The sequence below is a fragment of the Ruegeria sp. O4 genome (assembly GCF_056535125.1).
Window position 1 is genome coordinate 453,635 of the sequence record NZ_JBQERO010000001.1, and the last position, 57,671, is coordinate 511,305.

At 57.5% G+C, this 57,671-nt stretch carries 52 protein-coding genes and 3 tRNA genes (2 of these 55 running past the window's edge); 30 read left to right on the plus strand and 25 right to left on the minus strand.

Going from position 1 to position 57,671, the window contains the following annotated elements:
• The 4 genes from trpC to lexA all read left to right on the plus strand — a co-directional run.
• Positions 1-43, plus strand: partial view of an indole-3-glycerol phosphate synthase TrpC gene (gene trpC, locus ACR0J7_RS02245; protein ID WP_480564594.1) — the 3' end only. It extends 770 nt beyond the left edge of the window; only the last 43 of its 813 coding nucleotides appear in the window; its start codon lies off the left edge, out of view; it ends in the stop codon at positions 41-43.
• Positions 43-516 (plus strand): cyclic pyranopterin monophosphate synthase MoaC, encoded by a 474-nt coding sequence (gene moaC, locus ACR0J7_RS02250; RefSeq protein WP_267364518.1) that lies wholly within the window; start codon positions 43-45, stop codon positions 514-516. The genes trpC and moaC overlap by 1 nt, the downstream gene beginning before the upstream one ends.
• Entirely contained in the window at positions 513-1,685 is a 1,173-nt protein-coding gene (locus ACR0J7_RS02255; protein WP_480564591.1) for a molybdopterin molybdotransferase MoeA, read from the plus strand. Before moaC ends, ACR0J7_RS02255 begins: the two co-directional genes overlap by 4 nt.
• Positions 1,686-1,763: 78 nt before the next feature.
• Entirely contained in the window at positions 1,764-2,462 is a 699-nt protein-coding gene (gene lexA / locus ACR0J7_RS02260) for a transcriptional repressor LexA (protein ID WP_480913167.1), read from the plus strand.
• Here lexA and ACR0J7_RS02265 read toward each other — a convergent pair.
• A complete protein-coding gene (locus ACR0J7_RS02265) occupies positions 2,456-4,504 on the minus strand; it encodes a ComEC/Rec2 family competence protein (RefSeq protein WP_480913170.1) in 2,049 nt (682 codons plus the stop codon). The two genes, lexA and ACR0J7_RS02265, sit on opposite strands and share 7 nt — an antisense overlap.
• 78 nt (positions 4,505-4,582) lie before the next feature.
• Between ACR0J7_RS02265 and gltX the strand changes: the two genes are divergently transcribed.
• Positions 4,583-5,983, plus strand: a complete 1,401-nt coding sequence (gene gltX / locus ACR0J7_RS02270) for a glutamate--tRNA ligase (protein ID WP_209504883.1) — start codon at positions 4,583-4,585, stop codon at positions 5,981-5,983.
• Positions 5,984-6,104: 121 nt separating this feature from the next.
• The gene (gltA, locus tag ACR0J7_RS02275; RefSeq protein WP_480485519.1) at positions 6,105-7,400 is read left to right on the plus strand and encodes a citrate synthase; all 1,296 of its coding nucleotides are present in this window, start codon (positions 6,105-6,107) and stop codon (positions 7,398-7,400) included.
• Positions 7,401-7,493: 93 nt separating this feature from the next.
• On the opposite strand, the gene ACR0J7_RS02280 is transcribed toward gltA, so the two are convergent.
• Positions 7,494-8,561: a PA0069 family radical SAM protein gene (locus ACR0J7_RS02280; protein ID WP_480913173.1), complete on the minus strand. Its 1,068-nt coding sequence runs from the start codon at positions 8,559-8,561 to the stop codon at positions 7,494-7,496.
• A 270-nt stretch (positions 8,562-8,831) separates the two neighbouring features.
• Here ACR0J7_RS02280 and ACR0J7_RS02285 point away from each other — a divergent pair, with 270 nt between their 5' ends.
• The 3 genes from ACR0J7_RS02285 to ACR0J7_RS02295 all read left to right on the plus strand — a co-directional run bounded on the left by ACR0J7_RS02285 (position 8,832) and on the right by ACR0J7_RS02295 (position 11,451).
• The gene (locus tag ACR0J7_RS02285; RefSeq protein ID WP_209503809.1) at positions 8,832-9,530 is read left to right on the plus strand and encodes a corrinoid protein; all 699 of its coding nucleotides are present in this window, start codon (positions 8,832-8,834) and stop codon (positions 9,528-9,530) included.
• A gap of 146 nt (positions 9,531-9,676) precedes the next feature.
• Complete coding sequence (locus ACR0J7_RS02290) at positions 9,677-10,714, plus strand: Hint domain-containing protein (RefSeq protein ID WP_480913176.1); 1,038 nt, start codon at positions 9,677-9,679, stop codon at positions 10,712-10,714.
• A gap of 77 nt (positions 10,715-10,791) precedes the next feature.
• Complete coding sequence (locus ACR0J7_RS02295; RefSeq protein ID WP_480480760.1) at positions 10,792-11,451, plus strand: DUF1638 domain-containing protein; 660 nt, start codon at positions 10,792-10,794, stop codon at positions 11,449-11,451.
• A 2-nt stretch (positions 11,452-11,453) separates the two neighbouring features.
• Here ACR0J7_RS02295 and ACR0J7_RS02300 read toward each other — a convergent pair whose 3' ends face one another.
• Positions 11,454-11,864 (minus strand): SufE family protein, encoded by a 411-nt coding sequence (locus ACR0J7_RS02300; RefSeq protein ID WP_267367543.1) that lies wholly within the window; start codon positions 11,862-11,864, stop codon positions 11,454-11,456.
• 138 nt (positions 11,865-12,002) lie between these two features.
• Between ACR0J7_RS02300 and ACR0J7_RS02305 the strand changes: the two genes are divergently transcribed.
• The gene (locus ACR0J7_RS02305) at positions 12,003-12,533 is read left to right on the plus strand and encodes a hypothetical protein (protein WP_480480758.1); all 531 of its coding nucleotides are present in this window, start codon (positions 12,003-12,005) and stop codon (positions 12,531-12,533) included.
• A gap of 6 nt (positions 12,534-12,539) precedes the next feature.
• On the opposite strand, the gene rnd is transcribed toward ACR0J7_RS02305, so the two are convergent.
• From rnd to purM, 3 genes are all read right to left on the minus strand, one after another.
• On the minus strand, positions 12,540-13,697 hold the full coding sequence (rnd, locus tag ACR0J7_RS02310; protein WP_480480756.1) for a ribonuclease D: 1,158 nt from the start codon (positions 13,695-13,697) through the stop codon (positions 12,540-12,542).
• A gap of 114 nt (positions 13,698-13,811) precedes the next feature.
• Complete coding sequence (gene purN, locus ACR0J7_RS02315; protein ID WP_480564576.1) at positions 13,812-14,408, minus strand: phosphoribosylglycinamide formyltransferase; 597 nt, start codon at positions 14,406-14,408, stop codon at positions 13,812-13,814.
• On the minus strand, positions 14,405-15,451 hold the full coding sequence (purM, locus tag ACR0J7_RS02320) for a phosphoribosylformylglycinamidine cyclo-ligase (RefSeq protein WP_480480752.1): 1,047 nt from the start codon (positions 15,449-15,451) through the stop codon (positions 14,405-14,407). The genes purN and purM overlap by 4 nt, the downstream gene beginning before the upstream one ends.
• A gap of 107 nt (positions 15,452-15,558) precedes the next feature.
• Here purM and ACR0J7_RS02325 point away from each other — a divergent pair.
• A tRNA-Ile gene (locus ACR0J7_RS02325) sits at positions 15,559-15,635 on the plus strand.
• A gap of 271 nt (positions 15,636-15,906) precedes the next feature.
• Here ACR0J7_RS02325 and ACR0J7_RS02330 read toward each other — a convergent pair.
• Entirely contained in the window at positions 15,907-17,226 is a 1,320-nt protein-coding gene (locus ACR0J7_RS02330; protein ID WP_480913179.1) for an ATP-binding protein, read from the minus strand.
• Between the two features lie 44 nt (positions 17,227-17,270).
• Between ACR0J7_RS02330 and ACR0J7_RS02335 the strand changes: the two genes are divergently transcribed.
• The 3 genes from ACR0J7_RS02335 to ACR0J7_RS02345 all read left to right on the plus strand — a co-directional run bounded on the left by ACR0J7_RS02335 (position 17,271) and on the right by ACR0J7_RS02345 (position 18,539).
• Positions 17,271-18,185: an MBL fold metallo-hydrolase gene (locus ACR0J7_RS02335; RefSeq protein WP_480913182.1), complete on the plus strand. Its 915-nt coding sequence runs from the start codon at positions 17,271-17,273 to the stop codon at positions 18,183-18,185.
• 76 nt (positions 18,186-18,261) lie between these two features.
• Positions 18,262-18,336: transfer RNA gene (locus tag ACR0J7_RS02340), tRNA-Asn, on the plus strand.
• A 128-nt stretch (positions 18,337-18,464) separates the two neighbouring features.
• Positions 18,465-18,539, plus strand: a tRNA-Asn gene (locus ACR0J7_RS02345).
• A 22-nt stretch (positions 18,540-18,561) separates the two neighbouring features.
• Here ACR0J7_RS02345 and ACR0J7_RS02350 read toward each other — a convergent pair.
• The 4 genes from ACR0J7_RS02350 to zwf all read right to left on the minus strand — a co-directional run bounded on the left by ACR0J7_RS02350 (position 18,562) and on the right by zwf (position 24,103).
• Positions 18,562-20,181 carry a long-chain-fatty-acid--CoA ligase gene (locus ACR0J7_RS02350; protein WP_480913184.1) on the minus strand — a complete coding sequence of 540 codons (1,620 nt, stop codon included), beginning with the start codon at positions 20,179-20,181 and terminating at the stop codon, positions 18,562-18,564.
• A gap of 184 nt (positions 20,182-20,365) precedes the next feature.
• Positions 20,366-21,976, minus strand: coding sequence for a glucose-6-phosphate isomerase (gene pgi / locus ACR0J7_RS02355; protein ID WP_480913187.1), 1,611 nt, complete (start codon positions 21,974-21,976; stop codon positions 20,366-20,368).
• A 4-nt stretch (positions 21,977-21,980) separates the two neighbouring features.
• On the minus strand, positions 21,981-22,652 hold the full coding sequence (gene pgl / locus ACR0J7_RS02360; RefSeq protein WP_480480742.1) for a 6-phosphogluconolactonase: 672 nt from the start codon (positions 22,650-22,652) through the stop codon (positions 21,981-21,983).
• Positions 22,649-24,103: a glucose-6-phosphate dehydrogenase gene (gene zwf / locus ACR0J7_RS02365; protein WP_480913190.1), complete on the minus strand. Its 1,455-nt coding sequence runs from the start codon at positions 24,101-24,103 to the stop codon at positions 22,649-22,651. Before zwf ends, pgl begins: the two co-directional genes overlap by 4 nt.
• A gap of 163 nt (positions 24,104-24,266) precedes the next feature.
• On the opposite strand from zwf, the gene ACR0J7_RS02370 reads away from it, so the two are divergent.
• Positions 24,267-25,220: a radical SAM protein gene (locus ACR0J7_RS02370; RefSeq protein WP_480831211.1), complete on the plus strand. Its 954-nt coding sequence runs from the start codon at positions 24,267-24,269 to the stop codon at positions 25,218-25,220.
• Positions 25,221-25,332: 112 nt separating this feature from the next.
• Here ACR0J7_RS02370 and ACR0J7_RS02375 read toward each other — a convergent pair whose 3' ends face one another.
• The gene (locus ACR0J7_RS02375; RefSeq protein WP_267366492.1) at positions 25,333-25,602 is read right to left on the minus strand and encodes an usg protein; all 270 of its coding nucleotides are present in this window, start codon (positions 25,600-25,602) and stop codon (positions 25,333-25,335) included.
• Positions 25,603-25,794: 192 nt separating this feature from the next.
• Here ACR0J7_RS02375 and gyrA point away from each other — a divergent pair, with 192 nt between their 5' ends.
• Positions 25,795-28,521, plus strand: a complete 2,727-nt coding sequence (gyrA, locus tag ACR0J7_RS02380) for a DNA gyrase subunit A (RefSeq protein ID WP_480913193.1) — start codon at positions 25,795-25,797, stop codon at positions 28,519-28,521.
• Between the two features lie 36 nt (positions 28,522-28,557).
• On the opposite strand, the gene yghX is transcribed toward gyrA, so the two are convergent.
• The 4 genes from yghX to ACR0J7_RS02400 form a co-directional block, all read right to left on the minus strand.
• Complete coding sequence (yghX, locus tag ACR0J7_RS02385) at positions 28,558-29,454, minus strand: YghX family hydrolase (RefSeq protein ID WP_480584531.1); 897 nt, start codon at positions 29,452-29,454, stop codon at positions 28,558-28,560.
• Positions 29,455-29,517: 63 nt separating this feature from the next.
• Positions 29,518-30,987, minus strand: coding sequence for a carboxypeptidase M32 (locus ACR0J7_RS02390; protein WP_480545539.1), 1,470 nt, complete (start codon positions 30,985-30,987; stop codon positions 29,518-29,520).
• Between the two features lie 4 nt (positions 30,988-30,991).
• A complete protein-coding gene (gene ctaA, locus ACR0J7_RS02395) occupies positions 30,992-32,137 on the minus strand; it encodes a heme A synthase (RefSeq protein WP_480480730.1) in 1,146 nt (381 codons plus the stop codon).
• 59 nt (positions 32,138-32,196) lie between these two features.
• Positions 32,197-32,940 carry an RNA methyltransferase gene (locus ACR0J7_RS02400; RefSeq protein ID WP_480480728.1) on the minus strand — a complete coding sequence of 248 codons (744 nt, stop codon included), beginning with the start codon at positions 32,938-32,940 and terminating at the stop codon, positions 32,197-32,199.
• 154 nt (positions 32,941-33,094) lie between these two features.
• Between ACR0J7_RS02400 and ACR0J7_RS02405 the strand changes: the two genes are divergently transcribed.
• Entirely contained in the window at positions 33,095-33,715 is a 621-nt protein-coding gene (locus tag ACR0J7_RS02405) for a thiamine phosphate synthase (protein ID WP_480564552.1), read from the plus strand.
• On the opposite strand, the gene ACR0J7_RS02410 is transcribed toward ACR0J7_RS02405, so the two are convergent.
• Entirely contained in the window at positions 33,712-34,854 is a 1,143-nt protein-coding gene (locus tag ACR0J7_RS02410) for a hypothetical protein (protein ID WP_480913196.1), read from the minus strand. The genes ACR0J7_RS02405 and ACR0J7_RS02410 overlap by 4 nt on opposite strands.
• Positions 34,855-35,024: 170 nt before the next feature.
• Between ACR0J7_RS02410 and ACR0J7_RS02415 the strand changes: the two genes are divergently transcribed.
• The 3 genes from ACR0J7_RS02415 (at position 35,025) to ACR0J7_RS02425 (ending at position 37,572) form a co-directional block, all read left to right on the plus strand.
• Positions 35,025-35,918: a PfkB family carbohydrate kinase gene (locus ACR0J7_RS02415; RefSeq protein WP_480480723.1), complete on the plus strand. Its 894-nt coding sequence runs from the start codon at positions 35,025-35,027 to the stop codon at positions 35,916-35,918.
• The gene (locus tag ACR0J7_RS02420) at positions 35,915-36,826 is read left to right on the plus strand and encodes a pseudouridine-5'-phosphate glycosidase (protein WP_480528362.1); all 912 of its coding nucleotides are present in this window, start codon (positions 35,915-35,917) and stop codon (positions 36,824-36,826) included. Before ACR0J7_RS02415 ends, ACR0J7_RS02420 begins: the two co-directional genes overlap by 4 nt.
• 65 nt (positions 36,827-36,891) lie before the next feature.
• Positions 36,892-37,572, plus strand: coding sequence for a DUF502 domain-containing protein (locus tag ACR0J7_RS02425; RefSeq protein WP_480869373.1), 681 nt, complete (start codon positions 36,892-36,894; stop codon positions 37,570-37,572).
• Here the strand turns inward: ACR0J7_RS02425 and ACR0J7_RS02430 are convergent, their stop codons facing one another.
• The 3 genes from ACR0J7_RS02430 to ACR0J7_RS02440 form a co-directional block, all read right to left on the minus strand.
• Positions 37,573-38,598, minus strand: coding sequence for a patatin-like phospholipase family protein (locus ACR0J7_RS02430; RefSeq protein WP_480584540.1), 1,026 nt, complete (start codon positions 38,596-38,598; stop codon positions 37,573-37,575).
• A gap of 64 nt (positions 38,599-38,662) precedes the next feature.
• Positions 38,663-39,436 carry a 3-hydroxybutyrate dehydrogenase gene (locus tag ACR0J7_RS02435; protein ID WP_209503782.1) on the minus strand — a complete coding sequence of 258 codons (774 nt, stop codon included), beginning with the start codon at positions 39,434-39,436 and terminating at the stop codon, positions 38,663-38,665.
• A gap of 137 nt (positions 39,437-39,573) precedes the next feature.
• Positions 39,574-39,798: a hypothetical protein gene (locus ACR0J7_RS02440; RefSeq protein ID WP_209599589.1), complete on the minus strand. Its 225-nt coding sequence runs from the start codon at positions 39,796-39,798 to the stop codon at positions 39,574-39,576.
• Here ACR0J7_RS02440 and ACR0J7_RS02445 point away from each other — a divergent pair.
• Both ACR0J7_RS02445 and ACR0J7_RS02450 read left to right on the plus strand, forming a co-directional pair.
• Positions 39,737-41,554 (plus strand): extracellular solute-binding protein, encoded by a 1,818-nt coding sequence (locus tag ACR0J7_RS02445; RefSeq protein WP_480913198.1) that lies wholly within the window; start codon positions 39,737-39,739, stop codon positions 41,552-41,554. The two genes, ACR0J7_RS02440 and ACR0J7_RS02445, sit on opposite strands and share 62 nt — an antisense overlap.
• A gap of 553 nt (positions 41,555-42,107) precedes the next feature.
• Positions 42,108-42,347, plus strand: a complete 240-nt coding sequence (locus ACR0J7_RS02450; protein ID WP_209503780.1) for a hypothetical protein — start codon at positions 42,108-42,110, stop codon at positions 42,345-42,347.
• Here ACR0J7_RS02450 and ACR0J7_RS02455 read toward each other — a convergent pair.
• Positions 42,336-42,959: a helix-turn-helix domain-containing protein gene (locus ACR0J7_RS02455; protein ID WP_209503779.1), complete on the minus strand. Its 624-nt coding sequence runs from the start codon at positions 42,957-42,959 to the stop codon at positions 42,336-42,338. The two genes, ACR0J7_RS02450 and ACR0J7_RS02455, sit on opposite strands and share 12 nt — an antisense overlap.
• Before the next feature lie 65 nt (positions 42,960-43,024).
• Between ACR0J7_RS02455 and ACR0J7_RS02460 the strand changes: the two genes are divergently transcribed.
• The 4 genes from ACR0J7_RS02460 to ACR0J7_RS02475 all read left to right on the plus strand — a co-directional run bounded on the left by ACR0J7_RS02460 (position 43,025) and on the right by ACR0J7_RS02475 (position 48,200).
• Entirely contained in the window at positions 43,025-44,542 is a 1,518-nt protein-coding gene (locus ACR0J7_RS02460) for a class I adenylate-forming enzyme family protein (protein ID WP_480913201.1), read from the plus strand.
• Positions 44,539-45,198 carry a DsbA family oxidoreductase gene (locus ACR0J7_RS02465; protein WP_480913204.1) on the plus strand — a complete coding sequence of 220 codons (660 nt, stop codon included), beginning with the start codon at positions 44,539-44,541 and terminating at the stop codon, positions 45,196-45,198. Before ACR0J7_RS02460 ends, ACR0J7_RS02465 begins: the two co-directional genes overlap by 4 nt.
• A 76-nt stretch (positions 45,199-45,274) precedes the next feature.
• Positions 45,275-46,483 (plus strand): multidrug effflux MFS transporter, encoded by a 1,209-nt coding sequence (locus tag ACR0J7_RS02470; RefSeq protein WP_480504993.1) that lies wholly within the window; start codon positions 45,275-45,277, stop codon positions 46,481-46,483.
• Positions 46,484-46,541: 58 nt separating this feature from the next.
• A complete protein-coding gene (locus ACR0J7_RS02475; protein WP_480913207.1) occupies positions 46,542-48,200 on the plus strand; it encodes a hypothetical protein in 1,659 nt (552 codons plus the stop codon).
• A 145-nt stretch (positions 48,201-48,345) separates the two neighbouring features.
• Here ACR0J7_RS02475 and mfd read toward each other — a convergent pair whose 3' ends face one another.
• Positions 48,346-51,804 carry a transcription-repair coupling factor gene (gene mfd, locus ACR0J7_RS02480; RefSeq protein WP_480913210.1) on the minus strand — a complete coding sequence of 1,153 codons (3,459 nt, stop codon included), beginning with the start codon at positions 51,802-51,804 and terminating at the stop codon, positions 48,346-48,348.
• A gap of 21 nt (positions 51,805-51,825) precedes the next feature.
• A complete protein-coding gene (locus ACR0J7_RS02485) occupies positions 51,826-52,350 on the minus strand; it encodes a component of SufBCD complex (RefSeq protein WP_480486469.1) in 525 nt (174 codons plus the stop codon).
• A gap of 119 nt (positions 52,351-52,469) precedes the next feature.
• Here ACR0J7_RS02485 and hemB point away from each other — a divergent pair, with 119 nt between their 5' ends.
• The 4 genes from hemB to ACR0J7_RS02505 all read left to right on the plus strand — a co-directional run bounded on the left by hemB (position 52,470) and on the right by ACR0J7_RS02505 (position 57,316).
• Entirely contained in the window at positions 52,470-53,468 is a 999-nt protein-coding gene (hemB, locus tag ACR0J7_RS02490; RefSeq protein ID WP_480485484.1) for a porphobilinogen synthase, read from the plus strand.
• A gap of 143 nt (positions 53,469-53,611) precedes the next feature.
• On the plus strand, positions 53,612-54,184 hold the full coding sequence (locus ACR0J7_RS02495) for a lipid-binding SYLF domain-containing protein (RefSeq protein ID WP_209503773.1): 573 nt from the start codon (positions 53,612-53,614) through the stop codon (positions 54,182-54,184).
• Positions 54,185-54,349: 165 nt separating this feature from the next.
• Complete coding sequence (locus ACR0J7_RS02500) at positions 54,350-56,812, plus strand: penicillin acylase family protein (RefSeq protein WP_480913212.1); 2,463 nt, start codon at positions 54,350-54,352, stop codon at positions 56,810-56,812.
• A gap of 108 nt (positions 56,813-56,920) precedes the next feature.
• Positions 56,921-57,316, plus strand: coding sequence for a nuclear transport factor 2 family protein (locus tag ACR0J7_RS02505; protein WP_480564514.1), 396 nt, complete (start codon positions 56,921-56,923; stop codon positions 57,314-57,316).
• A 1-nt stretch (position 57,317) separates the two neighbouring features.
• On the opposite strand, the gene ACR0J7_RS02510 is transcribed toward ACR0J7_RS02505, so the two are convergent.
• Together ACR0J7_RS02510 and hflX are read right to left on the minus strand one after the other, a co-directional pair.
• Positions 57,318-57,626 (minus strand): putative quinol monooxygenase, encoded by a 309-nt coding sequence (locus tag ACR0J7_RS02510; RefSeq protein WP_480480697.1) that lies wholly within the window; start codon positions 57,624-57,626, stop codon positions 57,318-57,320.
• A gap of 20 nt (positions 57,627-57,646) precedes the next feature.
• Positions 57,647-57,671, minus strand: the final stretch of a protein-coding gene (hflX, locus tag ACR0J7_RS02515; RefSeq protein WP_480504981.1) for a GTPase HflX. The gene runs 1,247 nt beyond the window's last position; the window shows 25 of its 1,272 coding nt (coding positions 1,248-1,272); the start codon falls outside the window, past its right edge; the stop codon is at positions 57,647-57,649.

Below are 57,671 nucleotides of genomic sequence, written 5' to 3' on the forward strand. Positions count from 1 at the left end.
CCGCCACATCCTGTCCAATCCGCTTATCCCCGGAGTGATGTGATGCCGCTGACCCATTTCGATGCTCAAGGTCAGGCGCACATGGTCGACGTCTCGGGCAAAGAGGTCACAGATCGCATAGCCGTAGCTGTAGGTCACGTGAAAATGGCGCCGGAAACCTATGGAATCATTTCAGAACAACGCGCAGCAAAGGGCGATGTTTTGGGCGTTGCCCGCCTGGCCGGTATCATGGGTGCAAAGAAGACGCCGGATCTGATCCCGCTCTGCCATCCTTTGCCAGTGACCAAGGTTGCCGTTGAACTGACCCTCGACCCGGATCTGCCGGGTGTTCAGATCGAAGCGACAGTCAAGACGTCAGGTCAAACCGGAGTTGAAATGGAGGCCCTGACCGCCGTTTCCACCGCAGCCTTGACTGTGTACGATATGACCAAAGCCGTCGACAAAGCGATGGAAATTGGCGGCATTCATGTAAGCCTCAAAGACGGCGGAAAATCAGGACGTTACGAGGCGAAATGATTACCGTCGAAGAAGCGCGCGCCCTGCTGTTCGATCTTGTCAGCCCTCTACCTTCGGAACAGGTTCCACTGGCCCAGTCTGCGGGACGTGTTCTGTCACACGAGGTTGTGGCAACGCGCGACCAGCCGCCATTTGCCGCATCATCGATGGATGGCTATGCCGTCAAAGCCGACGAAGTCGAGCTTCATGCCATGTTCAAAGTGGTGGGAGAATCCGCCGCGGGCCGTCGTTTCGACGGCTCAGTAGGCCCCGGTCAGGCCGTACGTATCTTTACCGGCGCTCCGGTTCCCGAGGGTGCAGACTTCGTTGTGATTCAGGAAGATACCGACCGGCGTGGCGATCTGATCACGATCACAGACGACCCCGGCCCCAAAACGAACATCCGCCCTGCCGGTGTGGATTTTATGGCAGGCACGCCCATCACGGCACCACGTATGATCCGCGCCGAAGACGTTGCCCTGATGGCTGCGATGAATATCGCGCAGGTCCCGGTTTCTGGAAAACCCGTGATTGCCCTGATCTCGACCGGCGACGAACTTGTCATGCCCGGCGAAGAACCGGGACCGGACCAGATTGTCGCGTCGAACACGTTTGGATTGCGGGCATTGCTTGAGGGGCTCGGTGCTGTGGTTCGTGTCCTTCCGATTGCACGGGACACGGTTTCATCGCTTGAGACTGCGTTTGATCTGGCGCGAGGGGCCGATCTCGTCGTGACGATTGGCGGTGCGTCGGTTGGTGACTACGACCTTGTGTCTGATGTATCGCAGGGTTTGGGGATGGATCGGTCTTTCTACAAGATCCGAATGCGCCCCGGAAAACCCCTGATGGCTGGTCGCATGGGTGGCACCGCGATGGTCGGACTTCCTGGGAACCCGGTCAGCGCGATGGTCTGTGGCTATCTGTTCCTTGCCCCGATGGTGCGCCGGATGCTGGGGTTGGAATTGGTTCTGCCGCCCTTTCGGTCTGCCCACTTGACCGAACCACTGACAGAAAACGGCCCGCGCGAGCATTACATGCGCGCGGTTCTGGGCGAAACGGGTATCCGGGCCTGTGCAGATCAGGACAGCTCTCTCCTTAGCGTTCTGGCGCAGGCAAACGCCCTATTGGTCCGTCCCCCGAACGATCCCGCCCGCAAGACCGGGGAAACGGTTCAGTACCTGCCGATCTGAACTTCTCCCAAATTCATTGACACAAAACGTGAACATGCGTAGAACAAAAGAAAACGCATGAGCGACGAGGTGTGAGCAATGCTGACCAAGAAGCAATTGGATTTGTTGAAATTCATCCAAAAACGCGTGCAGGCGGACGGTGTTCCGCCCAGTTTCGATGAAATGAAGGCCGCGCTTGACCTGCGGTCGAAATCCGGCATCCACAGGCTGATCACTGCACTGGAGGAACGTGGCTTTATTCGTCGCCTCGCGCATCGTGCCCGCGCGATTGAAATTGTGAAACTTCCCGAAAGCCTTGGCGGCGAACCAACTGCCGGTTTTTCACCCCGCGTGATCGAGGGTGACAGGCCCAAGGGCCCCCGCCCGACCAATATTGAGCCAGTTGCTGTGGATGCGCTGGAATTGCCGGTGATGGGTCGGATCGCGGCGGGTGTCCCCATTGAGGCGATCAGCCACGTGTCGCATCACGTGGCAGTCCCCGGCCCCATGGTGTCCGGGAAGGGCCAGCACTATGCGCTTGAGGTTCGCGGCGACTCGATGATTGACGCGGGCATCAATGATGGGGATGTGGTTGTCATCCGCGAAACCGCGACTGCTGATAACGGTGATATCGTGGTTGCACTGGTAGAAGATCAGGAAGCAACGCTGAAACGCTTTTTCCGCCGCGGCAACGCTATCGCTCTCGAAGCGGCCAACCCGGCTTATGAGACGCGCGTTCTACCCGAAGAAAAGGTCAAGGTTCAAGGTCGCCTAGTCGGTCTGATCCGCACCTATTGACCCAGCTTCAAACGACGGTCCCCGACGGGATTCGGGGACCAGAGACGGTGACCTGCCAGTTCTGCGCCTGACGTCAGCTTTCCATCCGACAATGACAGGCTGCCGGTTTTGGACAGGTGATCCGGATCGAAGATGGCGCACGCGCCCTCAAGTGGCAGCGCAACTGTCGAAATAATGATCTGGTTGCCTTCGCATTCGTCGAACTTGCGCGCTGCCCTTTTGCCCGGGATATGGATGATTTCCTTGTCCTGATAAGGGTACCGCTGAACGGTGCTGCTATCAGGCCATCTGCCTGCTGCCGCGATCTGATCGGCACCGTCGCCGTCATTCTCAAGCCAGACGCTGGCAACAAACCCACTGCCTTTGCTTTTACTCAGGGCCCGGCCCTGAGAGGTCATCACGCCAACTAACCCCCCGTTTTCCGCGATCAAAACATCTGGCCTGTGGCCCGAGTTCCAAAGCATAAATGACAGAATGACAGGCCCGACGCCGTACCAACGCACGCGCCCTTGCCACAGGGCCAGCCACAAAGCTCCAACAGCAACAAGTGGCAATACATACCAGGGCGGACTGACGACGAAGCCCTGAGCACCGTCCAGGTGCGACACCCAGTTTGACACCCCAAGGATCCAATGCAGCGCCCAGCCCATAACGGTCAGCGGGACAGCCTCAAATCCAAATGGGGCGGCCAGTGCTGCGACAACCGCCGCAGGTACAACAACAAGGCCCATCACGGGCACGGACAGCAGATTCGCCAGCAATCCATAGTGAGACATAGTATTGAAATGCGCAGCGCCAATTGGGGCCGTAGCAAGCCCGGCAATCGCCGAGGACATCACCACGCCAGCAATCGGTTTCAACCAGTTCCGGCCGGGTAACGGACCCACCTTTTGCAATGCACCGAAGACGGCAACCAAGGCTGTCGTTGCGGCAAAGGACATCTGAAACCCCGGGCTCAGCAGCGACTCGGGCCAAAGAACCAGAACGATCAGCGCAGCAACAGAAACCGCGCGCAATGAAATCGCACGCCTGTCGATCAACACGGCCCCCAGCATCACACTGACCATGACATAGGCGCGTTCGGTTGCGATATTCCCACCGGACAACAGTAAATAAAGCGTTGCCGCGACCAGCGCGAACACAGCCGCAACTTTTCGAACAGGTAGCCGCAACGCCACGAAGGGGATCAGTGACAAACCAATGCGACAGGCCACAAAAACAAAACCCGTCAGTAACCCCATGTGAAGCCCGGAAATGGCAAGTAAATGCGCTAAGTTCGACGCCCGGAGGGACAAGAGCGTCTCTTGCCCCATACCGCTGCGGTCGCCTGTGGTGACGGCAGCGGCAAACCCACCGATTTCTCCGGGCAGGATTTGTTTCACTCGCTGTGATATCGCCATTCGGATTGCCGTAATCCGAACACCGCTAATACCCGCTTTGGCTGGCGCAATCGTCAGAACAGGAACGCGGGTGTACCCGACCGCGCCCAACCCCTGAAACCAGGCATGGCGGCGAAAATCGAACCCGCCGGGTTCAACAGGGCCCTGCGGCGGCGAAAGATGTGCTGTGGTCATGATCCGTTGCCCAGGTGCAAAAGGTCCTGTTGCGCCATGAACAGAAAGACGGATGCGTTGCGGCCTGCGCTCCTGCGGCACGTCCCCTACGCGCACCTGATCGAGCGTCAACCGCAACGCATCCGAGGCAGACCGATCCATGGCGACGACCCTCCCCTCGACAGGGCCATAGTACCGCCAGGACAGAACCGGTTCTGCCACCATATGGGCGCGAGTGCCTGCCAGTATGAAACCGACCGCAATCAGCGCCCCCCCGGTCGCTAACGTTCCCACCCCCGGTGGCAGCCGGCGGCTTAAGGCAAAAAGAGCCAGGAACAAGCAAAACAGACCTGCGTATACCGGCCAGCCGGGCTCGCTCCGGGCACCGAAATAGAGACCGATCCCCGTTGCCAGCATCACCGGCGTCCACGGAAACAGATACCCAGTCTGGTGCAGCAGCGCGGCCTCGACCCGTGTAAGAACACGCATGGTTGCCCCCGTCCTTCGGGCTCGTTAGACAGGCGTCAAACTATGCCAGATACGGTTACCAAAAGGTTAATCCTCAACATGTCCGAACAGGTCGTCACACGTTTTGCCCCCTCGCCCACAGGTTTTCTGCACATCGGCGGCGCGCGCACCGCATTGTTCAATTGGCTTTATGCCCGCGGACGTGGCGGAAAGTTCCTGCTGCGGATCGAAGACACCGACCGGGAACGCTCGACCCCCGAGGCAACCGACGCGATCCTCCAGGGCATGGAATGGTTGGGACTGGATCACGATGGTGATGTAGTCAGCCAGTTCGAAGGAGCTGCCAGGCATGCCGAAGTCGCGCACCAGCTTCTGGCCGAGGGAAAGGCATATAAATGCTTCTCGACGCAGGACGAAATTGCCGCCTTTCGGGAACAGGCGCGGGCCGAGGGCAAGTCGACCCTGTTCCGCAGCCCTTGGCGTGACGCTGATCCTTCCGCACATCCCGACTTGCCATTTGTCATTCGCATCAAGGCTCCGCAGGACGGCACAACAGTAATCCGCGATCAGGTTCAGGGCAACGTGACCATTCGCAACGACCAACTGGATGACATGGTTTTGCTGCGTTCCGACGGGACACCGGTCTACATGCTGGCCGTGGTGGTTGACGATCATGATATGGGTGTTACCCATGTCATTCGCGGCGATGACCACCTCAATAACGCGGCGCGCCAAATGATGATCTATGAGGCAATGGGATGGGATGTTCCGGTCTGGGCCCATATTCCGCTGATCCACGGGCCAGACGGTAAGAAACTGTCCAAACGCCATGGTGCGCTTGGCGCGCAGGAATATCAGGCCATGGGCTATCCTGCCGCCGGGATGCGCAACTATCTGGCCCGTCTGGGCTGGAGTCATGGTGACGATGAGTTCTTTACCGATGCGCAGGCAAAGGAATGGTTTGATCTGAACGGCATCGGCAAAAGTCCGGCCCGGTTTGATCTGAAAAAACTTGAAAACCTTTGTGGTCAACACATCGCCATCTCCAATGATGCTGCATTGCGGCATGAAATCGAAGCGTACTTGGCCGCAGCCGCTTTATCCCCCCTGACAGATACACAATCGAGTGATTTGGAACGTGCGATGTATTGCCTCAAGGATCGGGCGCGAACCTTTCCTGAACTCCTTGAAAAAGCTCACTTTGTCTTAACCGAACGCCCAATTTCTCCCGACGAGAAAGCTGCAAAGGCGCTGGCATCTGTATCCGACGGTATACTGGGTGAATTGACGCCGCAGCTGCAAAATGCTAGCTGGTCTCGGAACGAACTGGAGGAGACCCTGAATTCCTTTGCCGAGTCAAAGGAGCTCACGTTCGGCAAGCTGGCTGGCCCGCTCAGGGCCGCCTTGGCTGGTCGCGCCGTCACGCCTTCGGTTTTTGACATGATGCTTGTGCTGGGACGGGATGAAACCCTGGCGCGGCTTTCAGAAGCAGCGAAGTAACCCGAATTTCATAAACGGGTAACGCTGCTCCGCTAACACCCGGACTGCGCGAAAGCGCGCAGTCGTTGCCCGCACTGCCCGAGGTTCCTTTGGCGTGCGCATGAATGAAGAAGGGATACCCATGACTGACAGCAACAAGACAGCCACTCTGACCGTTCACGGCAAAGAGTATGAGTTGCCGGTTCATTCCCCGACCGCCGGTCCGGATGTCATTGATATTCGAAAGCTTTACGGTCAGGCAGGTGTATTCACCTATGACCCCGGTTTCACTTCGACAGCAAGCTGCGACAGCACCATAACCTTTATCGATGGTGAAAAAGGCGAGTTGCTGCACCGCGGCTATCCAATCGACCAACTGGCCGAAAAATCGCACTTTCTTGAGGTCTGCTACCTTCTGCTCTACGGAGAGTTGCCGGTCGCAAAAGATCTGGAGAAATTCGAAACCACAATCACCCGCCACACCATGCTGCATGAGCAGATGCAGTATTTCTACCGTGGTTTCCGCCGCGACGCGCACCCGATGGCCATCATGGTCGGTGTTGTCGGTGCGATGTCGGCCTTCTATCACGATTCGACCGATATCGCGGACCCGCACCAGCGCGAGGTCGCCTCGCATCGCCTGATCGCCAAAATGCCGACAATCGCAGCATGGGCTTTCAAATACCACACAGGGCAGCCCTTCGTGTATCCGCGCAATGACTTGGACTATGCGTCGAACTTCCTGCGCATGTGTTTCAGCGTTCCCGCCGAAGAATATGAGGTCAACCCGATCCTCAGCCGCGCGATGGACCGTATCTTCACGCTTCACGCGGACCACGAGCAAAATGCGTCAACGTCTACCGTGCGTTTGGCATCGTCATCGGGCGCAAATCCGTTTGCATGCATCGCCGCCGGCATTGCTTGCTTGTGGGGACCGTCCCATGGTGGCGCCAACCAGGCATGTCTGGAGATGTTGGAAGAGATCGGTACCGTTGATCGCATTCCCGAATTCATCGCCCGCGCCAAAGACAAGAACGACCCGTTCCGCCTGATGGGCTTTGGCCACCGCGTGTACAAAAACTTTGACCCACGGGCCAAGGTGATGAAGCAGTCGGCCGACGAGGTTCTGGATCTTCTGGGCATTGAAGACAACCCGAAACTGCAGGTCGCTAAAGAGCTGGAACGCGAAGCGCTGGAAGACCCGTATTTCGCCGACAAAAAGCTGTTCCCGAACGTTGACTTCTATTCGGGTATCATCCTCGAGGCGATGGGTTTCCCGACCTCAATGTTCACACCAATCTTCGCACTTTCACGGACCGTTGGCTGGGTTAGCCAGTGGAAAGAGATGATTGAAGATCCACAGAACAAAATCGGCCGTCCGCGTCAGCTGTATCTGGGTGAGACACTGCGCGACTACGTGGACATCGAAAACCGCTGAGCCATTAGGGTTCGCAATCAATCCAGAAGGCCCCGGTTAAACCGGGGTCTTTTGCTTTCGTTACTGAAGCAGCGGACGGTTCGGCATTTGGTTTCAGAACAAGCTCATTTGATCCCCGGGTTGCGGCGGAACTGCAAACAGGCCGCATCTTAACGGAGCGGATTTGATCGAAAGCCCCAGTCTTTTGCAGGTTTTAGCAAACCTCAGGGCGATGAGCTCGGCGTATTCCCCCTCACCCCGCATCCTGTGCCCCCAGCGCGGATCATAGTCGCGCCCGCCATGCATTTCACGCAGCTTGGACATGACCTTTTCTGCACGGGCGGGTTCGTGCTCTGCCAGCCAGTCCTGCCAAAGATGAGAGACTTCGCGGGGCAATCGCAACATGATCCAGCTTGCCGCATCTGCGCCCGCCTCTTTTCCAGCGTCCAACAGGCTCTCCAACTCATGATCTGTCAGCCCAGGCACAATAGGCGAGGTCATCACGCGAACCGGAACGCCCGCATCGGTCAACGCTCTGATCGTCTGCAACCGACGCGCCGGAGACGGTGCGCGAGGCTCCATCCGCCGGGACAGACCTGCATCCAGCGTGGTGAGCGATATACCAACCCGCGCCAATCCCCGGCTGGCCATGTCAGCCAGAATATCCAGATCACGCTCGATCAATGTTCCTTTGGTCACGATTGCGACCGGGTGGTTGAATTCTTGCAAGACCTCAAGGCACGACCTTGTAATCAGGCGGTTTTTTTCGATGGGCTGGTAAGGGTCAGTGTTTGTCCCGATCGCGAGCGTGGCGACCTTGTAGGACTTTGCCGACAGTTCCTTGCGCAGAACGATGCTCATGTTGGGGCGCGCAATAAGGCGGGTTTCGAAATCCAGTCCTGCGGACAAGCCCAGATAGGCATGGCTTGGTCTGGCGAAACAATAAACACAGCCATGCTCGCACCCCCGATATGGGTTGATCGAACGATCAAAAGGCAAATCAGGTGAACGGTTATAGGTGATTGCACTGCGCGCCACCTCATCCCGCGTCTCGGTTCGCAAGGGCGGCAACTCTTCATCGATGTCCCACCCGTCATCAACAGCCTGCGTTGCAAACCGTTCAAACCGCCCGGTCGTATTGGACGTCACCCCCCTTGCTTTGATGATATGCCCGATGCTCACGGCACATATGTTCCCTTTTTGTTCCTATCTCACGATAAGCCTGAAACGAATCCTGTGCAAGCCAGCACCGCGAAGAAACCGGGAAGCATTGATGAAAAATAAACAGGATAATATTGCAGACTTTTCAATCGAGCCGGTGCCATTTTTGGCATATAGGTCGGTCCCGAAACGACCAACGTCGCAATCGTCACAGTCAGAATGCGACGTTTTGGCCAAAACGGAAAAAATGCCACCACGGGCCGATGGCCCGCCCAGCACAGGGAATACCCCATGTCCGACGAAGAAGATATCGTCCTGTCCGAACTGAATGATGACGAACTGGTCGATCAGATGTTCGACGATCTCTATGACGGATTGAAAGAAGAGATCGAAGAAGGCACCAATATCCTGCTGGAACGCGGATGGACGCCGTATGACATCCTGACCAAAGCCCTGGTTGGCGGCATGACCATTGTGGGCCATGACTTCCGCGACGGCATTCTGTTTGTTCCCGAGGTTCTGCTGGCAGCCAACGCGATGAAAGGCGGCATGTCGATCCTCAAGCCGCTGCTGGCCGAAACCGGTGCTCCGCGTGTTGGCAAGATGGTCATCGGCACCGTGAAGGGTGACATCCACGATATCGGCAAGAACCTTGTGTCGATGATGATGGAAGGTGCAGGATTCGAGGTTGTCGATCTGGGAATCAACAACCCGGTCGAGAATTACCTGGAAGCACTGGAAACGGAACAGCCCGACATTTTGGGTATGTCCGCCCTGCTGACCACCACGATGCCCTACATGAAAGTCGTTATCGACACCCTGGTCGAACAGGGCGTGCGCGACGATTACATTGTTCTGGTCGGTGGCGCGCCGCTGAACGAAGAGTTCGGCAAAGCCATCGGTGCAGACGCCTACTGCCGTGACGCTGCGGTTGCAGTGGAAACCGCCAAGGATTTCGTGGGCCGCAAGCACAACCAACTGGCTGGCTAAGACCTTTAAGGTTTTTCTTAAAAGACCGCCCATTTCGGGCGGTCTTTTTCGTTTTAGCGCTCCGCCCCTTCATGAGGTGTATCGTTTATCCGTTTGTAAACGAAAGTGCGGTTAAAAAACCGAAACGTCCAAGTTTCGGGGGTTCCGTGCCGCAGTCTTTCACAGCCATTTCGTTGGGCAAACTTGCCGATATCGATATCGCCGAGGGCAACAATGTCGCCGAAAACGCCTCTGCCCTGGTTGGGCAAACCTTCGGTCACGCGGACGCGCCGTTGGCGCATAACAGCGTGACGTGGAACGTGGTTGGAAACTCCGGCTCTGCCTATGACATGAACAACATATCTGCCAATGATCGGTTTTCGATCGACGGCGGCGCGCCGCAAACCTTTGATGGCACATCAGTGTACCACGCCACCGTCACTTATTTTGACGGCACAAGTGCAAACATTACTGCCGTTGTCGCGCAGGATGTGGATGGCAACACATATTTGGTGCCTGAGTTCTCGGCCAATGCAGATCAAGCCGCTCTGGAAGCGGGGCCTATACATTCGATCACCTTCAACAGCCTTGCTGGCAATCGATATTCAGGCATGGTGTCCAGCCGTGAAGACTGGGACCTGGTCCCCTGCTTTACCTCTGGCACGCTGATCAGAACCCGCAAAGGGGAACGCCCAGTGGAAACGCTGCGCCCCGGCGACTGGGTGGAAACCCTTGATCACGGGTTTCAAACGGTGCGCTGGGTCGGGCAGCGGCGGGTTCAGGCGGTTGGCGTGTTCGCGCCGGTCCTGTTCAAGGCAGGCGCGCTTGGGAACACCCGCGATCTGCTGGTGTCGCAGCAACACAGGATGCTGATCCAGAGCTGGCGCCTGGAACTGCATACCGGCCAAAACGAAGCACTGGCCCCCGCCAAACACCTGATCAACGGACATGACATCATCCTCAAACTCGGCGGGGTCGTAACCTACATTCACATTCTGTTTGATCAGCATGAGCTGCTCTGGTCGGAAGGCTGCCTGAGCGAGAGCTTTCATCCCGGTGCCCAAAGCTGGAACGCCCTTGAACAGTCAGCCCGACAAGAGATCCTGTCCTTGTTCCCCGAGATATCAAAGCAAGGTACTGTCGCCTACGGCCCGCCCGCTCGGCCTCTGTTATCGGCATTCGAAACACGAACGTCGGCAGCCTGACACGAGATGTCGGAAGAAGGCTTGCCTGCAAGCTGTTTTCATTCTCTTGTGCTATGAGCCCATAAGGATGCCGATCCATGCCAAGCGATACGTTACCAGATGATGCAAGCCTGACGACCAAAGGCTATGACGGCGTGGAAAACGCAAGCATCCTGCTGATCGCCTGCGGGGCGCTTGCGCGCGAAATTCTGGATATCAAAACGCGCAACGGCTGGGATCACATGGCGCTGACCTGCCTGCCTGCAATCCTGCATGTTCATCCGGAACGGATCACCCAAGCAGTTGAAGACAGCGTGGCCAAACACCGCGACAGGTTCGAAAAAATCTATGTGGTTTACGCCGATTGCGGAACCGGAGGTCTGCTGCAATCCGCTTGTGAAAAACTGGGCGTCGAGATGGTAAAAGGCCCTCATTGCTATTCGTTCTTCGAAGGCAATCAGGCCTTTCAGGAACGCGGCGAGGACGAAACAACTGCCTTCTACCTGACTGATTTTCTGGCCCGCCAGTTCGACGCATTTGTCTGGAAACCACTGGGTCTGGATCGCCACCCGGAACTGCGGGACATGTATTTCGGCAATTACACCAAACTGATTTATCAGGCCCAGATCGACGATCCGAAACTGACCGAACGCGCACGGGAATGCGCGGACCGCATGGGATTGGCGTTCGAACGGCGTTTCACCGGCTACGGCGATCTGGAAACCACTTTGTCAGACTGGGCAAACCGCCCTGAGTGACCTCAGGCGTTTTCCTGCGCGACCTGGCGGATGCGTTCAATCATGGCCCGCAGACCATTGGACCGCTGCGCTGACAGATGATCGTTCAAGCCCAATCGGGCCAGTTCCGCTGCCGCATCGACCTGCGGCACCTCGGACACCGGCAGACCGTTGTATAGGGACCGAAGCACGGCGATCAGCCCGCGAACGATCAGCGCGTCACTGTCACCATCAAACTTGAACACACCTGCTTCGATCATCGGGTGCAGCCAGACCTGACTGGCGCAGCCGTGAACCTTTGTCGCCGGAACCTTCAACGCGTCATCCAAAGGCTCCATCGCCTTGCCCTGTTCGATGACATGGCGATACCGGTCTTCCCAGTCTTCGAGAAACTCGAAATCCTCGACAATGTCTTCAAAGGCAGGCGTGGCCATGGCGCAGTGATCCTTTCGTTGAAATCACAATGTGACCTATGCCGACGACCACCTGCTGTCCAGCCCCAGCTGTGGCTTTTCAACGCGAAGAATATACGCTAACCCATTGTCTGAATTCGTGTGAAAAGCAGTGGGTCTATGCAAAAGTCTCTGTTCGTTCTTATCATCGCCATGCTGACCCTGACTGCCTGCGGCAGCTGGCGCGACTCGCGGGTGAATCCGTCAAACTGGTTTGGCTCCAGCAAGTCTGTGAAGTCTGAAACACCGCCGGACCCAAATGCCGCCGATGCGTTGGTTCCCAAGGCAAGAGAGGGAAGCGGCCTGTTTTCGCGCCCAGATGCCGAAGACACCAGTGTTCCAATCGCCAAAATCGATGAGCTGCGGATCGAGCCAATACCGTCAGGCGCGATCATTTATTCCTCTGGCACCGCGCTTCGGCAGGGTGCCTATAACGCACGCTTGGTTTCGGTTAATTCAGAAGAAAACAAAGAAAAGGGAATTCTGGAATTTGTATTCCGCGTGAACTACCCCAACTCAGAGACCCCGCAAGGATCTGAACGAACAAGAATGGTGTCGGATGCCATAAATGTTTCGACTCAGGATCTTGAAGGCATTCGCCTGATCCGTGTCGTCGGGCAACAGAACACCTTGGAATCGCGGCGGCGGTAATCGCCGTTAAAGTGAGACGACCTTGACCGCCTGCCCTTTGGCCGCCAGCGCGATTTTCCCCTCGCACAGTTTCAGCGCGTCTTCACCAAAGACTTCGTAACGCCAACCTGACATCGCGGGCAATTCTCGCTCGCCCGCGGCAATCTGGTCCAACTCGGAACTTGTTGCGATCAGCTTGGCCGCAACGCCCGAACTTTCGGTTTTGGATTTCAGCAGAACCCGAAGCAAGTCGGCCAAAGCCGGGTTGACCTTCAGGTTGTCACGGGAATTGTCGATCTTCGGCAGATTTTCCTGCGGACAATTTGTGCCCTTCGTCACCGCAGCAAGAATACCTTCGGCAATCGGTCCTTTTCGCGCCTCGCGCAACAAAAGGCGCGATCCACCGAGATCGGCGATTGTCTTGGGCTTGGTCGACGCCAGTTCGATCAAGGCGTCATCCTTGAAGACCCGGTTGCGCGGTACATTATGTTCCTGCGCATACCTTTCGCGGAACTGCGCCAGCTCGCGCACAACAGCCAAGAACTTGGCCGAGTTGGTTCGCGTTTTGACCCGCTTCCACGCCTCTTCGGGGCGAATGTCATACGTGGCAGGCTGTGTCAGCGTCCGCAGCTCTTCAGCCACCCAGTGGCTGCGCATCGTCTTTTTGAGTTCCGCAGCAAGATATTCGTAGATCTTGCGAAGATGCGTCACATCCGCCAATGCATATGTTTTCTGGGCTTCCGTCAAAGGACGACGGGACCAATCGGTGAACCGCGACGTCTTGTCGACGCCCTGTTTGCAGATTTTCCGCACCAGCGTCTCATAGCCGACCTGCTCGCCAAACCCGCAGACCATTGCGGCGACCTGTGTGTCGAACAACGGGTTGGGAAAAACACCGGCCTCGACCCAGAAAATCTCAAGATCCTGACGCGCGGCGTGAAACACCTTGACCACGTTCTCGTTTCGGAAAAGCTCATACAGCGGTTCGAGAGACAGGCCATCAACCAGCGGATCAACCAGAACCGCGCTGTCTTCATCATCAGAGGGAAGCGCCAGTTGCACGAGGCACAGTTTCGAATAATAGGTCCGCTCGCGCAGAAACTCGGTATCGACTGTGATGTATGGATAGCTTGCGGCCGCCTTGCAGAAATCAGCCAGTTCTTGCGTCGTCGTCAGAGTTTTCATGCGCCGTACTAGTTTTGCTCTTGCTCTTGTGAGTGCCCGTAATTTCCCTCGCCCCCAAGCGATACCGACGACCATAGGACGATTTTCAGGCGAGTGTAAATCACCCTCGGAACCTCACTGCATGAGAACGGGTGACCTGTTGCCTTCGGCAAAGCGGCGCAGCACCGCTGGATAAAGTTCATGTTCCCGGATCAGAACTTTTGAAGCCAGAGTTTCCGAGGTATCCGCTGGTTCGATATCCACCCGTGCCTGACCCAGAATTGGGCCATCATCCAGCGCCGCCGTCACCTCATGGACCGAGCAGCCATGTTTCGCATCACCCGCTTCAATTGCGCGGGCGTGGGTATGTAACCCCTTGTATTTGGGCAGCAATGAGGGGTGGATGTTCAGCATTCGCCCCTGAAAGCGCGTTACGAAATCCGCGGTCAGGACCCGCATGAACCCGGCCAGACAGACAATATCCGGCCGCGCGTCTTCCAAAGGCTTTAGCAACTCAGCCTCAAAGGCTGCGCGATTGCCCTTGAATGGCCGGTGATCGACCACTGCGGTCGGAATGCCACGGTCCGCAGCTTTTTTCAGCCCACCCGCCTGCGCATCGTTGGACAGGACCAAACAGGGCCGCGCCGGGTGATCACCGGTCATGCTGTCGACAAGCGACACCATGTTGGACCCGCCCCCAGAAATCAGGATCGCGACGCGCTTGTGGTTCACAGCAGTTTGCCCGAATAGGCAACTCCGGGCGTTTCGGTGACCGTACCGATCCGCGACACCGTCTCGCCAGCCTCGGCCAGCAAGGTCGAAAGCTGATCGGCCTTATCTGGATCGCACACCATGATCAGACCGATGCCACAGTTGAAGGTCTTGAGCATCTCAGCTTCCGCGATACCGCCAATCTGCGCCATCCAGCTGAAAACAGACGGCAATTGCCAGCTGTCCAGATCAATCTGGGCCCCCAACCCTTCCGGCAGTACGCGCGGCAGGTTCTCGGTCAGACCGCCACCGGTGATATGGGCCAGTGCATGAACTCCACCTTCGCGGATCGCGGACAGGGCCGGTTTGACATAAAGGCGCGTTGGCGTAAGCAGCGCCTCGCCCAGCGAACCTTCACCAAAGGGGCACGGTGCATCCCAGCCCAGACCAGACAGTTCGACGAGTTTACGTACCAGTGAATACCCGTTGGAATGCACTCCGTTCGAGGCCAGACCAAGCAGCACGTCCCCCGCCTGCACTCCGGAAGGCAGGTCAGCGCCGCGTTCCATTGCCCCGACCGAAAAGCCGGCCAGATCGAAATCGCCATCAGGGTACATGCCGGGCATCTCGGCAGTTTCGCCACCAATCAGAGCACAACCGGATTGTGCACAGCCTTCGGCAATTCCTTCAATGATCCGCGCGGCTGTATCTGTGTCCAGCTTGCCTGTCGCGAAATAGTCGAGAAAAAACAGGGGCTCGGCCCCCTGACAGATCAGGTCATTGACACACATGGCCACCAGATCGATGCCAACCCCATCCACGACGCCGGTATCGATCGCAATTCGCAGTTTTGTACCAACCCCGTCCGTGGCACCAACCAGAATGGGATCCTGATACCCAGCAGCTTTCAGGTCGAACAGTGCGCCAAAACCGCCCAGACCGCTCATCACACCGGGGCGGTTGGTTCGCTTTGCTGCGGGCTTGATCCGGTCAACCAGAGCATTGCCCGCGTCAATATCCACGCCTGCATCGGCATAGGTGATTCCGTTCTTGCCCGCTGTCATGGCCAGTTCCTTTTGAATGCTTTGCGGGCGGGTTATTCGATTGTGGCGTTTGTTGCAACGGTCAGGCTTGACGCGGCTGTTCACCGTGATACGCAATGCGCCTAGGCGGGCCTGTAGCTCAATTGGTTAGAGCAGAGCGCTCATAACGCTTTGGTTGGGGGTTCGAGTCCCTCCGGGCCTACCAAATCACCGCCACGTGCCTTGAACACCCCGCACATCCCACTGTTTTTGTTTGCGTTTTTGAAAATAAGCATTCATCCTGACCTGTGCAACCAGTCCATATGCGGTTCGAATTCAAAGGCATTGGTTCAGTTCGCAGATTTCCAGTTTCGATTTAATCGCCGTGGGATGACAGGTCTTGCGGAATAACTCTGAAATCTTTTCGCGAGAATTGAAGCCCCTCGGCTCAGAATATCGTCATGTTGGCGCGGCTTTGAACCGTTGAAGGTGTCAGTTTACCGGCCGATTATGATATCGGCGCACAATCCACCCAGGCGTTCACTTTTGGCCAGTCGCAGAGTGCCACCATGGGCGCGCGCAACGTCCGCCACGATCGCCAACCCCAAACCCACGCCACTACCCTGATTCTGATTGCGCGCTGGGTCGAGCCGCGTAAAGGGTTTGACCGCCTCTGTGCGCTGCTCTGCGGGAATTCCAGGGCCATCATCTTCGACACGGATGCGCAATGACTTGGTGTTCAGTGACAGGCTGACCTCGGCCCGGCTGCCGTAGCGCACGGCATTGCCGATGAGGTTTTCAACGGCCCGACGAACAGCCATGGGGCGCAGCATTGCCGTTCCCTGCCCCTCGACAGCGACCAGTTCGGCTTGATGCCCTGCCCGATTGGCGTCATCCACAATCTGTCGAACAAATTCCGCCGGGTTGATTTCCTCGGGCGATCCTTCGGACGCCCCGCGCGAAAATTCGAGGAATGCATCAACCAAGGATTGCATTTCCGCCACGTCCTGTAGCAAAGGTCGTGCCTCATCCTCAGGTAACATTGCCAGTCCAAGTTTCAGGCGCGTCAGAGGCGTGCGCAGGTCATGACTGACGCCGGACAACATCAGCGTCCGTTGTTCGATCTGACGTTCGATCCGTGACCGCATATCCAAAAACGCATTCCCCGCCGCGCGTACTTCGATGGCACCGCCCGGTGAATATGGTACGCTCCGCCCTCGTCCAAACGCCTGCGCCGCATTGGCCAGCCGTGTGATAGGGCGCAACTGGTTTCGCATGTACAGAAATGAAATCGAGGTCATTATGATCGCGAAAAACAGCATCGTCACGATCAACTGATGCGGCGCCGCTGGCGACAATCTGCGCCGGTCAAAGGTCAGTTCCAGCACCCCCAGATGCGTATCCAGGTACAGACGCGCTTCGCGGCTGCTTGGCAACGCAACAGCACTCAGCTCTGGCAACCTTGCGCGAAGCTCGGCCTCGACCTGCGGCGCTATGAAGTCGTACCACCGTGGACGATCTAATTTGGGAGTTTCGTTGGGGGGCAGAAATCTGGCCTGCATTTCCAGCGCCAGAAGATCCGGGCGCACTTCGGCCAAGGCCTGGTGCTGCGTCTCGGCCCTGTCCATCATGGTGGTGATCAGCATCACTTCCCTTGAGGCTGCGCGCGTCATCTGGTCAGTGACATCTTCCAGATGCTTTTGAAGAAAGGAAACTCCTACAACCAGCAGCAACGCGATCACAGGAAGAACCAGAATCAGCGCTGCTCGGGCATAAAGGCTGCGTGGCATATAGGGTTTGAGCCAATGCGTGGACATGCGCTAAACCTAGCGGGCTGCCCGGACAAGAGAAAGAGCACAGAATGCAGGCACCAGACGAATTTAATCCACCCGCTGGTGTTGCGACAGAATTGCAACCGGGTCTGCGGCGCATTCTGGCCCCCAACCCGTCACCGATGACCTATCGCGGCACCAACACCTATCTGTTGGGCGATCGTGACATTGCCGTCATTGATCCCGGCCCCGCAAGCGAAGAGCATTTGAACGCGATCCTGAATGAACTGCGACCTGGCCAGAGAATCAGCCACATAGTCGTCACGCACACACATCTGGATCACTCACCCTTGGCAGCACCCCTTGCCGCGCGAACGGGAGCTGCGATCTATGCGTTTGGTGGTCCCGAATCCGGTCGCAGCGCTGTTATGGCGACCCTTGCTGCGCGTGGGTTGGCCGGAGGTGGCGAAGGCATCGACACCGCGTTTCGTCCGGATATCGAGGTTGCGGATGGTGAGGTCATCTTTGGCGATGACTGGCAGCTTGAGGTTATTCACACTCCGGGGCATCTGGGAAACCACATTGCCCTGGCATGGCAGGATACCTGTTTCACCGCCGACCATGTGATGGGATGGGCCAGTTCGCTGGTGTCGCCACCGGACGGAGACCTGACCGATTTCATGACAGCCTGCCACCGCCTGCGCGCGCGCGATTGGTCCGTTTTTCACGCGGGCCACGGTGCACCGATTACAGACCCCGCCGCGCGATTGGATTGGCTGATCCGACACAGGCAAAACCGCGAAGCCCAGATTCTATCCGCGCTCGACGAAGCAGACGGATCGGCGCGGCACCTGGCCGAACGTATCTACACCGACACACCCGCGACACTGCTGTCAGCCGCGGAGCGGAACGTTTTTGCCCACCTCGTTGATCTGACGGGAAAAAAACAGGTGTCACCGCTCGGCGAACTATCTGCCACAGCGGTTTTTCGCAAAGATCTATGAAGCCGCGAAAAATTTTCAAAGTTCGCGTGCTTAACCTCTGGACGCCGGGATTCCGGGTTGCTATACGCCCCTCAGTTCCGGCGTAGCTCAGCGGTAGAGCAGTTGACTGTTAATCAATTGGTCGTAGGTTCGATCCCTACCGCCGGAGCCAAAATTTCCCAATATTCAATCTTTTGCCAGAGTCAGAAACCACATCGGTATTCTGGGGCTTTTTCGTTGAAAAAATGATGACCGCCCTCTGGACGCCGGATACTCCGGTTGCTATACGGCGCGGACCGTTCCGGCGTAGCTCAGCGGTAGAGCAGTTGACTGTTAATCAATTGGTCGTAGGTTCGATCCCTACCGCCGGAGCCAATTCACCGCGCAAGATCACATCTCACCCCGCTAGGGCATCCTTGAAATCTGCACGAAGATTGCGTTTCAGCACCTTTCCGGTTGCGTTCAGCGGCAGCGCGTCAACAAAAACAACCTTGTCCGGAATCTGCCATTTGGCAATTTTCCCTTCGAAAAAGGCCAGAAGTTCCTTTTCGCTTGGATTCTCGCCGTCGGCCCTTACTGCAACTAGCAAGGGGCGTTCGTCCCATTTCGGATGCGGAACACCGACCACGGCGGCAGTTGCCAGTTTCGGATGCGCAACAGCGATGTTTTCAAGTTCGACCGAGCTGATCCACTCCCCTCCGGACTTGATGATGTCCTTGGATCGGTCACGAATGGTCATGTAACCATCGGTATCCAGCGTTGCGACATCGCCTGTGGCGAACCAACCGTCTTGTAACAGATCCTGATCCTGCATCAGGAAATAGCTGTCCAGTACCCAATGCCCCCGCACCATCAGATCGCCCTGCGTTTCGCCGTCTTGTGGCAGATCTTTGCCGTCATCATCCACGATTTTCAGTTCAACCCCAAACGGTGGCCGGCCCTGACTCAGACGGATAAGGTGTTGTTCTTCAAGCGGCAGCACCAGATGTTTGGCCAATGGGTAGTTGGCCGTACCAAGCGGGCTCATCTCGCTCATTCCCCACGCATGTACCGTATCGACGTCATATTTATTCCGGAAAGTCTCCATCATCGAAGGTGGGCAAGCGGCACCTCCAATCACGGTCCGTTCGAGGCTTTTCAAACTCGTCCCGCATTTGGCTGCATGCGCCAACAGTCCCTGCCAGATGGTTGGCACCCCCATGGCCAGCGTCACGCCATAGGTGTCGATCAGATTGACCAGCGCCTCGCCATGCAAATCCGGGCCGGGTAAAACCAGTCGCGATCCGGACATGGCGCAGGCATAAGGCGAACCCCATGCATTAACGTGGAACATAGGAACGACGGGCATCACGACATCCATCGCCGAAAAGCCTATCACGTCGCGCGTATTCGACGCGAAACTGTGCAGGACCGTCGATCTGTGGGAATAAAGAACCCCCTTGGGATGGCCGGTTGTACCCGACGTGTAACACAGCCCTGACGCGGTGTTTTCATCCAGTTCAGGCCAATCAAAGGCCGCGTCACCGGTTTCGATCAGCTCATCATAAAATTTCAGGTCGGGTATCTTTGCTGCAGCGTCATCATTGCGGGGGCCCATCAGAACAAAATGGCGAACATCCGTCAGCGCACCGTGCAAGGTGGCAACAAGCGGGACGAAGGTTGCATCAAAGAACAACACCCGATCCTGAGCATGGTTGATGATATAAGTCAGTTGTTCAGGAAAAAGCCTCGGATTGACTGTGTGACAGACATATCCTGCACCCGAGGTGGCATAATAGATCTCCAGATGGCGACGATTGTTCCAGGCCAGCGTCCCGACCCTGTCCTGCGGCTCCAGACCCAGCCGCGTCAGGGCCGACGCCAAACGCCGGGCGTTCACGGCTATCTCGGACCAATTGGTTTCGGTCACTGATCCATCCGTTTCGACCGAGATGATCTCGGTCTGACCGTGGTAACGCTGTGCGTGATCAATAAGCGACGAAATCAGCAAAGGCTGCGTCATCATCTGTCCCAGCATGGACATCCTCCCGTCATGGGCGGGACCTTGCCTGGCCCCTGCCTGTTCCGTCTGGCACAGACAGGCAGGGGTGTTCCCTGTCACGTCAGTCCAGCCGTTTCCTAGAAGGAACCCTGCCAATCAATTAATTGTCTGACAATAAGAGAATGCAAGCCACACCGGTAGCGGACTACATTCCCGTCGCCTAATCCCGGTGTTTCAGCGCGTAGGCGACCAATGCTGCGGTCGACCCATCCTTTCCCTCGGCGCTTTCTTCGCCATCCACGATGGGGCCAAGCGAATTGGCCAGTTCCTTGCCCAGCTCAACCCCCCACTGGTCGAAAGAGTTGATGCCCAGCAACACGCCTTCGACAAACACCCGGTGTTCATAAAGCGCAATAATCTGACCCAACACAAACGGTGTGAGTTTGGGGTAAATCAATGTTGTCGAGGGACGATTGCCGGGGAAAACCCGGTGCCGGGCCTGCCGGTCCAGTTCACCACCCTGATACCCCTGCTGCGTCATGCGTTGGCGCGCTTCTTCGAACGAACGGCCACGCATCAGGGCCTCAGACTGCGCCAGACAATTGGCCAAAAGCAGACGGTGGTGATGGGTCAGTTCTGGTTCATGCCCCTCGGCCGCAACCATGAATTCGCAGGGAATGACATCAGTACCCTGATGGATCAGCTGATAAAACGCGTGTTGTCCATTGGTGCCCGGCTCACCCCAGACGACAGGACCTGAAGGCATGGCGAGGGTTGAGCCATCCATCGCCACGGATTTGCCATTCGATTCCATTTCCAACTGCTGGAAATATGCGGGCAGGCGCAAAAGCCGCTGGTCATAAGGCAGCACCGCACGGCTGGTATGCCCCAGAACCTGACGATGCCAGATGCCAACCAATGCCAGCATCACAGGCATGTTTTCATCCCAGTCAGCCGAGCGGAAATGCAGGTCCATCGCCTGCCCGCCGCGTAATAACGCGTCAAATGCGTTTGAACCAACTGCAATCATGACCGGCAAGCCGACCGGACCCCAAACCGAATAACGCCCACCGACCCAATCGGCGAATCCGAAGACATGCGCCTCGGGAATACCGAAGGCTTTCGTCTTGTCCAAAGCGCTGGAAACGGCGGCAAACTGGCGCGACGGATCGCCCCCGCCTTCGGACATCCACGCGCGGGCGGTGCGTGCATTGGTCATCGTTTCGATTGTGGTGAAGGTTTTTGAGGCGACAATGACCAGCGTACGCATCGGGTCAAGCTGCCGCAACGTGTCCGCGATATGCGCCCCATCCACGTTCGAGACGTAATGCACCCGTGGTCCATCGTGATAAGGTGCCAGCGCCAAAGTGGCCATGACAGGGCCGAGGTCTGACCCGCCGATGCCGATATTGACCACATCGGTAAAGTTGCCCCCCGCCCCAGCGATAGCGCCGCCGCGCACCTCTTCCGCGAACACGCGCATCCGTTGCAGCGTATCCAGAACCTCGGGCATAACGTCCTGACCGTCCACTTCAACCGGCCCGCCATCAAGGTTGCGCAAGGCCGTGTGCAACACCGCGCGCCCTTCGGTCTCGTTGATCTTCTCGCCCGCGAACATCGCATCACGCCGAGACGCAAGACCAGCCTCTGCACACAATTGAATGAGCGCGGATCGCACCACATCATCGATCTGCGTTTTTGAATAGTCGAAAACCATATCCCCGGTTGAGGCTGAAAATACTTCGGCCCGGTTTGCATCTGCCGCAAACAGGTCAAGGATACGACGGTCACTTGTCGTCTGAGCCAGTGTTCTCAAAGCATCCAGATGCATTGCTTTACTCCGCCCAGTGTACGGTCATGCCACCAAGAACTGCGGCGATCGGTGCCTCTTCCGGTGGTAGCGACATGGCTTTTTCAAGAACGGCGCGTTTTGCCTGTCCATAGATGATCAGATGTTTCGACAGCGCCCCGTCCAGGACCGGAGCGGTCAGGGAAATTCGCGCCTCTGGCTGCGTTTCGGTCCGGGCGACGATCAACGTAGGTGCATCACTGCGCAATGCCTCGTCCAGCCCTTCCATTCCCGGAAACAATGAGGCCGTGTGCATGTCTTCGCCCATTCCTAGTACCAGCACCGACAATGGCAATACCGGCGCAATCAGCGACTCGATTTCGGGCAACGCTGCCTCAGGTTCTGAATCAGGGACATAAAGCGGAATGTATTGTGCCACAGAGGCCCGGCTGGTCAGCAACCTTTCGCGGATCAAACGTTCGTTCGAGCGGTCATGATCTGCTGGCACACAGCGTTCATCCGTCGGCAACACACGCACACGATCCCATTCAAGATCAGCGGCACACAGGCTATCAAAAACAGGGCCCGGAGTTGTTCCCCCAGGAACGGCCATTGCAACGGTATCATGGTGCAGCAATGCGGCCTCAAGGTCGCCCGCCAGCACGTTGGCCACGTCGATGGCAAGCATTTCGCGATCAGCATATTCCTGAATTTTCATGGCTTTATCCCTTGCCAGTGACGTCCGTCACGTTTCATCAGAAGTTCGGCGTCGCCCGGCCCCGTGCTGCCGCTGTCATAAGGCTTGGGCACATCCCCACGTGCCAACCATCCGGCGATGATCGGATCGGTCCAGGCCCAGGCGGCCTCGACCTCATCCCCGCGCATGAACAGGGTCTGGTTTCCGCGGATCACGTCCATCACCAGGCGTTCATACGCATCTGGCGGGTCCTGATTTTCGGGGCCCAGGGCTTCGGCAAAGCTCATGTCCAAGGGAACGTCGATCAGTCGCATCCCCCCCTGCCCGGGTTCCTTGATCGTCACCTTCAGCGTGATCCCCTCGTTCGGCTGCAACCGGATCGACAACGTATTTGCATGGCGCCCCGCCTCTTCCCCGAATATCGAATGCGGCGCGTCCTTGAACATCACGTTGATCACCGACGAGCGCGCCACCAGACGCTTACCGGTGCGCAGGTAGAACGGCGTACCTGCCCAACGCCAATTGCTGATGTGGGCCTTTAACGCCACATAGCTTTCGGTGGTTGATCGCGGATTGCCAACGCAGTCCCGGTACCCCGGCCCGTCTGGACCGACCGCAAACTGCCCCCGCACGATGTGGTGCGGTTCAACCGGATCAAGCGCCCGGATCACTTTAAGCTTTTCATCCCGAACTGCGTCAGGATCAAACTTGGCCGGAGGTTCCATCGCAATCAGGCAGAGCAGCTGCATCAAGTGGTTCTGCACCATGTCCCGCATCGCACCCGCCCGCTCATAATAGTCTTCGCGCCCTGCGACACCAACAGTTTCCGCAACCGTTATCTGGATATGGTCGACATACTGGCTGTTCCACAGCGGTTCGAACAGCATATTGCCAAACCGGACCGCCATCAGATTCTGGACGGTTTCCTTGCCCAGATAATGGTCGATACGGTAAATCTGATTTTCATCAAAATGCGCGGCCAGTGTTGCATTCAACTCCCGTGCGCTCGCCAAATCATGTCCAAACGGCTTTTCGACCACAATACGGGTTTCTTCTGTCACCAGATCATACGCCCTAACCCGCTGGGCCAATGGTCCGAACAGGCTGGGACCGACTGAGAAATAGAAAGCGCGAACCCGGTCGGGCGATAGTTTTTCACTCAGTACATCCCAACCATCCGTCGTCAGGGCATCCAGCGATACATAGTCGACCCGTTGCAGGAAACGGGTCAGGGCTTGCGAATTCCGGGCCCGTTCCGAAGCATGCCGTTGCAGCGACGCTGCAACCATCTTTCGAAATTCATCCGCTGAATGACCGGCGCGCGCGGCTGCAATAATCCGGGCATCCTCATGCCACTGACCTGCACAATACCGACGGTAAAGCGCAGGCAGAATCTTACGCTGCGCCAGATCACCGGTGCCGCCGAAAATAACCAGATCAAATGGATCAACAGGGATGACACGTGAAACCATGAGTTGTCCTTACCCTGACCCTTCCGGCATGTCCAATGTTAGCGCAACCAAAATCCAAGAAATCTTGTTGATCAAAACTCTGTCAGAACCTCTGCACCAGACTTACCAAATCCGCGACAAAGGGCTAGATCAGTTTGATGACTTCAACGAACCGGATGTGGGAATGAAAGACAACGCCCCTCAGCTTGCCAATATCGGCAAGTTTCAGCGTAAACTGGTAACGGCCGATGGCCAGACCCGCGCAAAGGTTTCCCTGACCAACCCTCAGACCCTGTGGTTCAACACCGGCACGCTGTGCAATATTGAATGCGTAAACTGTTATATCGCCAGCAGCCCGACCAATGACGCACTGGTTTATATCACTGCGGACGAGGTTCGTGACTACCTGGATCAAATCAAAGCCCGCAATTGGCCGGTGCGTGAAATCGGTTTTACAGGCGGCGAGCCTTTCCTGAACCCCGAGATGATCGACATGACACGTGCCGCGCTGGAGCGTGGATACGAAGTTCTGATCCTCACCAACGCGATGGCCCCGATGATGCGCAGCAAGATGCGCGACGGGCTGCTGGCATTGCAAAAGACATTCAATGACAAGCTGACCCTGCGCGTTTCCGTCGATCATTACCGCGCAGAACTGCACGACCTTGAACGCGGCAAGGGGAGCTTTGAAAAAACCCTGACGGGTATGAAGTGGCTGCGCGATCACGGCTTTAACATCGCTGTTGCCGGGCGCACCGTTTGGGGTGAGTCTGACACGGAAAGTCGTGCGGGTTATGCCGCATTCTTTACAGAGCACGGCTTTGACATTGACCCGCATAACCCGGCACAGACCGTCCTGTTTCCCGAGATGGACGAAACTGTCGAAGTACCCGAGATTACAACGGCTTGCTGGGGAATACTGAGTAAGTCACCCGATGCATTGATGTGTGCCAGCGCCCGCATGGTGGTGAAACGGAAAGGCGCTGACCGGCCTGCCGTGTTGGCCTGCACCCTGCTGCCCTACGAGCCGGAATTCGAGATGGGTCATTCTCTGGCCGAATCCGAGGCTGACGTTCACCTGAACCACCCCCACTGTGCCAAATTCTGCGTGCTGGGCGGCGCCAGTTGTTCTGGCTGATTGGGTCAGGAAGTTCCTGATTTCATTTCAGACGCATCATCAGACACGCGCCGACCGCTTCGGTTCATTGTTTGAAGAGCATGCACCAACGGAAACTGCGCCTGTCCCTCGCTCAGTTCACACGAAACTCTCCTACCATGTTGCGCCACTCACCCGGTGCGATCATTTTGCGATGGGTGAATTTGACGGAATGCAGCGGGCCTTCGATTTCGCGCTGCCAGAAGTCGATGAATTTGAACAATTTCGGATGATCCGGCGCAAGGTCGTAATCCTGCCAGATGAACGTGTTCAAGACGTGGATATAGTCTGGCATATGATAGAAAAACTCCGCCGTCGTCAGCCCGTACCCCTTGAGCATCAATTCGGTTTCGCTTGGATTCATGCAGACCTCCTGTTTGATACAAGGCCTGCTCAAGATACCACGAAAACCTTCTAATACTTATATAACAATATGTTACTTGAGTATTACCGGGGAATTTCCCCGTAAAGGCGCTGCTTGCTTGCACCTTATGTGCCGGGTCTGATAAGATACACCCACAAGATATAGACCCAGAACAAGACACGGGCAGTTTACGTGAGCGATACGCCAGAAATTCCTGAAAACATGGATGAAACCCCGCCCGAGCGCCCAGTCTATGACGGCCCGACGGTTTCCATCGAATCCGAAATGCGTACGTCCTATCTGGACTATGCCATGTCGGTCATCGTCAGCCGCGCGATCCCTGATTTGCGCGACGGGCTGAAACCGGTGCACCGGCGTATCCTTTATGCAATGCACGAGACGGGGAACACGCACGATAAGGCGTACCGCAAATCGGCACGCCCGGTGGGCGACGTGATGGGTAAGTACCACCCGCATGGTGACAGTGCGATCTATGACGCACTGGTGCGGATGGCGCAGGATTTCTCGATGTCTCTGCCGCTGCTGGATGGTCAGGGCAACTTTGGCTCGATGGACGGCGATAACCCGGCGGCTATGCGGTATACCGAAGTGCGGATGGACAAGCCCGCCGCTTCCCTGTTGGCTGATATCGAAAAAGAAACGGTCGATTTTCAGGACAACTATGACGGCAAGGACCGGGAACCGACAGTTCTGCCGGCCCGTTTCCCGAACATGCTGGTCAATGGTGCCGGAGGTATCGCCGTGGGGATGGCGACAAACATTCCGCCGCACAACCTTGGCGAAGTAGTCGATGCGACTTTGGCGCTGATCGACGATCCCGACCTTACATCAGAACAGTTGATCGAATACGTCCCCGGCCCCGACTTTCCAACCGGCGGTGTGATGCTTGGGCGTTCCGGCGCGCGCAAGGCCTATCTGGAGGGCCGCGGCAGCGTCATCATCCGCGCCAAGACCCGAGTGGAAGAAATCCGCAAGGACCGCTATGCCATCGTTGTCGACGAGATTCCCTATCAGGTGAACAAGGCCGCGATGATCGAAAAGATCGCCGAGGCGGTTCGCGAGAAGCGGATCGAAGGCGTGGCCCATGTACAGGACGAATCCGACCGCAACGGCGTGCGCGTTGTGGTCGAGCTCAAGCGCGATGCAACGCCCGAGGTGGTGCTGAACCAGCTCTACCGCTTTTCGCCGATGCAGACCTCCTTTGGCTGCAATATGCTGGCGCTGAATGGTGGCCGCCCCGAACAGCTGACCCTGCGCCGGTTCCTGACCTCGTTCATCGACTTCCGTGAAGATGTCGTTGCCCGCCGTACGGCCTATGACCTGCGCAAGGCGCGCGAACGCAGCCACATCCTGTGTGGTCTGGCTGTGGCGGTGTCCAATGTCGATGAAGTGGTCGCAACGATCCGGTCGTCTGCTGACGCCGCCGAGGCCCGCGAAAAACTGATGACCCGCCGCTGGCCTGCCTCCGACATCGAAGGCTATTTGCGCCTGATCGATGATCCTCTGTCCAAGATGAATGACGATGGCACCTATAATCTGACCGAGGTTCAGGCCCGTGCCATTCTGGAGTTGCGCTTGCAACGCCTGACCCAACTGGGCGTCAAAGAGGTCACGGACGAGCTGGAAGAACTGGCGGCCAAGATCAAGGAATACCTTGATATTCTGTCCTCACGCGAACGGATCATGGGCATCATCGCTGATGAGCTGCGCAGCGTGCGTGAACAGTTCGCGGTCGACCGCCGCACTGAGATCGTCGACTGGTCCGGTGACATGGAAGACGAAGACCTGATCGAGCGTGAAGACATGGTCGTGACCGTCACTTCGGGCGGGTACATCAAACGCACACCGCTGGCAGATTTCCGCGCCCAGAAACGCGGTGGCAAGGGCCTGTCGGGGATGCAAACCAAGGAAGAGGATGTTGTGACCAACCTCTTCGTTGCGAACACCCATACACAGCTGCTGTTCTTCACGACGGACGGGATGGTCTACAAGCTCAAGACCTGGCGCTTGCCCCAATCCGGACGCACCGGCAAAGGTAAGGCCATCGTCAACATCCTTCCGATCCCAACTGGCGTTTCCATCGCCGCGATAATGCCCGTGGATGTACCGGACGAGGAATGGGAAAACCTCCAGATCGTCTTTGCCACCAGCGCAGGTGACGTGCGTCGTAACCGGTTGTCGGACTTCACCAATGTCCGGCGCAACGGCAAGATTGCCATGAAGCTGCCCGACGGCATTGAACTGGTGAATGCGCGCATCTGTTCGGAAGACGAAGACGTGATGCTGGTCACCAATTCCGGCCGCGCGATCCGCTTCCGGACAACTGACGTGCGTGTCTTCAACTCGCGCGAATCCACAGGTGTCCGGGGGATCAGGCTGACCAACGGTGACCGCGTCGTTTCGATGTCCGTGATCCGTCATTTCGAGGCGACACCCGAAGATCGTGTGGCCTATCTCAAGATGCGGCGTGCGGTTGCGGGGCTTACCGAAGAAGACGCTGGTGAAGACGAGGAAGCCGCAGCAAGCAGCGATTTCAGTCAGGAGAAATACGCCGAGATGTCGGCTGCCGAAAACCTTATCCTCACTATCACCGCTGGTGGTGCAGGCAAGTTGAGTTCAAGCCACGACTACCCTGTGCGCGGACGTGGCGGCATGGGTGTGGCGGCGATGGACAAGGCCATGCGCGGCGGGGACTTGGTTGCATCCTTCCCGGTCGAGATCGACGATCAGATCATGCTGGCCACATCGAAAGGCCAATCTATCCGGGTGCCGGTCGATGGTATCTCTTTCCGCTCACGTTCCGCAGGTGGCGTGAAGGTATTCAATACCGGCAAGGGCGAAGAAGTCGTCAGCGTCGCGTGGATCGCCGATCAGGGCGACGAGGAAGAATTACAGTAACCCCGGGCACCGGTTCGACGGTTCCCGGGGTTCAGTTCATGTCAGGTAGGTATTGAAAAAAGCGATGGTCCGGCTCCATGCCAGATTTGCCGCGGCTTCGTCATATCTGGGCGTCGTATCGTTGTGAAAGCCGTGATTGACGTCCGGATAGAAGTGCACGCTGAATTTCTTTTGATTGGCTTTCAACGCCTCTGAATATGCAGGCCATCCAGCGTTGATACGCTCATCCAGACCGGCATAGTGGATCATAAGAGGTGCTTCGATGGACGGAACATCTTCGGCTGGTGGTTGCCGACCGTAGAATGGCACCGAGGCCGCAAGGTCCGGATAGGCTACGGCCAACGCGTTGCAAACACCTCCGCCATAGCAGAAGCCGACAGCGCCAACCTTGCCTGTCGAAAGTTCATGATCACGAAGGAATTCAAAGGCGGCGAAGAAATCCGCCATCAGTTTTTCCCGGTCCATCGAGCGCTGCATTTCTCGCCCTTCTTCATCAGTACCGGGATAGCCGCCAAGGGGCGACAACCCATCAGGTCCAAAAGCCAGAAAACCGGCCTTGGCCGCGCGGCGCACAACGTCCTCGATATAGGGGTTTAGACCCCGGTTCTCGTGTACGACCAGTACCGCTGGCAATTTTCCTTCGGCATTTGCCGGCATCGCCATCAGGCCGCTGGTTTCGCTATGCCCATCCGGGCTGTCATATGCGACCACCATGGTTTGGATCGCGGGATCGTCCGGGGCCACCTGTTGCGCCCAGGCGTAATTGGGTTGCAACTGGTCCAGAATCATTGCGCCTGTCATTCCGGCAGCCGTGTATTTACCGGCTTTTGAGATGAACTCACGCTTGGACATCGTGCCGTGCACATATCCGTCGAATATTTCGAGGATACGCGGATCAAAATCACTGGCTTTCTTGCGGGCGTTTCCGGTCATCGTTGCCTCCCAGGCGATGGTATCGGTGCACCGATTCTAACGCCTAGGCTGCAATTCGGAAACTCACAAATCGTAAAGCGCGCCGAACTTGGTCTCGAGATAACTTAGCAGTGGGTCCGGTCCGGGCTCGATGCCGCTTGCACGGGCAATCACCTCGCGCGGTGCATAAAGGCCGCCATGCTGCTGCACATGCTCGCGCAACCAGCCGGTTGCACCGGTGGTGTCGCCGCGAGCCAGTTGCGCATCAAGATCGGGCTCTGAACCGCGCAAAGCCTGATAGAGGCACCCAGCATAGACATTGCCCAGCGAGTATGTCGGGAAGTAACCGAACAACCCAACCGACCAATGCACATCCTGCAAACAACCGTTCGAGGGCTTGTCGACCGCATAACCGAAATCTGCCTTGAACCGATCATTCCAGGCGGCTTCCAGATCGCCGACCTGCAAGTCTCCGGCCATCAGCGCGCGTTCCAGATCAAACCGCAGCATGATGTGCAGATTGTATTGAACCTCATCCGCCTCGGTGCGGATATAGCCGTTATGGACGCGGTTGACCGTCGCATAAAACGCATCCGGATCGGCAATGCCGAACTCGCCGAACGCCTCTTTCATTTGTTCGAACAACCAACCGGTAAAGGCCCGCGACCGACCCAACTGGTTTTCGTAGATCCGGCTTTGACTTTCATGCACGCCCATCGACACACCAGACCCGAGCGGTGTCAGCAGGTATTTCCTGTCGATCCCCTGTTCATAGGCGGCGTGGCCCACCTCGTGAATGGTGGAATAGAAACAATTGAACGGGTCCGTTTCGCTGGTTCGCGTGGTGATGCGGACATCAAGACCACTGCCTGAACTGAACGGGTGAACCGCCTTGTCCACGCGGCCATTGTTCAGGTCATAGCCAAAGGCGACCGCCAGTTTTTGTGTCAGACGCATCTGGGTCTGCTCATCAAAACTGCGGTTCAGGGCAGCGGGCTCGGGCCGCTCCAGCACAGCGGCGCGCAGGGCCACCAGTCGTGGGCGCATCTGGTCGAAGATATCCGCAATCTGTGCGCTGGTCGTGTAAGGCTCGTAATCTTCGACCATGGCGTCGTATACGTCGCCCCCTTGCGCCAGCGCCTCGCCTTCCTGTCGTTTCAGCGATACGACCTCTTCCAGAACCGGAAGAAAGGCCGAGACATCTTCGTCCGCGCGCGCCTGCGCCCACTTTCCCTGCGCAGCGGATGTCACACGGGCAATCGCCGTCGCCAGATCGGCAGGCACCTTCACCGCGCGATCATATGCGCGCCGGATTTCACGCATCTGCGCCTTGCCGACCTCATCCTGAGGCGCGGCCTGATCCAGCCATTCGGCAACACGAGGATCAGAACGACGTGCGTGCAGGACAGATTCGATAGCTGCCATTTCTTCGGCGCGCTGTGGCGCAGCGCCGCGCGGCATGACGGTTTCCTGGTCCCAGCCAAGCCGACCGGCGATCTGGCCCAAAGCCGAAGTTTCCCGCTGAAAGGTCATCAGTTCATTGAAAGCGGTCATAATTTCAAACTCCGCGCACAGATGTTGCGATTGGATAAGCCGTGAGGAACCGCGCGCGCAGGATCAGCGTCCAAACGATGACGGCCATAAACTGGTGGAAGATAGCGACCTGCCATGGCGCGCCGTAAACCACGGTCACGATGCCGACGACGACCTGTAACGAAAGCGCGGCGAAAGCAGCGTTGAAGGCAAAACGCGTCTGCGGATGCGCGCTGCCGCTGCCACGTCGCCAGACGACAACGGCGAAGATGAACAGCAGATACCCTGCACACCGGTGGATGAACTGTACCAGACCGGGGCTTTCAAAGAAGTTTCGCCACATCGGCTCCAACATAGTCGCATCCGGTGGAAGCAACTGCCCTCCCATCAGCGGCCAGTCGGTGTAAGACCGCCCGGCGTCGATCCCGGCGACAAGCGCGCCAATGAGTATTTGTAAAAAGGCGAAGTGCATCAGCCCTGTGGACAATGAAAACAGCCTGACCTCTTTGGCCCGGCGCGCCTGCATCAGGTCACGTTCTTCCCGGCCGAGTTCAAAGATGTACCAGGCCAGGACTCCCAGGATCACAAAAGCCAGCCCCAAATGCGTTGCCAGACGGTAACTTGCAACAGCCGTCATGCCTTCACCCTGGGTGACGCCCGAGGCCACCATCCACCAACCAACAGCGCCCTGCAGACCGCCAAGAAGACCCGGAACGATCAGCTTTCCCATCCACCCTGTCGGGATCTTGCGGGTGAGAAGAAAGGTCAGAAATCCAACGGCCCAGACCAAACCGATCATGCGGCCCAACTGACGATGGCCCCATTCCCACCAATAGATGGATTTGAAATCACCCAGTTCCATCCACTGGTTCTGGATGCGCCATTGGTCAATCTGCTTGTACTTGTCGAACTCTGCCTGCCAGTCCGCTTCGGTCATCGGCGGCAAAGCTCCGGTGATCGGGCGCCATTCGGTGATCGAGAGGCCGCTGTCAGTCAGGCGCGTCAAGCCGCCAACCGCGATCATCACAACGACCAGAGCAAACAGGATCATCAGCCAGACGCGGATCGCATTGCGCGCGCCGCCGCGCCCCCGGTCGATCATACCGGGTTGAACCGCCTGTTGTTTTTTGGTGTCCGTGACCTCTTCGAAGATGCTGCGCTTACCGCTCATGCTGTCCTCATGTCCTGATTTTGTCGCAAGCTAGGGCTTGGGTGAAGATAGGTCCAGCCTCAGCCTTTATCCTTCCAGCGGACCATCTGACGCATGATCCCGTGCAACATCTGCACATCGGCCCGTGTCATTCGCATCCGCGACCACAGGTTGCGCAGGTTAACCTTCATCCCTTCGGCCTTTTCGGGAGGGTAGAAGAACCCCGCCTCCTCCAGCCTATCCTCGTAATGCTCGACAAGTTTTTCGACCTCGATCCCAGTGGCCCAGTCACCTTTGCCCAGGTCGGTCGATTCATGCACCACATCCCCGGTCTGGCGCATCCACTCATAGGCGGTCAGCAATACGCATTGACCAAGGTTCAGCGAGGCATATTCCGGGTTCACCGGCACCGAGATGATCGCGTTGGCCTTGGCGATGTCTTCATTCTCTAGCCCCGCGCGTTCAGGGCCGAACAGAACGGTAACCTTCTCGCCTGCCGCGATCTTTCCGGCGGCAATCTTCATTGCGTGTTCTGGGCTGTAGACAGGTTTGGTCAAGCCCCGCTGACGGGCTGTCGTGGCGAAGACAAACGTGCTGTCGGCCAGCGACCCGGCCAAGTCGTCAAACAGCTGCGCCTCATCCAGCAAGCGCCCTGCGCCGCTGGACATTGCCACCGCTTTGGGGTTCGGCCAGCCGTCACGCGGGGCCACGATACGCATCCGGTCAAGCCCAAAGTTCCACATCGCCCGCGCAGCAGCACCGATGTTTTCACCCATTTGCGGGCGCACAAGCACGAAGGAAGGCTGGGGTTTGTCGCTGGGCATGGCTCACCTTAAGAAAACTTGGCCTGCTGTAATTGGCAGGCTCTTGCAGGGCAAGGCGCAGGGGCGTTATTTGCAGGCTCTGATCCATAAAAGTTTGCTTCCCAGCCGCAATCCGCTAAACCGCGCCAAAGACTGAAAGCCGAAGGACGCGCCCATGGACACCCCCGAGCAGCCGCAGATTTACCTGATCACGCCTCCGACCATCGAGTTGAGCACGTTCACGAACAAGCTGGCGACTGTGCTGGACGGGGTCGAGATTGCCTGTATCCGCCTCGCGTTGGCCGGAAGCGACGAAGATACCATCGCCCGTGCAGCGGACGCTTGTCGCGAAGTCGCCCATTCGCGCGACGTGGCCATCGTGATCTCGAACCATGTATTGCTGGCGCAGCGTTTGGGGCTGGACGGGGTGCACCTGGATGATGCTGCACGCTCGGTCCGCACCGCGCGCAAGGAACTGGGCGCCGATGCAATCGTCGGAAGCTTTTGCGGCGCGTCCAGCCATGATGGCATGACTGCTGGTGAAAACGGGGCGGATTATGTGGCTTTCGGTCCTGTCGGCTCGGCCAAACTGAGGGATGGGACCCGCGCCGAAAAGGACCTGTTCCAATGGTGGTCCGAGATGATCGAGGTTCCGGTTGTGGCCGAAGGTGGGTTGACGCCCGAATTGATCCGCGATCTGGCCCCCTGCACCGATTTCTTTGGCATCGGCGATGAGATCTGGGGCAGTGACGATCCGCTTGGCGCACTGAAAATGCTGCTGGCCGCGTTGCCTTAACCCTGCACCCAAGGCTCGACTATCCAGTAGACCCCGGCACCTGCAATCAGCATCGAGGCCAGAACCGATACCCGGCCTCGTATACGGTGTGAGCCGCCAGAAAACAAAAGCGCCAGAGCAAGCCCGGCAAGGGCCACGGCAAAAAGCGGCAGAATATTCCCGGCGCCAAAGCCCAAGATGGCCGGGGGCAGATGATCTGGCGGCACTCCGATCCCGATCAGGGCCGAGGCAAATACCAGACCTTGAAGACCGCCAATGGCGAGAACCGCCAACAAACGCCAGACCTGCAATCGCCGGGCAACCAGATTCCACAGCGCCAGAACGATGGTCGAAGCCACCAGAACCGGGGCCTCGCTCACTTTTCCTGCATCCAATACGCCATGCAAACCCAGCCCAAGCCCGATCAGAGCGCCCGCTGACAGGAACACCAGTTGAGATACCACTGGGCGCAATTTCAAAGACAGAAACACTAGCGCCAAAACAAGAATGGATGGCTTAATTGGGTTTCGGAGAAACTGATCGACCCCTTTTGTGAAATATGTCTGCAATGTTTGTTGCGTTGTCAGAGACGCCCCGCCTTGCAAGGGGATCAGCGGGCTGGCTTCACCGGCAGCCAAATACCCGGTGTATGGGGCCGCGACATTTTGCTGTCGCAGAACGATGGGTCCGCTTTCTGACGGCCAGATCAGACGCAGGTTTGACGCCTGATCGGGCAAAGGAGCAGTCAGCAACAGTTTGGAAACCCGCACTTTCTCCGTTTCTCCCACAACAGGAATACGCACACCTTCATAAGACAAACTCAATCGCTCTGGTGCCTCCACGATAAGATTATGTTTCCAGAGCTGAACGAACTCTCTGATCTGGGGTTCCAGCTCAGAGGAAACCAGTCGCCGCAAGGATTTGTAGTTTGGATCGTCGGAAAACGCAGCGGGCTGCGCGGGATTGTTCCCGGTTAATATGGCCTCGGCATTCCATTTCAACTCTATAAACAAAGTGTCGGACTTGACCCAGAAATCAACGACGGTCGGCGGGGCGGATTGCGCTCTGCCGGATCCGGGATGCATAGCTACAAGAACAAAAAAACTCAGGGCACAGGTTTTGAGGGTTCGAAAGATGGCGCGGAAAACAGGGCCATTCATACGAAAAGCTCCAACAGGAAAATCAAATCACCAATCATTGCTATCGATTGTTCCCGCGAAGGCCGCAGATCGCAAGCCCAAAGGGCATATCGGACCTGTGCACCGTAAATCTCTGATTGCGGTAACGTTCTGACTTGCATGGGCATCACCGCTGCGGCATGACGTCCTTTATGACTCAGAACAGTAATATCCTGTGTATCGGTTCGGTCCTGTGGGACGTGATCGGACGATCGGCCAGTGCCATGCGGCAAGGCTCGGACGTGCCTGGTCGGATTACCCGCCTACCGGGTGGTGTTGCGATGAACATAGCCATGACGCTGGTGCGTTTTGGTATGACGCCAACCCTGCTGACCGCCATTGGCCGCGACCCCGAGGGCGACGAGTTGATTCATGCCTGTTCCCGCCTAGGTATGATCACGGATCACATCTATCGCTCGCAGGACTTGCCGACCGACCGATATATGGCCGTCGAAGGTGCCAACGGGTTGATCGCGGCCATTGCCGACGCACATTCGCTGGAAGCCGCTGGCGCTAAGATACTGCGTCCGCTGATGCACGGCCCGCTTGGCTATGAAAACACGCCCTTTGAGGGGCCCATTGCGCTTGACGGCAACCTGACCCTGAACCTGCTGGAAGAAATCGCCCAAAGCCCTGCATTTGCCCGTGCCGATCTGCGTGTTGCCCCGGCCTCGCCCGGCAAGGCCGAGCGCCTGTTGCCCTTCCTGAAACATGCCCGCGCCACGCTTTATGTGAACCTCGAAGAGGCAGGAATATTGTGCCAGCGTGAATTCACTGATTCTGAATCTGCCGCAAAGGGCCTTCTGGATCGTGGCGCACTGCGCGTGCTGGTCACCGATGGCGGCAGCTCGGCCACGGTCGGCAGTTCGGACGAAATTCTGACCCAAACACCCCCCTCCGTTCTGGTCACCCGTGTGACCGGCGCCGGGGATACCTTCATGGCGGCTCATATCGCCTCAGAATCCGGCGGCGCATCGAGTGATGAGGCTCTGACCCGCGCTCTGCATGCCGCAGCAACCTACGTTTCCGGAGAAACCCCACTGTGATCGACATTCAATATTCAGCCGAGGTCCGCGCTGCCAAGGACGCGGGTCATCCCATCGTTGCGCTGGAAAGCACCATCATCACCCATGGCATGCCCTACCCGCAAAACGTCGAAGTTGCGGCGCAGGTCGAACAGGACATCCGCGATGCGGGGGCGGTTCCGGCGACCATGGCGGTGATTGAAGGCAAATTGCATGTGGGGCTCGAGCCTGGCCAGTTGCAATGGCTGGGTCAGGCGCAAGGCGTTGCCAAAATCTCGCGCGCAGATATGGCGGCCTGCATCTCGACCGGTGGTACCGGAGCCACAACCGTCGCCGCCACCATGATCGCCGCGCATTATGCCGGGATCGAGGTATTTGCCACCGGCGGCATCGGGGGTGTGCATCAGGGCGCTGAAACCACGTTCGACATCTCGGCTGATCTGCACGAACTTGGCCATACACCAGTCACCGTCGTCGCAGCCGGGGCCAAGGCCATCCTTGATCTGGCCAAAACTCTTGAAGTTCTGGAAACGCTGGGGGTGCCTGTCATCGCCCATGGCCAGGATGCGTTTCCTGCCTTCTGGTCTGCAAAATCACCCTATGCTGCCCCCCTGCGCATGGACACTCCTGAGGCTATCGCCAAGGCCCATGCAACGCGTCGCGCGTTGGGCCTGCCCGGCGGGCAGCTTGTGGCGAACCCGATCCCGATCGCGGATCAGATCCCTTCCGAAATACTGGCCCCCATCATCGCCGAGGCACAGGCTGATGCAGATGCGCATCGGATCACCGGAAAAGATGTGACGCCCTATCTGCTGCAACGTATCTTTGAAAAGACCGAAGGACGTTCGCTTACCGCCAACATTGCCCTCGTGCGCAACAATGCGCGCCTTGCTGCGGCGATTGCACGGGCACTGGCAGAACAGGGATAACGCAAGCCTATTGTGCCATGGCTACCGATTGACTACCTAAATCCCGATAACCACTCGGAACCAAGATGAATACACCGTTCGACGAAGAACCGCATCATCGCCGTCCTGGCATGCTGGCACGGCTGCGCGCATCTTTCCTGACCGGCCTCGTTGTCATTGCACCGGTCTGGCTGACGGTTTGGCTGATCTGGTCGGTAGTCGGCTGGATCGACAGTGCCGTTTTGCCACTGGTGCCTCATCAGTTCCAACCGGAACAATACGTTGGTATCAACCTGCGCGGTGTGGGCGTCGTGATCTTCCTGATCTTTACCGTGATTGTAGGGTGGATCGCCAAAGGCATTCTGGGCCGGTCCCTGATCCTGTTCGCCGAAAGCGTGGTAGATCGGATGCCGGTCGTCCGCTCGATCTATTCCGGGATCAAACAAATCTCGGAAACCGTATTTGCCCAAACCGAACGCTCTTTTGAAAAGGCTTGCCTGATCCAGTACCCCCGCCGCGGGATCTGGGCCATTGGGTTCGTCTCGACAACCGCCAAAGGCGAAATCAGCAAACGTGCAGAAACCGGAGGAGAGCTGCTCAGCGTCTTTGTTCCGACCACCCCCAACCCGACCTCGGGCTTTTTGCTGTTTTTCCCGGCGGAAGACGTAATTTTGCTGGACATGACAATTGAGGATGCCGCGAAACTGGTGATCTCGGCCGGGCTCGTTTATCCCAACGAAAAAGACCCTACGCAACCACCCGAGTGATTAACCGAACATGGTCGGCAGATCGACTGTACTGGTCTGGCCCAGATCACTCTTGTGCTTGGTCAGAAAACGATCCGCTGCCGCCCGCCCCGCCTGTTTCAGCTTGTGCAAAATAACCGGGTTGGGCACGGTTTTGGTGGCAACAGACAGGCTGCTCATCAACTCGTTATCCGCAATCATATGCACCAGAACGCGGCTCATGTCCCCGGCCTTCAGCTTGCCCTCTTTCAGAAGCCGCTGAACAAAACTGATTGCCCGCAATTCGCGAAACAGGGATGAGTTGAAGCTGATCTCGTTGATCCGGTTCTGGATCTGCTGCGGTGTGACCGGCACCGCGTCGCGCTCCAACGGGTTGATATTCACGATCACTACATCATCCGGCAGGTCATTGTTGAACAGCGGATAGAGCGCCGGATTACCAGTATAACCGCCATCCCAGTAGGCTTCGACCCGGTTAGTATTTGGATCAAATATCTCGACTGCCTTGAACAGGGTCGGCAGGCAAGCTGAAGCCAGAATGGCATCTGTCGAGACCTCCTCGCCAGTAAAGACGCGGATTTTCCCACTTCTCACGCAGGTGGCGCACACAAACAGGCGGGGTCCCGCATCGGCGCATACTTCCGCAAAATTGAACCTGTCCACCACCGGCTCCAGCGGATTGCTGTAGAATGGACCATAGGCATAAGGTGACACCATCCGCGACCAGGCATCACCGATTGAAAACGGCACCGAATATTCCATCGCCTGCGCGATTGCGGCCGGTTCCAACCCGCGAAACCAATTGGCTATACGCATGTCTCCAATCGCACCCATACGCCTCCAAAGCCCGTCCAGTTGCGCGCGCGCACCCTCACGTCCTGAATGAACCATCCCCGATTTGAACGCCGCACCGTTCAACGCACCGGCGGATGTTCCGGTGATCGCGGCAACCTCGATGTCTTCCTCATCCAGCAGTCGGTCAAGCACACCCCAGGTGAATGCCCCATGCGCACCGCCGCCCTGCAAAGCCAGATTGATCCGTATCACCGCCCTCACCCTTCATCTTTTCAGAAATACTCCGGGGGTTTGGGGGCAGCGCCCCCAAGGCCAATCACAAGGCGGTCCAGCCGCCATCGACAGAAATCGTGGTTCCCGTGATCTGCGCCGCCGCGTCCGAGCAAAGGAAAATGGTTGTTCCGCCCAGTTGCTCAACCGTGGCGAATTCCTTGGAAGGTTGCCGTTCCAGAAGCACGTTTTTCACAACCTCCTCGCGGCTCATATTATATTCTTTCATTGTGTTCGGGATCTGGGCCTCGACCAGAGGCGTCAGCACATAGCCCGGGCAAATAGCGTTGCAGGTGATCGGTTCTTGCGCGGTTTCCAGCGCAACGGTCTTGGTCATCCCCACCACTCCGTGCTTGGCGGCAACATAGGCTGCCTTGAACGGCGACGCCGTCAGGCCGTGGGCCGAGGCGATATTCACAATACGACCCCAACCCGCCTTTCGCATCATCGGCAGCGCGGCAGCGGTCGTGTGAAAGGCCGAGTTCATGTTGATCGCGATAATCGCATCCCATTTATCCACCGGGAACTGATCGATCGGGGATACATGTTGAATACCCGCGTTGTTCACGAGAATGTCGCAAGATCCGGCCTGCTCAATCAGCGCGCGGCACTCTTCACCTTTTGACATGTCCGCCTTGATGTAACGTGCTTTGGTTCCGGTCTCTTTGGCAATCTCAGCGGCCAGCGCGTGATCTTCGTCACGGTCCGTAAAGGAATTCAGGACGACATCCGCTCCAGCCTTCGCCAGCTCGCGCGCGACCCCCAGTCCGATGCCAGAATTAGACCCCGTGATGATTGCTGTTTTGCCGGAAAGGCTCATGACCGTTCTCCCTGAAGCGATGATTTGGTGCACAATGCCATGCTGCACCTGCAAAGAAAACGGGGAAACACACCGGTCCGAAATCCCAGCCTGACACTTCTCAAGCAGTCAAAAAAAACGCCCGCACGAAGCGGGCGTTAAGTTATTGAGGCAGGTTTCATACAGGCAAGAAACCTATCGAGCAGTGCATCCTTTATAAGCAATTCCACGCCTTCGTCCAAGCTAAAAGTTTGATAATATGAAAAATCATCACTACGGTGAATCCCAACAAAATAAGGCCAGAGCAGGATTGTTTCCAAAATGAGCCCGGATTTTCTCCGACCGTTTCGACCACTTGTGGCGGGAATCGCAAGCATTTTCATGATCTCTGTCGCCCATGCAGAATCGTCTCATGGCATAGCTATGTATGGGGACCCGGCCCTACCACCGGATTTTGTGTCCCTACCCTATGCCAACCCCGATGCGCCCAAAGGCGGTAAAGTCGTTTTCGGAAATACCGGCGGCTATAACAGTCTGAACCCGTTTTTGCAAAAAGGCACCTCGCCCTGGCAATTGCCTTTTTGGACCCATGAAAGCCTGATGGGGCGATCCTGGGACGAACCTTTCACACTTTACGGGCTGTTAGCCGAATCAGTTGAGACGGCTCCGGACCGGTCGTGGGTTGAATTTACCCTGCGGGAAGAGGCCCGGTTTTCTGACGGCACCCCGGTCACGATTGACGACGTGATCTGGTCATACGAGACGCTCGGTACTCAGGGACATCTGCGCTATCGCGGTTTTTGGGACAAGATCGACAGGATCGAACAGACTGGCCCGCGTTCGGTTCGGATTACTTTCAACGTGCCGGATCGCGAACTTGCCCTGCTCGCAGGGATGCGTCCGATCCTGCAAAAGGCGCAGTGGCAGGACAAGGAATTTGCCGACGCCGCTTTGCACGATGTCCCAATCGGCACCGGCCCTTATGTGATCGAAAGCTATGAGGCGGGGCGCTATGTGAACCTTCATCGCAACCCCGAATATTGGGGGCAGGATATCCCGTTCCGTCGCGGCACCATGAATCTGGATGAAATGCGGATCGAGTTCTACGGCGACGGCAGCGTCCTGTTCGAAGCCTTCAAAGCCGGTGAGCTATCAGCGGTGCGTGAGTTCAACGGCGACAAATGGGACACGCAATACAGCTTCCCCGCCGTTCAGCGCGGCGATGTCATCAAGACCGAGATCCCGCATGGCAAACCGTCAGGCATGACCGGGTTCGTGATGAACACCCGCAAGGCCCCGTTCGACGACTGGCGCGTTCGCGAGGCCCTGACGCTGGCCTTCAATTTCGAGTTCATTAACGACACGATCACTGGTGGGGCGCAGCCACGGATTACGTCCTACTTTTCAGGCTCAGAGCTGGCCATGCAGCCCGGACCGGCCCAAGGGCAGGTAAAAGCCCTGCTGGAACCCTTTGCCTCGGATCTGATCCCCGGCACGCTGGAGGGGTACGAACTGCCGAAGGGCGACGGTTCAGCCCGCAACCGCGCAAATATTCGCAAAGCCACCAAACTGTTGACCGAAGCGGGTTGGACCGTTCAGGACGGGGTTCTGCACAACACGAATGGTGATCCGTTCAAAATGACGGTCTTGCTACAGCAGGGGGATAGCGAGATGGCGTCGGTGGTCGAGATTTATTCCCGCGCGCTTGAACGACTTGGCATTCAGATCACAACGGAACAGGTCGACAACGCGCAGTATGTCGGGCGCACCGGAGAGCTGGATTTTGATGTTACGCCTTTCCGGCGTGCTCTTTCACTGTCTCCCGGCAACGAACAGCGTTTGTATTGGGGAAGCGAGAACGCGGACACACCCGGTACACGCAACCTGATGGGCGTGGCCTCGCCCGCTGTTGATGCTATGATTGACGCCATGCTCGCCTCGGAAACACCTGAAGATTTTACCGCTGCAACCCGCGCGCTTGATCGAGTTCTGACAGCCGGTCGCTATGTCATCCCGATCTGGAGTTTTGATGTCGGGCGGATTGCCCACATCCGCGAGCTCAAGTTCCCTGAGACTGTGCCAATCTATGGCGACGGACCGCAATACATGCCGGAAGTGTGGTGGTACGACGCCGGGTAATCACGTGAACATCAGGGCAGCCGGGCTTTGCACGACACCGGCTGTTCTCCGCGGGGTGTTGGCGGACCCCTTGAAAAACGCGATTCCTTCGCGCTTCCAGCACGATTGGCCCCGGAAAACCACGCCTGTCGGCGGAATTCAGCACATGGCCATCACACTAGGGATACGTTTCGCGACAGCAGGTCGCAGCATCAGATGCAGGCCATATCGGATGCCGGATGATCCCATGAGACGCACCTTCAGCCTGCTTCGGTCAACGTTAAAAGCTGCATTGAATCGCGGTATTTAGACATAGCCCAAAGATGGAGGTCGCCTTTACAACTCGCGCGCCGGGAATACCCGGTTCCGTACCAAACAGGTCTCCTGATCCGCAGGTGCTTTGAACAGTTTCAAGCCTGCCGCCCTGTTGCGGCAAGTATTGCAGAGGCACAATCTTGTAAAAGGAATGCAGTGGCATGCTGCGACATTTTGTCATGTCTTCCCTAACGGCACCCATTACGTACCCTAAAGAGGGGGAGAGCAGTCCTAATCGCTACATAAGGAAAGCTCATACATGATGAACTGGACGGATCTGACACAAGACTGGAATGCGGCCTACGCACGTGCAAAGCGGCGTTTTCCGAATTTGCGTGACCAGGACATGATGCGCGTATCAAAAGATCGTAAAGGGTTCGAAGCCTATCTGGCAGAGCGTCACCAGTTGACCATGAACGAAGCTCATGAAGAGGTCGAAGATTTCCTGTTCACCGAAGGTCTGAACAGAGAATTCTGCCGCGCGTCGCTAAGCAAGTGATGTGACCCAAAGGATTGTCGCGTCTTCGTCGCTGACGGAGATCACGTTGTGGCCCATGCTGCCATCGTAATAGGCGCTGTCACCCCTGCGCATTTCAACCGGCTCATAGAATTCGGTATAAAGCCGGACAACACCGGTCAGAACATACATGAACTCTTCGCCATCGTGGCGCACCCAGCCGTCGAATTCGTCCATGGATCGCGCCCGAACCCGCGCACGGTAGGGCAGCATGTGCTTCTTGGTCAGGGTTTCGGCCAGCAACTCATGCTCGTAGGTCGTTGTCGCGTGGGCCGCCCCTTCGCCCATCCGGGTAATCGCCATCCGTCCGATGACCTGGTCCCGCTGCGGCGGTGTGAAAAGCTGAGGCACCGAGATTTCCAACCCAACCGCAAGCTTTTTGAGCGCGTCATAGGTAGGTGACATCTGCCCGTTCTCGATCTTGCTGAGCGTCGAACGGGCCAAACCGGCCTGACTGGCGGCCTGCTCCAGCGTCCATTTCCGCGCTTTTCGCAATTCGCGCACGCGCGCGCCAAGGTCCAGCGGTTCAACTTCGGTGTGATCGCCGGAATCGCGGGCAATTCGGATCAGGGATTTGGGATCTTGGGTGCTCATGCCATTCTCTATAGGCTTGGCCAGCCGCGCTTGCAACGCGCCAGACACCGCGTTAGCCAATGGCCATGTTATCTGTCTTCGATCAGGGGGCGCCCGCGCCCTGCCCCGCACCGTTCAATCTGGCGGCGCATGTCCTTGGCCGTGCCGATCAGGTCCCTGACAAAGTGGCGTTGTCGGTACTAATGCCCCACGGCGCGCAGGACTGGACCTATCGCGACCTGCAATCTGCCGTGTTGGGCACAGGCGCGGGGTTGCTGCAATCAGGTCTGACACCCGGCGATACCGTTCTGATGCGGCTCGGCAATACGGTGGATTTCCCGATTGCCTATCTGGGCGCGATTTCAGTGGGTATCATTCCGGTGCCGACTTCGTCGCAACTGACGGAACCCGAAACCGCCAGAATGATCGACGATCTGTCCCCGGCTGCGGTTCTTCGTGATCCCGCTGTCTCATGCGCGCCTCATCCCAGACAGATCGAGTTGGATGCATTAAAGGCCATGCGCGAAATTCCACCCGCCAGCTATGACCTGGGCGACCCCGAGCGCATGGCATATGTCGTCTACACCTCGGGAACCTCGGGCAGTCCGCGTGCCGTGGCCCACGCCCATCGGGCAATCTGGGCGCGGCAGATGATGGTTGATGGTTGGTATGGTCTGCGCGCGTCCGATCGGCTGTGTCACGCCGGAGCGTTCAACTGGACCTATACACTTGGCACCGGTCTGATGGACCCGTGGACCATCGGCGCAACCGCCTTGATCCCGGAACCGGGCACGGACATCTCCGCCCTGCCCGCTCTGCTCCGCCAGCATCGCGCAACGATCTTTGCGGCGGCACCGGGGGTCTTTCGAAAATTGGTGCAAGAGTATGAGCAAATCAGCTTACCTGACCTGCGCCACGGTTTATGCGCGGGGGAAAAGCTGTCGCGCGCACTGCACGAGAAATGGCTAAGCGCCACCGGTACGGAATTGTTCGAAGCCTATGGTATGTCCGAATGCTCGACCTTCATATCCTCCAGCCCGGCCCACCCTGCGCGCGGCGACGCATTGGGGCACCCGCAACCGGGCCGTCGCGTGGCCATTCTGGGCCCGGACGGCCCGGTGCCGCAGGGGCAAGAAGGCACCATCGCCATTCATCAGTCTGACCCTGGATTGATGCTGACCTACCTCAATGCACCGGATGAAGTTGAAACCCGGATGCAAGGCGAATGGTTCCTGACCGGAGATCAAGGGGCAATGGCTGTGGACGGCCAGATCAGTTATCTGGGCCGGGACGACGACATGATGAATGCCGGAGGCTACCGCGTATCCCCGGTCGAGGTCGAAGCCGCCCTGTCCCGTTTTCCCGGTATCACGCAGGTCGGCGCGGCCGCGGTCGAGGTCAAACCGGACACATTTGTGATAGCAGCCTTCTATACCGGCCCGGAAAAGCTGGACGATGCGGCCCTGCGCGCCTATGTCGAGGCCAATCTGGCACGTTATAAACAACCGCGCGCCTTCATCCACCTGTCTGCGCTGCCCACCGGCGGCAACGGCAAACTCCTGCGCCGGGCGTTGCCGGCCTATTTCGAGGCACCAGCCACATGACCCAGACCGTCAAGCTCGACATCCTGTCCGATCCGATCTGCCCGTGGTGCTATATCGGCAAAACGCATCTGGACAAAGCATTGGCCAATGTGCCCCAGCACCCTTTTGTCATCGAATGGCATCCGTTTCAGTTGAACCCTGATATGCCGGACGCAGGTATGGATCGTCGCGAATATCTGGAACGCAAGTTCGGTGGCAAGGACGGTGCCGTACGTGCTTATGCGCCCGTGGTTGAACACGCTGAAAACGCCGGTCTAAAGATCGACTTCGAAGGCATGAAACGCACACCTAATACACTGGATGCACATCGCCTGATCCATTGGGCCGGGATCGAAGGCAAACAGAATGCTGTCGTCGATGCGCTGTTCGATGCCTACTTCGTTCAGGCCCGCGATATCGGCGACCCCGAGGTCCTGTCCGACATCGCAGACAGTGCCGGAATGGATGCTGCGGTGGTCATGAAGCTGCTGAAATCCGACGCTGACCGCGAGGATATTCGAAACCGCGATACCCACTCACGCGAAATGGGCGTCAGTTCGGTCCCGACCTACATTGTTGCCAATCAACATGCCGTTCCGGGTGCTCAACCGCCTGAAATGTGGGAAAAAGTGATCAGTGAGATTATATCTCAACTTGACACTTCCCCTGCAGAATAGCACAGAGGTCTGTGCGAATTTCCAGTCTGGTCTAACCCGATTCACCGTGATAGCGCGAACAGGTTAGGAGTGCTTCATGGCCAACCGCATGTCGAAGGCGGAATTCATTGCGCTGATCGCAATGATGTTCGCCACTATCGCGTTTTCGATCGATTCAATGCTGCCTGCCCTGCCCGAAATCGGCGCGCAGCTTAGCCCCGATGACGTTAATCGCGCTCAACTGATCTTGACATCCTTCGTTTTGGGAATGGGTATCGGTACATTCTTTACCGGCCCGCTATCGGATGCGCTGGGGCGCAAGCCAGTGATCTTTTGCGGTGCGCTTTTGTACATTGCGGCTTCGGCTGTGGCCTGGGCCAGTTCTTCGCTGGAGCTTGTGCTGATTGCGCGTGTTGTGCAGGGTCTGGGCGCTGCCGGGCCACGTGTCGTGGCGATGGCCATCATCCGTGACCTGTATTCGGGCCGGGAAATGGCGCGCATCATCTCAATCGCTATGATGATATTCACTTTGGTACCAGCAGCGGCCCCGATGCTGGGCGCGGGCGTTATTGCCCTCTTCGGTTGGCGCGGGATATTCATGTCCTTCATCCTGTTTGCCCTGATCGTCGTGATGTGGATGAGCACACGACTGCCCGAATCCCTAGCCGTCGAGAACCGCCGTCCCTTCCGTCTGCATCTGATGATTGCGGCCGTGAACGAAATGTTTGCCCATCCCACCGTGCGCTTGTCTATCTTCGTGCAGACCTTGTGCATGGGGACCTTGTTCACCATGCTGACTATGGTGCAGCCGGTCTATGACGTGATCCATGATCGGGCCGACAGCTTTCCCTTCTGGTTCGGATTTGTCGCCCTGATGTCAGGTTCGGCCAGCCTTTTGAACGCAGCTTTGGTGGTGCGCGTCGGGATGCGCCGGATGGTCACATTCGCCTTCGGCGCGCAGATAGCCATCACGTCTGTCGTCATCATCCTGAACATGGCGAACCTTTCGCCCGATATGTCATTTGCCCTGTTTGTCTTCTGGCAGACGATGGTCTTTTTCATGGCTGGTGTAACCATCGGCAATCTGAATGCCATTGCCATGGAGCCCATGGGCCACATCGCAGGCATGGCCGCTTCAGTTGTCGGGTCGATCTCAACAGTAATGGCCGCGGCAATCGCCGCGCCGATCGGGCTTCTGTTCAACGGGTCCATCGCGCCTTTGACAATCGGCATTCTGAGTATGTGCGTTCTGGCATTTGGCCTGATGATCCACATGGGTCGCATCGAAGAACGGCTGCCAGCCTGACCTGTGAATCGGGGGTGAAACACGCTATCCTACCCAGAGCTTAAGGGGAGGAACTGCGATGTGCGATTACTACGATCTGGGCAACTATTCCTGCCCGGTTTCCACTTCCAGCCCGGAAGCTCAGCTGTGGTTTGACCGTGGCCTGAACTGGACATACGGCTACAATCACGAAGAGGCGGTGGTCTGTTTTCAACGCGCGGCCGAGCATGATCCGAATTGCGCAATGGCCTATTGGGGTGTCGCGTATGCCGCCGGACCAAACTACAACCTCCCGTGGGACCTGCTGGATGAGAGAGGTCGGGAAGAAGCGTTGGCACGGGCTTACGACGCGATGCAGAAAGCCCTTGGTCTGCTCACAGGGTGCACTGCCGTCGAACAGGCCCTGATTCAGGCCTTGCCTGCGCGTTACCCGCAACGCGGTCCGGTTGAGGACATGCACCAATGGGACCACGGTTTTGCCGACGCGATGCGCGCGGCATTTGCGGCGCACCCGGACCACCTTGACTTGCGTACCATCTATGTCGAAGCACTGCTGAACCTGACACCGTGGAAAATGTGGGATCTGGAAACGGGTCAACCCGCCCAGGGCGCGGCAACGAAGGAAGCGCAAGATGCGCTTGAATGGGCCATGGCGAACGATCCGTCTGCGATGTCTCACCCGGGCCTGCTGCACCTCTATGTTCATTTGATGGAGATGTCTCCAACACCAGAAAAAGCCCTGAAAGCAGGGGATATCCTGCGCACATTGGTTCCGGATGCAGGCCACTTGGTACATATGCCGACACATATCGATGTGCTCTGCGGACATTACCACAACGTTGTGCACTGGAACGATAAAGCCTCGGAAGCCGACCTGAAATATTACGAACGCGAAGGCGCGTTCAACATTTACACAGGCTATCGCCAGCACAATTATCACTTTGCCATCTACGGTGCGCTTTTTCTTGGACAGATCGAACCCGCCCTACGTGCAAATCAGGGATTGTGGGATACAACGCCCGAAGAATTGCTGCGCGTCGAAAGTCCCCCGATGGCCGATTACTTCGAAAGCTACATGTCCATGGGCCCTCACATCCTGATCCGGTTTGGCCGCTGGGACGAGGCTAAGGCACTGAAACTGCCCTCAGATCCTGACCTGTTCCGCACTCTGACCGCCACAACGCACTACGCGCGCGCCATCGCTCATGCAGCAACCGGTGATATCGCCAATGCCGAGGCCGAAGAAAATCTGTTCCTTGCTGCCAAGGAATGCGTTCCGGAAACACGCAGGCTGCACAACAACCGTGTGATTGACCTGCTGGAAATTGCGCGGGAAATGCTGCGCGGTGAGATCGAGTACCGCAAGGGCAACTTTGAAATCGCGTTTGCCCATCTGCGCCGCTCGGTCGAGCTGGACGATACCTTGCCCTATGACGAACCCTGGGGATGGATGCAGCCGACCCGCCACGCGCTTGGGGCGCTTCTTTTCGAACAAGGACGGCTGTCCGAAGCTGAAAACGTCTATCGTGAAGATCTGGGTTTGGGTGGCACGCTAAGTCGCGCCTCGATACATCCTGACAACGTATGGAGTTTGAAGGGCCTTTACGATTGCCTCAAGGCACGCAGCGAACAGGTCGAAGTCCTGCAGATCAAACAGCGGCTCGACCAGGCGTTGGCCCGCGCCGACCGAATGGTAGCTGCGTCCTGCTTCTGTGCGCAGGCGGCAATGCGTAGCTAAAATGTCTTGATCGTGCTGACACACGATGCCTCCGGCGGGGATACTTTTAGCCAGATGAAGCAGGGATCCGCTTCTTCATCTGGCCGTAAATATCCCGGGGGAGATGCGCGGAACGCGCAGCGGGGGCAGAGCCCCCTCCCACATCTCAACCTGCTTTAACCTTTTTCTGCGCGGCGACCACTTTTTCAGCAAGATCGCGGGCAATTGCAAAAGCCCCTTTAATCTTGTCGCTGTCTTTTTTCCAGTCCCGGCGCACGACGATCTTGTTGTCTTTGACCTTGGCCATACCGCGTTGATTTTGAATGAACTCAACCAGTCCCTGCGGCGAAGCGAATTTGTCATTGTGAAACTGGATGGTCGCGCCTTTCGGCCCGCCGTCGAGCTTTGCGATCCCTGCGCGTTTACACATGGCCTTGATCCGCACAACCAGCATCAAGGTATTCACCTCCTTCGGCAATTTGCCAAAACGGTCAATCAATTCCGCAGCAAAGCCTTCCAGTTCGACCTTTGTCGACAGCGATGACAGGCGGCGATAGAGCCCCAGGCGCACATCCAGATCTGGCACATAGTTCTCGGGGATCAGAACCGGCACACCCAGATTGATCTGCGGGGCCCATTGATCGTCTGCATCCGACAGCCCCTCCATCTCGCCGGCTTTGATCTTGGCAATCGCCTCTTCCAGCATGGATTGGTAAAGCTCGTAGCCGACATCGCGCATCTGGCCGGATTGTTCTTCACCCAACAGGTTGCCCGCACCACGTATGTCAAGGTCCTGCGAGGCCAGAGTGAACCCGGCCCCCAACGTATCCAGCGAGCCCAGAACACGCAGGCGTTTCTCGGCGGCAGCGGTCAATTTCTGACGCGGTTTGGTGGTCAGGTAAGCATAGGCACGGGTTTTCGAGCGCCCCACCCTGCCCCGGATTTGATAGAGCTGCGCAAGGCCAAACATGTCCGCGCGGTGCACGACCATCGTATTCGCCGTCGGAATATCCAGCCCGCTTTCGACGATTGTCGTGGCCAGCAGCACGTCGAATTTCCCGTCATAAAACGCGTTCATCCGATCATCGAGCTCACCCGCTGCCATCTGGCCATGGGCGACCACGTAAGTGAGCTCAGGCAGTTGATCTTTCAGAAATTCTTCGATCTCAGGCAGGTCCGAGATGCGCGGTACAACATAGAAACTCTGCCCCCCACGATAGTGTTCACGCAGCAGCGCTTCTCGGATTGTAACGGCATCGAACTCGCTGACATAGGTGCGGATCGCCAGTCTGTCGATTGGAGGTGTTCCGATAATCGACAGGTCGCGCACGCCGGTCAACGATAGTTGCAGCGTTCGTGGGATCGGTGTCGCGGTCAGGGTCAGCACGTGAATGTCTGAGCGCAGCTGTTTCAGCCGTTCCTTATGACCCACGCCAAAATGCTGTTCCTCGTCGATGATCAAAAGCCCCAGATTGTTGAACCGTATGTTCTTGGCCAAAAGCGCATGCGTTCCGATCACGATGTCCACTGTCCCGCGGGCCAGCCCGTCACGGGTTTTCTGGGCTTCTTTCGACGAAACAAAGCGCGACAATTGCCGCACCTCCAGCGGGAATCCCCGAAAGCGCTCCCTGAAACTCGCGGCATGCTGGCGGGACAGAAGAGTGGTGGGCGCTACAACCGCAACCTGAACGCCCGACATGGCGGCGACAAATGCGGCGCGCATGGCAACCTCGGTCTTGCCAAAGCCGACGTCACCGCAGATCAGACGATCCATTGGTGCGCCGGAATGGATATCTTCCATCACATCCGAGATCGCTCGCAACTGGTCTTCGGTTTCCTGATATGGGAACCGCGCGCTGAATTCTTCCCACGCGTGGGGCGGCGGATCCATGACCGGGGCTTTGCGCAGCGCGCGTTCAGCGGCGATGCGGATCAGCTTATCGGCCATCTCGCGGATGCGCTCTTTCAGCTTGGCCTTCTTTGCCTGCCATGCACCGCCGCCCAAACGGTCCAGCAGACCTTCGTCATGTCCGTATTTCGACAGCAATTCTATGTTTTCGACCGGCAGGTACAGCTTTGCCTGCTCGGCATATTCCAGCAACAGGCATTCATGGGCAGCACCAGCTGCGGTGACGACCTCCATGCCCATGTAACGACCTATGCCGTGATCCACGTGAACAACCAGATCACCGGGGCTGAGCGATTGGGTTTCGGTCAGAAAGTTTTCGGCCTTGCGGCGCTTTTTGGGCTGACGGATCAGCCGGTCGCCCAGCACATCCTGTTCAGCGATCACCGTTAGATCAGGACTTTCGAACCCGTGCTCCAACGCCCAGACGGCAAGGTGCAAGCCGCGTTTACCAATGCGGGTGCCATTGGCCACATGTATCGCCTCGGCCAACCCTTCGTCTTCGATCAGGCCGGTCAGGCGTTCCCGCGCGCCATCGGAATATGAGGCGATCAGCACCGGTCCTTTGTCGAGCTTTGCAGTGATGTGACTGGCCAAAGCACCGAACAGGCTGATGCTTTCCTGCTGGCGTTCCGGTGCAAAGTTGCGCCCGATGCGTCCGCCCGCATCGATGACACCGGGGCCAGAGGCTTGCGGCAGCGGGCTGAACTGCAAAACCCGACGATCCGCGACCGCCGCCTCCCAGGCGGTATCGTCAAGATACAACAACCCCGGAGGTGTGGGTTTATAGACCGTGTCCATGCGGGATCGGTTTTCCAGCGCCAGTCGCCGGGTTTCGTACTGATCGGCAATCGTATCCCAACGCGCCAGACGCGCGGGCGTCACCTGATCATCGACAGTGATCACCGCATCCGGCAAATAGTCGAATAACGTCTCAAGTTTTTCGTGGAAGAACGGCAGCCAATGTTCGATCCCCTGATGTTTGCGGCCCACGCTTACGGCCTCATACAATGGGTCATCTGTACCGGCGGCACCAAACTCGATGCGATAGTTCTGACGGAACCGGGTTATGGCGGCCTCGTCCAGGATGACTTCGGACACCGGTGCAAGTTCAACGATGTCCAGCTTTTCGGTTGTTCGCTGGGACGCCGGATCAAAGCGTCGCGCACCGTCCAGAACGTCACCGAACAGGTCCAGCCGAACCGGGCCCGTCTCTCCCGGAGGGAAGATGTCGATGATGCCGCCACGGATGGCGTAATCGCCGGGTTCCATCACCGTTGGACTTTGTGTGAACCCCATACGCACCAGAAAGTTTCGCAGAGCGGTTTCATCTATGCGATGGCCAACTCGGGCAGTAAACGCCGCCTCTCGCAAAACTTCTCGTGCCGGGACGCGTTGGGTCGCGGCGTTCAGCGTGGTCAGCAATACATACTGTTGGGGCATCTGGTGAACCAGCGCCGCCAGTGTGGCCACGCGCGCCGCCGAGATATCCGCATTGGGCGAGACCCGATCATAAGGAAGGCAATCCCAGCCCGGAAACACAAAGACAGGCATCTGAGGCGCAAAGAACGCCAGTGCGGAACGCATCGCTTCCATCCGCTTGTCATCGCGTGCGACATGGGCCACCGGCCCCTTGCTGCGGGCAATCTCGTTCAGCACCAGCTGCGCGTCAAACCCTTCGGGGGCGCCGCCAACTGTCACGTGGTTCGGAGCCTTCATCGCCTCGCCTTTCAGAATCTTCTATCCCAGAACGCCAATCGAAAGGTTCTGATACATGCCCCAGAACGAAGTGACCAGTATCGAGATCATGCCGATGATCTGGGTATACAGTCGGCAGCGGGAAATTGTTTTTGAGACAGTTTCGAGAGTCAATTCCTGCCGCCGAAGACGCCTTGCATGCACGATATTGACCAAAAGCACCAAGGTCATTGGGAACAAAAGCAAAAACAGGGCCTGCGCGAATTCGACGTCATAATAGAACCCAAGCGTGGCCATCCCGGTGAACAGAAAACACCCAAACGCCAAAAGGATGGTGCCAGACATGTCGACAATCAGCAGAATCCGATTTGTATGGATGCGAACGATGTCGAGCAGATCGGTTTCAACCTGACCTCCGATCCGGCGGGCACGGACAACCAGATCATATGGGATGCCCATCACCCAGTGGCTGGCCGACGACCAGAGTACCGCCAGTACGATCCAGAACCACAGATTCGAAAAGCTGCGCATATCGATGAGTTCAAAGATCGAAGAGTACCAGTCCAAACCCAACCCTTTATTCACACTACTCAGGGGGGTTCCATCTAGGCGCGCGTCCATTGATACCCTTGAGACCTTTGTGAATTCATGCCACCCAATGCACGAATGTTCAAGGAGAACGCGCCATGAAACCGACCATTGCCCCATTTCCCATGACCCGCTTTCGCCGCGCCCGTCAATCACAGGCAATTCGTGCGCTGGTGCGTGAGAACACTCTGACAACGGATGACCTGATCTGGCCGGTTTTCGTACGCGAAGGCGAAGGCATTGAAGAGCCCGTGCCCTCGATGCCTGGTGTGGTTCGCAGATCGGTTGACCTGATTGCCAAAGCGGCGGTCGAGGCCCAGGCCCTTGGGATTCCTGCGATTTGCCTCTTTCCCTACACCGACCCTGCGCTGAAAACCGAAGACTGTGCCGAGGCATGGAACCCCGACAACCTGTCAAACCGGGCCATTCGGGCAATCAAGGCAGCGGCTCCGGACATTGCCGTAATGACGGATGTGGCGCTTGACCCGTATAACATCAACGGTCACGACGGATATGTCGTTGACGGCGAAATCGTCAACGACCAGACCGTCGAGGCACTGGTAAAGATGACGCTGGCACAGGCCGACGCCGGTGCGGATATCATCGGCCCGTCGGACATGATGGATGGCCGGATCGGGGAAATGCGTCGCGCGCTGGAAGGTGCAGGCTATCACAACGTGATGATCCTCAGCTATGCCGCAAAATATGCCAGTGCATTTTACGGACCCTTCCGCGATGCGGTCGGCGCATCGGGGGCCCTGACGGGCGACAAGAAGACCTACCAGATGGACCCCGCAAACTCGGACGAGGCTTTGCGCCTGATCGAACGCGATCTGACTGAAGGCGCGGATATGGTGATGATCAAGCCGGGCATGCCATATCTGGATATCTGCCGCCGCGTGAAAGACAGTTTCGGTGCGCCGACATATGCCTATCAGGTATCGGGCGAATACGCGATGATTCAGGCCGCAGCTCAGAACGGCTGGATCGATGGCGAGAAGGTGATGCTGGAAAGCCTTCTGGCCTTCAAACGCGCCGGTTGCGATGGAATTCTGACCTATTTCTCTCCTCAGGTTGCGCGCATCCTGCAGGGATAAAGCCCGCAAGTTTCGCGATATTTCGCCGATAAGATTGCCCGATCGGGCAGCTTTCCCGTGACACATCGCCCTGATCGGCGTATCCTTGCCGCCAAGACCGGGATCACCCGGCATATCAGGCACAGTTACAGAGATATAAAACCATGAGCAGTTCCAACTCCCCCCGACTGAATCGTCGCGGCTTTGCCTTGGGCATGGCAGGTCTGAGCTTGACCGCCGCCTGCGGCAACGGTGTCGGCAATTCCAACGCAGCAACAATCGATGCCCGTGTCGACGCAACGCTGACCGAGATGTACAGCCGCTATCCCAATACGGTTGAAATTGCGAACAAGGCCAACGGCATGCTGGTCATGCCGCTGATTACCGAAGCCGGTTTCGTGTTCGGTGGCGGTTACGGTCGCGGCGCACTGCGCATCAGCGGTGCAACAGTTGACTTCTATTCGGCGGTCAAGGGCACGGCCGGGCTACAGATCGGCGCGCAGCAATATGCGCATGTTCTGTTTTTCATGACCGAAGACGCCCTGAACGATTTCCGGCGCTCCAGTGGTTGGACAGCCGGAGCAGATATTGGCTATGTGGTCAGCGATCAGGGCGATTCCCTGTCGACAGACACAACGACACTGCGCTCGCCCGTTCTGGCCGCCATCTTCGGACAGGCTGGGCTTCAGATCGGTGCGACCGTGGAAGGCACGAAATACACCCGCATTATTCCATAATTCGGGCTTCCCACTTCTTCTGACAAACCCCATCACAGCGGAATGCTGGGGTGGGGTATTTGTTTTCATCCTTTCTGCACAGGTTCTTGCCGCGTTCCTCTTTCGGTTGGACCCGCCATCCACTAATCTCCGCGCAACCTTCATGTACTAGAATTTGGGGCAGTAATGGGTCTTGTTTTCCGCTGGCTGGTGCGCATCGTGTCGGGTCTGATCATGCTGATCCTCGCCGCAATGGGCCTTGTCTATTTTCTGGCCAGCCAATCCCTGCCGGATTATGACCAGAAACTCGAAGTCAACGGGTTGACCGCACCGGTTGAGATCGTGCGCGACACCGCCAATGTGCCGCACATACTGGCCCAAAATGACCCGGATGTGTTTTTCGGTCTTGGATATGCCCACGCGCAGGATCGATTGTGGCAGATGACGGTCATGCGCCGCACCGCGCAGGGCCGCTTGTCCGAGATCTTTGGACCGCGCACCTTGCGCGTTGACAAGCTTTTGCGCCGGCTGGATCTGTACGGCCTTGCCCATCGCTCGGTCGAAGTGCAGGACGACTATACCAAGGCTGCCCTTCGTGCTTATGCGGCCGGGGTCAACGCACGCCTGACCGAGATCAACGACGAGGCCTTGGGGCGCGGCGCGCCTGAGATGTTCCTGTTCAATGCACCCGTCTCGCCCTGGCAACCGGGCGACAGTATTGCCGTGATCAAGCTTATGGCGCTGCAGCTGTCCGGTCACCTGACGGACGAGGTTCTGCGGGCGCGTACGTCTTTGATGCTGAGCAATCCTGACAGGCTGGCAGATATTCTGCCCGATGTTCCCGGCCCCGGCATTGCTGCGTTGCCTGAATACGCTTCGCTGTTTCCCAACCTTCCACGCTATGCCGCTGGTACGAGTTTTCCTGAAACGCTGCTGTCACCCCTTCCCAAACGCGGGCTGGCGGGGGCATCAAACGCCTGGACTGCTGCGCCTTCGCGCTCGGCAAGCGGTGGAACATTACTGGCCAACGACCCGCATCTCGGCTTCACAGCACCCGGCGTGTGGTATCTGGCGCATCTTGGTCTGGAAAAGGGAAGCGTCATTGGGGCCTCGATCCCTGGTATTCCCGCAATCATGACCGGCCGCAGTGACCGGTTGGGTTGGGGGGTGACGTCATCCTATCTTGACGATCAGGACATTCATATTGAGCAGCTGAACCCGGAAAACCCCGAAGAATACCTGACCCCGGATGGCTATAAGGAATTCCAGACCCGTCCTTCGATCATTGAAATCAAAGGGGAAGCTCCGGTTACACTGACGCTGCGCTGGACTGAAAACGGGCCAGTGTTGCCCGGTACGGATTACAAGCTGGAAACCATCACACCGCCGGGCCATGTTGCGTCTTTGTCCTGGACGGCGCTCAGCCCGCAAGACACTTCGATGACGGCGTCCATGGCCCTGATGAACGCGGACAACGTGCAGGACGCCGTAACCGTGGCCCGGCAATTCATTGCGCCCTCGCAAAACCTGTCACTGGTCGACAAAACGACAATAGGGATGAAACTGATTGGCGCCATGCCCCGGCGTGATCTGCAAAACCAAAGCCGCGGACGCATTCCGACACCCGGCTGGATCGAAGCAAACCGCTGGCAAGGCCGCCTGCCCTACGCCAACAACCCGGAATTCGTGGCCCCTGCCGGTGGCGTTCTGGGCAACACCAACAACAAGATCATCGACCGCCCGTTCCCGGATCATGTGTCCTACGAGTGGGGTGACACTCAGCGCGTACATCGCTGGGAACGCCTGATGCAATCGCGTGAGGTGCATACCCGCGACAGTTTCATTGAGGCGCAACTGGATACGGTCAGTTTCACCGCGCGCTCTCTGCTGCCGCTGATCGGTGCTGACCTTTGGTACACCGGTGCCTCGGCCCCTGAAGGGACGCCCGAACGACAGCGCCAGATTGCGCTGTCGCTGCTGGCGGACTGGAACGGCGAGATGAACGAGCACCTGCCCGAACCGCTGATCTATGCAGCCTGGGTGCGGGCGCTTCAGATCCGCCTGATTTCGGACGAGCTTGGGCCGCTGGCCAGCGAATTTAAACATGTCGAGCCCCTGTTCATCGAACGGGTCTATCGTGACATTGATGGCGCCGGTGTCTGGTGCGATGTACGACAAAGCGCGCCGGTTGAAACCTGTACCGAAATGGCACGACTTGCGCTGGATGACGCGCTGATCTGGATCACCGAACGCTACGGCAGCGCACTGGAATCCCTGCGCTGGGGTGATGCCCATCAGGCAACCCACGACCACCCGGTTCTGGGGAACGTGCCTATACTTCGGTATTTTGTGAACATTCACCAATCGACCAGTGGCGGCGACAACACCTTGCTGCGCGGGCGCACGTCCGGCGAAGGGCTCGACCCGTTTCAGAATGTGCACGGGGCCGGGTATCGCGGTGTGTATGACTTTGCCGATCCAAACAGCTCGGTCTTTATCACCGCTACCGGCCAATCGGGCCATTTCCTGTCGCGCTATTACGACGATCAGGCGCAGCTGTGGCGGCGTGGCGAGTATATTCCCATGTCGCTGGACCTTGACCTTGCCCGCGCCGCTGCTGTCGGAGTGACCAATCTGATCCCACGTTAAGCATCAGGGTTTCGGCGACTCCCCGCCCCTTTTTGTCCGGACCGTGGACGCCATGCGGCAGTTTCGCCTACCATCACCGGGCGAACTGTTTCGGACCAGGGGGAAACTATGGCCAGCATTCGGGATACTCTGAACAACCTTGCCCGGGATTACGCAATCGCCTGGAGTTCAGGTGACGCCGATGCCGTTGCCAGTTTTTTCGCGCTGGACGGACGGATTACAATCAACAGAGGTGACCCGATCGAAGGGCGCGCAGCGATTGCCGATATGGCCCGGGGTTTCTACGCCGATTTTCCTGATCTGGAGGTGCGCTGCGACATGATGCGATGGGCCGGATCTCATGCCCTATTTGTCTGGACGCTGGAAGGGCACCACTCACAGACTGGTAATCATGTCGTTGCGCGCGGTTGGGAAGAATGGGAATTGACACCCGACAATCTAGTTCAGTCATCCTTGGGTTGGTTCGACCCTGATGACTATCGGCGACAGATAGACGGGCGATAATCTAGTCCAGACGGTCGCTTGCGGTTTCAATTGTGTAACTCCGCGGTATTCCCTGTGTAATCAGAAACCACTCGGATGCCTTCGTCCGCTGCTGATGCGCATCAAAGGCCTGCTGATTCACAAAAACCTCTGAAACAGTGAACCGTCCGGGTGTGATCTGATCCTCGACAACGTCGAACGACAGGCAACCCTCTTCCGCCTTTGTGAGGGCGATATGCGTGGGCAGAGCGGCGCGCACATCTTCAAGGCGGTCCGCCGGGACATCAATAAATCCGGTCAGGAATACTCTTTGATCCATTGTATCAGCCATCTTCCGCAATTTCACTGTATCTATAGTGTGTCGAATTGGGCGGCC

Coding starts and splice junctions, on each gene's coding strand:
- moaC (WP_267364518.1), top strand. CDS start 43: ATGCCGCTGACCCATTTCGATGCTCAAGGTCAGGCGCACATGGTCGAC.
- ACR0J7_RS02255 (WP_480564591.1), top strand. CDS start 513: ATGATTACCGTCGAAGAAGCGCGCGCCCTGCTGTTCGATCTTGTCAGC.
- lexA (WP_480913167.1), top strand. CDS start 1,764: ATGCTGACCAAGAAGCAATTGGATTTGTTGAAATTCATCCAAAAACGC.
- ACR0J7_RS02265 (WP_480913170.1), bottom strand. CDS start 4,504: ATGCGTGTTCTTACACGGGTCGAGGCCGCGCTGCTGCACCAGACTGGG.
- gltX (WP_209504883.1), top strand. CDS start 4,583: ATGTCCGAACAGGTCGTCACACGTTTTGCCCCCTCGCCCACAGGTTTT.
- gltA (WP_480485519.1), top strand. CDS start 6,105: ATGACTGACAGCAACAAGACAGCCACTCTGACCGTTCACGGCAAAGAG.
- ACR0J7_RS02285 (WP_209503809.1), top strand. CDS start 8,832: ATGTCCGACGAAGAAGATATCGTCCTGTCCGAACTGAATGATGACGAA.
- ACR0J7_RS02295 (WP_480480760.1), top strand. CDS start 10,792: ATGCCAAGCGATACGTTACCAGATGATGCAAGCCTGACGACCAAAGGC.
- ACR0J7_RS02300 (WP_267367543.1), bottom strand. CDS start 11,864: ATGGCCACGCCTGCCTTTGAAGACATTGTCGAGGATTTCGAGTTTCTC.
- ACR0J7_RS02305 (WP_480480758.1), top strand. CDS start 12,003: ATGCAAAAGTCTCTGTTCGTTCTTATCATCGCCATGCTGACCCTGACT.
- rnd (WP_480480756.1), bottom strand. CDS start 13,697: ATGAAAACTCTGACGACGACGCAAGAACTGGCTGATTTCTGCAAGGCG.
- purM (WP_480480752.1), bottom strand. CDS start 15,451: ATGACAGCGGGCAAGAACGGAATCACCTATGCCGATGCAGGCGTGGAT.
- ACR0J7_RS02330 (WP_480913179.1), bottom strand. CDS start 17,226: ATGTCCACGCATTGGCTCAAACCCTATATGCCACGCAGCCTTTATGCC.
- ACR0J7_RS02335 (WP_480913182.1), top strand. CDS start 17,271: ATGCAGGCACCAGACGAATTTAATCCACCCGCTGGTGTTGCGACAGAA.
- ACR0J7_RS02350 (WP_480913184.1), bottom strand. CDS start 20,181: ATGCTGGGACAGATGATGACGCAGCCTTTGCTGATTTCGTCGCTTATT.
- pgi (WP_480913187.1), bottom strand. CDS start 21,976: ATGCATCTGGATGCTTTGAGAACACTGGCTCAGACGACAAGTGACCGT.
- pgl (WP_480480742.1), bottom strand. CDS start 22,652: ATGAAAATTCAGGAATATGCTGATCGCGAAATGCTTGCCATCGACGTG.
- zwf (WP_480913190.1), bottom strand. CDS start 24,103: ATGGTTTCACGTGTCATCCCTGTTGATCCATTTGATCTGGTTATTTTC.
- ACR0J7_RS02370 (WP_480831211.1), top strand. CDS start 24,267: ATGAAAGACAACGCCCCTCAGCTTGCCAATATCGGCAAGTTTCAGCGT.
- ACR0J7_RS02375 (WP_267366492.1), bottom strand. CDS start 25,602: ATGAATCCAAGCGAAACCGAATTGATGCTCAAGGGGTACGGGCTGACG.
- yghX (WP_480584531.1), bottom strand. CDS start 29,454: ATGACCGGAAACGCCCGCAAGAAAGCCAGTGATTTTGATCCGCGTATC.
- ACR0J7_RS02390 (WP_480545539.1), bottom strand. CDS start 30,987: ATGACCGCTTTCAATGAACTGATGACCTTTCAGCGGGAAACTTCGGCT.
- ctaA (WP_480480730.1), bottom strand. CDS start 32,137: ATGAGCGGTAAGCGCAGCATCTTCGAAGAGGTCACGGACACCAAAAAA.
- ACR0J7_RS02400 (WP_480480728.1), bottom strand. CDS start 32,940: ATGCCCAGCGACAAACCCCAGCCTTCCTTCGTGCTTGTGCGCCCGCAA.
- ACR0J7_RS02405 (WP_480564552.1), top strand. CDS start 33,095: ATGGACACCCCCGAGCAGCCGCAGATTTACCTGATCACGCCTCCGACC.
- ACR0J7_RS02410 (WP_480913196.1), bottom strand. CDS start 34,854: ATGAATGGCCCTGTTTTCCGCGCCATCTTTCGAACCCTCAAAACCTGT.
- ACR0J7_RS02415 (WP_480480723.1), top strand. CDS start 35,025: ATGACTCAGAACAGTAATATCCTGTGTATCGGTTCGGTCCTGTGGGAC.
- ACR0J7_RS02425 (WP_480869373.1), top strand. CDS start 36,892: ATGAATACACCGTTCGACGAAGAACCGCATCATCGCCGTCCTGGCATG.
- ACR0J7_RS02435 (WP_209503782.1), bottom strand. CDS start 39,436: ATGAGCCTTTCCGGCAAAACAGCAATCATCACGGGGTCTAATTCTGGC.
- ACR0J7_RS02445 (WP_480913198.1), top strand. CDS start 39,737: ATGAGCCCGGATTTTCTCCGACCGTTTCGACCACTTGTGGCGGGAATC.
- ACR0J7_RS02440 (WP_209599589.1), bottom strand. CDS start 39,798: ATGAAAATGCTTGCGATTCCCGCCACAAGTGGTCGAAACGGTCGGAGA.
- ACR0J7_RS02450 (WP_209503780.1), top strand. CDS start 42,108: ATGATGAACTGGACGGATCTGACACAAGACTGGAATGCGGCCTACGCA.
- ACR0J7_RS02455 (WP_209503779.1), bottom strand. CDS start 42,959: ATGAGCACCCAAGATCCCAAATCCCTGATCCGAATTGCCCGCGATTCC.
- ACR0J7_RS02460 (WP_480913201.1), top strand. CDS start 43,025: ATGTTATCTGTCTTCGATCAGGGGGCGCCCGCGCCCTGCCCCGCACCG.
- ACR0J7_RS02465 (WP_480913204.1), top strand. CDS start 44,539: ATGACCCAGACCGTCAAGCTCGACATCCTGTCCGATCCGATCTGCCCG.
- ACR0J7_RS02470 (WP_480504993.1), top strand. CDS start 45,275: ATGGCCAACCGCATGTCGAAGGCGGAATTCATTGCGCTGATCGCAATG.
- ACR0J7_RS02475 (WP_480913207.1), top strand. CDS start 46,542: ATGTGCGATTACTACGATCTGGGCAACTATTCCTGCCCGGTTTCCACT.
- mfd (WP_480913210.1), bottom strand. CDS start 51,804: ATGAAGGCTCCGAACCACGTGACAGTTGGCGGCGCCCCCGAAGGGTTT.
- hemB (WP_480485484.1), top strand. CDS start 52,470: ATGAAACCGACCATTGCCCCATTTCCCATGACCCGCTTTCGCCGCGCC.
- ACR0J7_RS02495 (WP_209503773.1), top strand. CDS start 53,612: ATGAGCAGTTCCAACTCCCCCCGACTGAATCGTCGCGGCTTTGCCTTG.
- ACR0J7_RS02500 (WP_480913212.1), top strand. CDS start 54,350: ATGGGTCTTGTTTTCCGCTGGCTGGTGCGCATCGTGTCGGGTCTGATC.
- ACR0J7_RS02505 (WP_480564514.1), top strand. CDS start 56,921: ATGGCCAGCATTCGGGATACTCTGAACAACCTTGCCCGGGATTACGCA.
- ACR0J7_RS02510 (WP_480480697.1), bottom strand. CDS start 57,626: ATGGCTGATACAATGGATCAAAGAGTATTCCTGACCGGATTTATTGAT.